This is a genomic window from Paenibacillus sp. J22R232 (assembly GCF_056269165.1).
This window is the reverse complement of the sequence record NZ_JBWDNK010000013.1, coordinates 1-57,671: the sequence shown is the minus strand read 5'-3', so window position 1 is coordinate 57,671 and position 57,671 is coordinate 1. Positions and strand designations below refer to the sequence as shown.

Annotated in this window: 50 protein-coding genes, 8 tRNA genes, 1 pseudogene and 2 riboswitches (1 of these 61 running past the window's edge); of the genes and pseudogenes, 14 read left to right on the top strand and 45 right to left on the bottom strand. The window is 49.1% G+C overall.

From position 1 onward, the window contains the following. The 8 genes from thiC to moaA all read right to left on the bottom strand — a co-directional run. A protein-coding gene (gene thiC, locus AC0YN3_RS26430; RefSeq protein ID WP_475777902.1) for a phosphomethylpyrimidine synthase ThiC crosses the window boundary here: on the bottom strand, nt 1-1,581 show its 5' portion. It extends 186 nt beyond the left edge of the window; only the first 1,581 of its 1,767 coding nucleotides appear in the window; its start codon is at nt 1,579-1,581; its stop codon lies off the left edge, out of view. A 433-nt stretch (nt 1,582-2,014) separates the two neighbouring features. After that, nucleotides 2,015-2,119: riboswitch (TPP riboswitch) on the bottom strand. Between the two features lie 72 nt (nt 2,120-2,191). Beyond that, entirely contained in the window at nt 2,192-3,349 is a 1,158-nt protein-coding gene (locus AC0YN3_RS26425; RefSeq protein ID WP_475777901.1) for a glycosyltransferase family 4 protein, read from the bottom strand. Between the two features lie 83 nt (nt 3,350-3,432). Further along, nucleotides 3,433-4,464, bottom strand: a complete 1,032-nt coding sequence (ytvI, locus tag AC0YN3_RS26420) for a sporulation integral membrane protein YtvI (protein ID WP_475777900.1) — start codon at nt 4,462-4,464, stop codon at nt 3,433-3,435. 74 nt (nt 4,465-4,538) lie between these two features. Next, on the bottom strand, nt 4,539-5,678 hold the full coding sequence (gene yfkAB / locus AC0YN3_RS26415) for a radical SAM/CxCxxxxC motif protein YfkAB (protein WP_475777899.1): 1,140 nt from the start codon (nt 5,676-5,678) through the stop codon (nt 4,539-4,541). A 134-nt stretch (nt 5,679-5,812) separates the two neighbouring features. Then, complete coding sequence (locus AC0YN3_RS26410) at nt 5,813-6,931, bottom strand: HD-GYP domain-containing protein (protein ID WP_475777898.1); 1,119 nt, start codon at nt 6,929-6,931, stop codon at nt 5,813-5,815. Between the two features lie 148 nt (nt 6,932-7,079). Further along, a complete protein-coding gene (locus AC0YN3_RS26405) occupies nt 7,080-8,528 on the bottom strand; it encodes a bifunctional metallophosphatase/5'-nucleotidase (RefSeq protein WP_475777897.1) in 1,449 nt (482 codons plus the stop codon). A 41-nt stretch (nt 8,529-8,569) separates the two neighbouring features. Then, nucleotides 8,570-9,040 carry a hypothetical protein gene (locus tag AC0YN3_RS26400; protein ID WP_475777896.1) on the bottom strand — a complete coding sequence of 157 codons (471 nt, stop codon included), beginning with the start codon at nt 9,038-9,040 and terminating at the stop codon, nt 8,570-8,572. 9 nt (nt 9,041-9,049) lie between these two features. Continuing rightward, nucleotides 9,050-10,051: a GTP 3',8-cyclase MoaA gene (gene moaA, locus AC0YN3_RS26395; RefSeq protein WP_475777895.1), complete on the bottom strand. Its 1,002-nt coding sequence runs from the start codon at nt 10,049-10,051 to the stop codon at nt 9,050-9,052. Nucleotides 10,052-10,153: 102 nt separating this feature from the next. Here moaA and AC0YN3_RS26390 point away from each other — a divergent pair, with 102 nt between their 5' ends. The 4 genes from AC0YN3_RS26390 to AC0YN3_RS26375 all read left to right on the top strand — a co-directional run bounded on the left by AC0YN3_RS26390 (nt 10,154) and on the right by AC0YN3_RS26375 (nt 13,087). Continuing rightward, the gene (locus AC0YN3_RS26390) at nt 10,154-10,876 is read left to right on the top strand and encodes a molybdenum cofactor biosynthesis protein (RefSeq protein WP_475777894.1); all 723 of its coding nucleotides are present in this window, start codon (nt 10,154-10,156) and stop codon (nt 10,874-10,876) included. A gap of 223 nt (nt 10,877-11,099) precedes the next feature. Continuing rightward, nucleotides 11,100-12,155 (top strand): HD-GYP domain-containing protein, encoded by a 1,056-nt coding sequence (locus AC0YN3_RS26385; RefSeq protein ID WP_475777893.1) that lies wholly within the window; start codon nt 11,100-11,102, stop codon nt 12,153-12,155. A 287-nt stretch (nt 12,156-12,442) separates the two neighbouring features. Next, on the top strand, nt 12,443-12,682 hold the full coding sequence (locus tag AC0YN3_RS26380; protein ID WP_475777892.1) for a hypothetical protein: 240 nt from the start codon (nt 12,443-12,445) through the stop codon (nt 12,680-12,682). Nucleotides 12,683-12,784: 102 nt separating this feature from the next. After that, entirely contained in the window at nt 12,785-13,087 is a 303-nt protein-coding gene (locus AC0YN3_RS26375; RefSeq protein WP_475777891.1) for a hypothetical protein, read from the top strand. Nucleotides 13,088-13,301: 214 nt separating this feature from the next. Here AC0YN3_RS26375 and AC0YN3_RS26370 read toward each other — a convergent pair whose 3' ends face one another. Beyond that, complete coding sequence (locus AC0YN3_RS26370; protein WP_475777890.1) at nt 13,302-13,616, bottom strand: DMT family transporter; 315 nt, start codon at nt 13,614-13,616, stop codon at nt 13,302-13,304. Continuing rightward, nucleotides 13,613-13,954: a DMT family transporter gene (locus AC0YN3_RS26365; protein ID WP_475777889.1), complete on the bottom strand. Its 342-nt coding sequence runs from the start codon at nt 13,952-13,954 to the stop codon at nt 13,613-13,615. Before AC0YN3_RS26365 ends, AC0YN3_RS26370 begins: the two co-directional genes overlap by 4 nt. Nucleotides 13,955-14,044: 90 nt before the next feature. Beyond that, nucleotides 14,045-14,145, bottom strand: a riboswitch (guanidine-I (ykkC/yxkD leader). Between the two features lie 894 nt (nt 14,146-15,039). On the opposite strand from AC0YN3_RS26365, the gene AC0YN3_RS26360 reads away from it, so the two are divergent. Beyond that, nucleotides 15,040-15,186, top strand: a complete 147-nt coding sequence (locus AC0YN3_RS26360) for a hypothetical protein (protein WP_475777888.1) — start codon at nt 15,040-15,042, stop codon at nt 15,184-15,186. A 60-nt stretch (nt 15,187-15,246) separates the two neighbouring features. Further along, nucleotides 15,247-16,248 (top strand): TerD family protein, encoded by a 1,002-nt coding sequence (locus AC0YN3_RS26355; protein WP_475777977.1) that lies wholly within the window; start codon nt 15,247-15,249, stop codon nt 16,246-16,248. A gap of 319 nt (nt 16,249-16,567) precedes the next feature. Here AC0YN3_RS26355 and AC0YN3_RS26350 read toward each other — a convergent pair whose 3' ends face one another. After that, entirely contained in the window at nt 16,568-16,843 is a 276-nt protein-coding gene (locus AC0YN3_RS26350) for a hypothetical protein (RefSeq protein ID WP_475777887.1), read from the bottom strand. Nucleotides 16,844-17,004: 161 nt separating this feature from the next. Here AC0YN3_RS26350 and AC0YN3_RS26345 point away from each other — a divergent pair, with 161 nt between their 5' ends. Together AC0YN3_RS26345 and AC0YN3_RS26340 are read left to right on the top strand one after the other, a co-directional pair. Beyond that, nucleotides 17,005-17,160, top strand: a complete 156-nt coding sequence (locus AC0YN3_RS26345; protein ID WP_475777886.1) for a hypothetical protein — start codon at nt 17,005-17,007, stop codon at nt 17,158-17,160. 225 nt (nt 17,161-17,385) lie between these two features. After that, nucleotides 17,386-17,625, top strand: coding sequence for a translation initiation factor 2 (locus AC0YN3_RS26340; RefSeq protein ID WP_475777885.1), 240 nt, complete (start codon nt 17,386-17,388; stop codon nt 17,623-17,625). 236 nt (nt 17,626-17,861) lie between these two features. On the opposite strand, the pseudogene AC0YN3_RS26335 reads toward AC0YN3_RS26340, so the two are convergent. The 7 genes and pseudogenes from AC0YN3_RS26335 to AC0YN3_RS26305 form a co-directional block, all read right to left on the bottom strand. Then, nucleotides 17,862-18,642, bottom strand: a pseudogene (locus AC0YN3_RS26335) (IS256 family transposase). Between the two features lie 335 nt (nt 18,643-18,977). Further along, nucleotides 18,978-20,375 carry a Fe-S cluster assembly protein SufB gene (gene sufB / locus AC0YN3_RS26330; RefSeq protein ID WP_183569274.1) on the bottom strand — a complete coding sequence of 466 codons (1,398 nt, stop codon included), beginning with the start codon at nt 20,373-20,375 and terminating at the stop codon, nt 18,978-18,980. A 28-nt stretch (nt 20,376-20,403) separates the two neighbouring features. After that, entirely contained in the window at nt 20,404-20,835 is a 432-nt protein-coding gene (gene sufU, locus AC0YN3_RS26325) for a Fe-S cluster assembly sulfur transfer protein SufU (protein WP_183569276.1), read from the bottom strand. Next, nucleotides 20,822-22,048, bottom strand: coding sequence for a cysteine desulfurase (locus AC0YN3_RS26320; protein WP_475777884.1), 1,227 nt, complete (start codon nt 22,046-22,048; stop codon nt 20,822-20,824). Before AC0YN3_RS26320 ends, sufU begins: the two co-directional genes overlap by 14 nt. Continuing rightward, nucleotides 22,045-23,352: a Fe-S cluster assembly protein SufD gene (sufD, locus tag AC0YN3_RS26315; RefSeq protein ID WP_475777883.1), complete on the bottom strand. Its 1,308-nt coding sequence runs from the start codon at nt 23,350-23,352 to the stop codon at nt 22,045-22,047. Before sufD ends, AC0YN3_RS26320 begins: the two co-directional genes overlap by 4 nt. A 21-nt stretch (nt 23,353-23,373) precedes the next feature. Further along, complete coding sequence (sufC, locus tag AC0YN3_RS26310) at nt 23,374-24,153, bottom strand: Fe-S cluster assembly ATPase SufC (protein ID WP_475777882.1); 780 nt, start codon at nt 24,151-24,153, stop codon at nt 23,374-23,376. Between the two features lie 284 nt (nt 24,154-24,437). Next, nucleotides 24,438-25,022 (bottom strand): DUF1802 family protein, encoded by a 585-nt coding sequence (locus AC0YN3_RS26305; RefSeq protein ID WP_475777881.1) that lies wholly within the window; start codon nt 25,020-25,022, stop codon nt 24,438-24,440. A 144-nt stretch (nt 25,023-25,166) separates the two neighbouring features. Between AC0YN3_RS26305 and mtnK the strand changes: the two genes are divergently transcribed. Together mtnK and mtnA are read left to right on the top strand one after the other, a co-directional pair. After that, nucleotides 25,167-26,378 carry an S-methyl-5-thioribose kinase gene (mtnK, locus tag AC0YN3_RS26300; protein ID WP_475777880.1) on the top strand — a complete coding sequence of 404 codons (1,212 nt, stop codon included), beginning with the start codon at nt 25,167-25,169 and terminating at the stop codon, nt 26,376-26,378. A 24-nt stretch (nt 26,379-26,402) separates the two neighbouring features. Next, complete coding sequence (mtnA, locus tag AC0YN3_RS26295) at nt 26,403-27,458, top strand: S-methyl-5-thioribose-1-phosphate isomerase (RefSeq protein ID WP_475777879.1); 1,056 nt, start codon at nt 26,403-26,405, stop codon at nt 27,456-27,458. A 78-nt stretch (nt 27,459-27,536) separates the two neighbouring features. Here the strand turns inward: mtnA and AC0YN3_RS26290 are convergent, their stop codons facing one another. Beyond that, nucleotides 27,537-27,842: a YunC family protein gene (locus tag AC0YN3_RS26290; protein ID WP_475777878.1), complete on the bottom strand. Its 306-nt coding sequence runs from the start codon at nt 27,840-27,842 to the stop codon at nt 27,537-27,539. A 164-nt stretch (nt 27,843-28,006) separates the two neighbouring features. Between AC0YN3_RS26290 and AC0YN3_RS26285 the strand changes: the two genes are divergently transcribed. Next, nucleotides 28,007-28,549, top strand: coding sequence for a hypothetical protein (locus AC0YN3_RS26285; protein WP_475777877.1), 543 nt, complete (start codon nt 28,007-28,009; stop codon nt 28,547-28,549). Nucleotides 28,550-28,798: 249 nt separating this feature from the next. Here the strand turns inward: AC0YN3_RS26285 and AC0YN3_RS26280 are convergent, their stop codons facing one another. Continuing rightward, entirely contained in the window at nt 28,799-30,700 is a 1,902-nt protein-coding gene (locus AC0YN3_RS26280; protein WP_475777876.1) for a putative bifunctional diguanylate cyclase/phosphodiesterase, read from the bottom strand. 160 nt (nt 30,701-30,860) lie between these two features. Continuing rightward, nucleotides 30,861-31,244: a DUF423 domain-containing protein gene (locus tag AC0YN3_RS26275; RefSeq protein ID WP_475777875.1), complete on the bottom strand. Its 384-nt coding sequence runs from the start codon at nt 31,242-31,244 to the stop codon at nt 30,861-30,863. Between the two features lie 64 nt (nt 31,245-31,308). Between AC0YN3_RS26275 and AC0YN3_RS26270 the strand changes: the two genes are divergently transcribed. Continuing rightward, entirely contained in the window at nt 31,309-31,809 is a 501-nt protein-coding gene (locus AC0YN3_RS26270) for a hypothetical protein (protein ID WP_475777874.1), read from the top strand. Between the two features lie 67 nt (nt 31,810-31,876). On the opposite strand, the gene AC0YN3_RS26265 is transcribed toward AC0YN3_RS26270, so the two are convergent. Beyond that, nucleotides 31,877-34,969: an AAA family ATPase gene (locus AC0YN3_RS26265; RefSeq protein WP_475777873.1), complete on the bottom strand. Its 3,093-nt coding sequence runs from the start codon at nt 34,967-34,969 to the stop codon at nt 31,877-31,879. Next, nucleotides 34,966-36,141, bottom strand: a complete 1,176-nt coding sequence (locus AC0YN3_RS26260; protein WP_475777872.1) for an exonuclease SbcCD subunit D — start codon at nt 36,139-36,141, stop codon at nt 34,966-34,968. The genes AC0YN3_RS26265 and AC0YN3_RS26260 overlap by 4 nt, the downstream gene beginning before the upstream one ends. Before the next feature lie 222 nt (nt 36,142-36,363). On the opposite strand from AC0YN3_RS26260, the gene AC0YN3_RS26255 reads away from it, so the two are divergent. Beyond that, nucleotides 36,364-37,608, top strand: coding sequence for an MFS transporter (locus AC0YN3_RS26255; RefSeq protein ID WP_475777871.1), 1,245 nt, complete (start codon nt 36,364-36,366; stop codon nt 37,606-37,608). 72 nt (nt 37,609-37,680) lie between these two features. On the opposite strand, the gene AC0YN3_RS26250 is transcribed toward AC0YN3_RS26255, so the two are convergent. From AC0YN3_RS26250 to AC0YN3_RS26225, 6 genes are read right to left on the bottom strand one after another with little or no spacing between them, the layout of a single operon-like run. Next, the gene (locus tag AC0YN3_RS26250) at nt 37,681-37,893 is read right to left on the bottom strand and encodes a hypothetical protein (RefSeq protein WP_475777870.1); all 213 of its coding nucleotides are present in this window, start codon (nt 37,891-37,893) and stop codon (nt 37,681-37,683) included. 37 nt (nt 37,894-37,930) lie between these two features. Further along, nucleotides 37,931-39,358 carry a dihydropyrimidinase gene (hydA, locus tag AC0YN3_RS26245; RefSeq protein WP_475777869.1) on the bottom strand — a complete coding sequence of 476 codons (1,428 nt, stop codon included), beginning with the start codon at nt 39,356-39,358 and terminating at the stop codon, nt 37,931-37,933. Beyond that, on the bottom strand, nt 39,359-40,663 hold the full coding sequence (gene preA, locus AC0YN3_RS26240; RefSeq protein WP_475777868.1) for an NAD-dependent dihydropyrimidine dehydrogenase subunit PreA: 1,305 nt from the start codon (nt 40,661-40,663) through the stop codon (nt 39,359-39,361). It lies immediately after the preceding gene. Next, nucleotides 40,656-42,029: an NAD(P)-dependent oxidoreductase gene (locus AC0YN3_RS26235; protein WP_475777867.1), complete on the bottom strand. Its 1,374-nt coding sequence runs from the start codon at nt 42,027-42,029 to the stop codon at nt 40,656-40,658. The genes preA and AC0YN3_RS26235 overlap by 8 nt, the downstream gene beginning before the upstream one ends. Before the next feature lie 59 nt (nt 42,030-42,088). After that, nucleotides 42,089-43,339 carry a M20 family metallo-hydrolase gene (locus tag AC0YN3_RS26230; protein ID WP_475777866.1) on the bottom strand — a complete coding sequence of 417 codons (1,251 nt, stop codon included), beginning with the start codon at nt 43,337-43,339 and terminating at the stop codon, nt 42,089-42,091. Further along, nucleotides 43,311-44,708, bottom strand: a complete 1,398-nt coding sequence (locus tag AC0YN3_RS26225; protein ID WP_475777865.1) for an aminotransferase — start codon at nt 44,706-44,708, stop codon at nt 43,311-43,313. Before AC0YN3_RS26225 ends, AC0YN3_RS26230 begins: the two co-directional genes overlap by 29 nt. A 498-nt stretch (nt 44,709-45,206) precedes the next feature. Here AC0YN3_RS26225 and yhbH point away from each other — a divergent pair, with 498 nt between their 5' ends. Further along, nucleotides 45,207-46,361, top strand: a complete 1,155-nt coding sequence (gene yhbH / locus AC0YN3_RS26220) for a sporulation protein YhbH (RefSeq protein ID WP_475777864.1) — start codon at nt 45,207-45,209, stop codon at nt 46,359-46,361. Between the two features lie 106 nt (nt 46,362-46,467). Here yhbH and AC0YN3_RS26215 read toward each other — a convergent pair whose 3' ends face one another. From AC0YN3_RS26215 to AC0YN3_RS26140, 16 genes are all read right to left on the bottom strand, one after another. Then, complete coding sequence (locus AC0YN3_RS26215; protein WP_475777863.1) at nt 46,468-47,691, bottom strand: MFS transporter; 1,224 nt, start codon at nt 47,689-47,691, stop codon at nt 46,468-46,470. Between the two features lie 151 nt (nt 47,692-47,842). Beyond that, nucleotides 47,843-48,580 (bottom strand): SGNH/GDSL hydrolase family protein, encoded by a 738-nt coding sequence (locus AC0YN3_RS26210; RefSeq protein ID WP_475777862.1) that lies wholly within the window; start codon nt 48,578-48,580, stop codon nt 47,843-47,845. A 122-nt stretch (nt 48,581-48,702) separates the two neighbouring features. After that, nucleotides 48,703-49,590: a carbohydrate ABC transporter permease gene (locus AC0YN3_RS26205; protein ID WP_475777861.1), complete on the bottom strand. Its 888-nt coding sequence runs from the start codon at nt 49,588-49,590 to the stop codon at nt 48,703-48,705. Nucleotides 49,591-49,601: 11 nt separating this feature from the next. Then, nucleotides 49,602-50,501 carry a carbohydrate ABC transporter permease gene (locus AC0YN3_RS26200; protein ID WP_475777976.1) on the bottom strand — a complete coding sequence of 300 codons (900 nt, stop codon included), beginning with the start codon at nt 50,499-50,501 and terminating at the stop codon, nt 49,602-49,604. 87 nt (nt 50,502-50,588) lie between these two features. Then, on the bottom strand, nt 50,589-51,980 hold the full coding sequence (locus AC0YN3_RS26195; protein WP_475777860.1) for an ABC transporter substrate-binding protein: 1,392 nt from the start codon (nt 51,978-51,980) through the stop codon (nt 50,589-50,591). Between the two features lie 117 nt (nt 51,981-52,097). Further along, the gene (locus tag AC0YN3_RS26190; protein WP_475777859.1) at nt 52,098-53,726 is read right to left on the bottom strand and encodes a response regulator transcription factor; all 1,629 of its coding nucleotides are present in this window, start codon (nt 53,724-53,726) and stop codon (nt 52,098-52,100) included. Further along, a complete protein-coding gene (locus tag AC0YN3_RS26185) occupies nt 53,710-55,512 on the bottom strand; it encodes a sensor histidine kinase (RefSeq protein WP_475777858.1) in 1,803 nt (600 codons plus the stop codon). The genes AC0YN3_RS26190 and AC0YN3_RS26185 overlap by 17 nt, the downstream gene beginning before the upstream one ends. A 241-nt stretch (nt 55,513-55,753) precedes the next feature. Further along, nucleotides 55,754-56,512 (bottom strand): delta-lactam-biosynthetic de-N-acetylase, encoded by a 759-nt coding sequence (gene pdaA, locus AC0YN3_RS26180; RefSeq protein WP_475777975.1) that lies wholly within the window; start codon nt 56,510-56,512, stop codon nt 55,754-55,756. Between the two features lie 186 nt (nt 56,513-56,698). Further along, nucleotides 56,699-56,775, bottom strand: a tRNA-Pro gene (locus AC0YN3_RS26175). A gap of 8 nt (nt 56,776-56,783) precedes the next feature. Continuing rightward, nucleotides 56,784-56,859, bottom strand: a tRNA-Thr gene (locus AC0YN3_RS26170). A gap of 75 nt (nt 56,860-56,934) precedes the next feature. After that, nucleotides 56,935-57,010 (bottom strand) — tRNA-Thr (locus AC0YN3_RS26165). Between the two features lie 31 nt (nt 57,011-57,041). Next, nucleotides 57,042-57,118: transfer RNA gene (locus AC0YN3_RS26160), tRNA-Met, on the bottom strand. Between the two features lie 15 nt (nt 57,119-57,133). Continuing rightward, nucleotides 57,134-57,208: transfer RNA gene (locus AC0YN3_RS26155), tRNA-Glu, on the bottom strand. A gap of 16 nt (nt 57,209-57,224) precedes the next feature. Continuing rightward, nucleotides 57,225-57,312 (bottom strand) — tRNA-Ser (locus AC0YN3_RS26150). A gap of 5 nt (nt 57,313-57,317) precedes the next feature. Then, nucleotides 57,318-57,393 (bottom strand) — tRNA-Asn (locus AC0YN3_RS26145). A 5-nt stretch (nt 57,394-57,398) separates the two neighbouring features. Beyond that, a tRNA-Ile gene (locus AC0YN3_RS26140) sits at nt 57,399-57,475 on the bottom strand. Between the last annotated feature and the right edge of the window lie 196 nt (nt 57,476-57,671).

Below are 57,671 nucleotides of genomic sequence, written 5' to 3'. Positions count from 1 at the left end.
TGCCGGCAGCGTCTCGTCATGGTATGCCATTGCGCGCTCCGGATCCAGCGATAGATGAAACTGGTCGCGCCAACGGAATTCGAATCGCGCTTTGGACAATGCATCGTCGCGCAGCTTTGCTCGCGGATGTCCTTTCGCAAGGTCAGCAGCATGCGCCGCGATTTTATACGTAATGACGCCTTCTTTCACATCATCCTTGTTAGGCAATCCCAAATGCTCTTTCGGCGTTACGTAGCAAAGCATAGCGGTACCGAACCAGCCAATCATTGCTGCCCCGATCGCCGATGTAATATGATCGTAGCCTGGAGCAATGTCCGTGGTTAGCGGGCCTAGCGTATAGAAGGGAGCTTCGCTGCACACCTCGAGCTGACGATCCATATTTTCTTTGATCAAATGCATGGGCACATGGCCGGGTCCTTCTACCATGACCTGCACGTCATGCTTCCAGGCAATGCGGGTGAGCTCGCCCAACGTGTCCAGCTCAGCGAACTGGGCTGCATCATTGGCATCGGCAATCGAGCCTGGGCGCAGCCCGTCTCCTAGCGAGAAGGACACGTCATATGCTCTCATAATCACGCAAATCTCTTCAAAATGCGTATACAGGAAATTTTCCTTATGGTGAGCAAGGCACCAAGCAGCCATAATCGATCCGCCTCTGGACACGATTCCCGTCATTCGTTTAGCTGTTAGCGGAATGTAACGAAGCAGTACGCCCGCATGGATCGTGAAATAATCAACACCCTGCTCCGCTTGCTCAATCAGCGTGTCTCGGAATACTTCCCAGCTCAGCGCCTCGGCTTTCCCATTCACTTTCTCCAATGCTTGATAGATCGGCACTGTGCCCACGGGCACCGGTGAGTTCCGGATGATCCACTCCCTTGTGGTATGAATATTTTGGCCTGTGGACAAGTCCATGACCGTATCCGCGCCCCACCGCGTTGCCCATGTCATTTTCTCCACTTCCTCCTCGATAGAAGAGGCTACGGCCGAATTCCCGATATTGGCATTGATCTTTACGTGAAAATGCCGGCCGATAATCATCGGCTCACTCTCCGGATGATTAATGTTGGAAGGGATAATCGCTCTCCCTGCTGCTACTTCACTGCGAATCACCTCTGGATCCATTCCTTCGCGAATAGCGATATATTCCATTTCAGAAGTGACGATGCCTTTGCGTGCGTAATGAAGCTGCGTGACGTTATGCCCGGCTTTTGCCCGCAGAGGTCTTCCCGACAGCCCGGGAAACTTTTCTGCCCCGCGCTCCATCACGCGCTTCTCCGACATGAACCCGTTGTCCTCCGGCTTTATGCACCTGCCTTCATACGGCTCCACGTCGCCGCGCAAGCATATCCATTCGTTGCGCAGTGCCGGCAGCCCCCGCCTCACGTCAGCGTCGTAGCTTTCGTCCGTATAAGGGCCGCTTGCATCATAGACCCTAACCGGTCCATTCGGCAGCTCCTTACCGTTTCTTGCCGCGCTGGACGAGAGCGCGATTTCCCTCATCGGAACGCGAATACCTGCCTTTGATCCCGTAACATACACTTTGCGGCTGCCTGGCAGCGGTCCCATTTCAATTGCCATGAATAAATAACCTCCCAAGTGAAATCAATTCAGGTTCCCCTGGTGGCATATACGAGCATATAAGAAAGCTTAAAAATACCGCCGCTGCAAATCGGTGCACATGCATCCTACGCTGAAGCGATTCATGTTCGCCTGCCTGGCTTTCTCCTATTCGGAGCTGCTGCAGGCATACAAGCACAAAAAAACCGCCCCAGCAAAGGAGCGGTCGAAGTGTGTCGTCAAACGTGTGCGGTCCCTCCGAAATTTCTAGGAGCAGACACCTCTCTACTTGGCTGAGCAAGGTGAAACGGCTATCGCCGTGCTTTGGCGGCGCGGCGCGTTTCGATTCGAGAAATATAGAGAACGTATAGCCTAAGGATATACGTTCCTATATTTCAAAAACAAGCCGATAAATCGACCCCTTGCCAAGCAGAGCTTTCACGCGCTGTTTCATAAACGCACAATTCCACTTTCCTACGCTGGCATAACCCAGATCAGGTTCAAAGGGACCAAAGCAATTCGCTTTATCTCAGCCATGACGGCGCCCCTAGTGGATTTCCTTGTTTGACTATAACGTTTCGGCAAGAACGGTGTCAACCCTCTATTTTCCAAAAAGCTTTGAATGTGGAAGCTATAGACCGCTTTCCTTAAGCAGCTTTACCCATCGATCCGCCGTATGGCGCCATGTAAAGGTCTGCTCCACGCGTTCCCTGCTGCGTCTGCCCATTTTCTGCCGCAGCTGCTTGTCGCGCAGCAGCTCATGGAGCCGTTCTCTCAGTTCACGCTCGACATGATGCGGATTAACAAGATAACCGGTATCCCCGTTACGGATAATTTCTTTCATGCCGCCAGCGCGGGTCGCAACAACGGGAACGCCGCAGGACATCGCCTCCACGTTGACTAAGCCGAATGCCTCCCTTGCTCCCGAGGGAACGACAACTACGTCTGCTGACAGCATCCAACCGGCAACCTCGGTGTAAGGAACGTAAGGCACGAACTTGACGTGGCCGGCGCTTCTGCGGCCCAGCTGTTCAAGCTTCCGTGCATAAGCCGTTTTGCGATGGGAGCCGTAGAAAGGGCTTCCGACAATAACGACAACCAGCTCCGGATGGCTTTTGGCGAGCTGAGGTACGATATTCAGCAAGTGATGAACGCCTTTAAGCGGAATGAGCCGGCCCATAAAGAGCACGACCTTTTTGCCGCTTAACCCCCGCTTCTCCCGTAAGCTCTCGCGTCTTGCCGCGCCTTCCGCAGAATATTGGGACTGGAAGCGGTTCGTCTCAACGCCCGGATATATCACGCGAAGCTTTGAAGCTACCTCGGGGGCTTTGGATACGACTACCCGGCGGAGAAATTCACTATTGACGATAATCTTATCTGCAGCCTGCAAGCACTTATGAAGCATTGCGGAGGAGATATAGGGAGAGGAGATGAAGGTAGAGGAATGCAAATAAAGCCAGACGCGCTTGCCTGGATTCATCTGCTTCATTTGGAGTACGAATTGTGGGCGGTTCTCGACATCGATGACATGCGGCGAGAATTTTTTGACGGCTCGGCCTACCTCACGGATATACCGCTGCTTGTTGCCGGCTGCAAAACGTTCGCAAACGACGCCGTTGAAGTGGCCTTTTCGCGGCAATCGCTTGCTTAGTCTTCCAAAGATACGCGGTTCCGCATAGGGCTTGAGCAGCGGAGCGAATTTCTCTACCACCCGCTCGACAGAGCTGCTTCCTGAAGATGGAATCGGGAAGGAGCCCGGGGTGACAATTGCCACTTTAATGGGTGCCATTTAATCGTATGCCTCCTGCTGATCTGCTATTTTGCAGTATCATACGCATCGATATAAGGCTTTGACACGGCCTGTCGCCAAGGCTAAAGCTTGAATTTCATTTGGAATAATCCAGCTTTCCGCGCTGCCATATAAATAATAACGACAAGCGGTCCGATGAATACGCCAATGACGCCGACTAGCTTAAATCCGACATACAAGCTGACAAGCGCCGACAACGATCCAATCCCCACGGAATCTCCAAGTATCTTTGGCTCGACGATGCGGCGAAACACCGTAATGACCAAAAACAATATGATCAGCCCTACGCCTACATAAAGGTTGCCTGTCAGAATTAAATAGCTTCCCCACGGAACGAGCACCGAGCCCGTGCCAAGTATCGGCATAATATCCACGATGATGATTAGCAGCGCGATAGCTAGCGGATATTTGACATTAAGAACGAGCAAGCCGATTAACGAAATGATGTATGTAAGAGCACTCAATATAAATTGCGAGCGCAAAAAACCAAATATCGATTTCTTGAGGTTATTCAGCAAAGCGTCGACCTTCTGCTGCGATTTCTCTTCGAACAAAGACAATATCGTCGTCTTCATCGTTGGCAGGCTGAAGCTCATCATGTAGACCGCAACCAAGAAGACGATAAAGAAGATAAACATCCCCGGGATGCTTGATGCGAAAGCAATGACTGTGTTCGATAAGGTTCCGACCATCTTCGTCAACGTGCTTGTTAGGCCCATCAGCCAGTTTTCTAGCGTTTCGATCGCATCCGGCGGGAAGTTCTGGTACAACGATTGGGCTTGATTCATCAAATCATCAACCATGCCGTTGGCATCCTCGAAATAATTGGGCACCTTTTTGAAAAAAGCGATTAGCTCTGCAACGACCTTGACACCAAGCAGCGCGATGAGACCGATGAGAATAATCGTAAATAAGCTGCTAGAAATCGTTGCCGCCAGTAACCGGTTCATTCGAAACCTTTTCATAAAGAGCTGGTTAAGCGGCTCTAGAAATATGGCAACGATAAGCGCGAGCAGGAACGGAGCGCCCACCGTAAAAAACAAATACAGCAGCAGCAATCCTAATCCAATAAATACAATCGTCTTGATTGACAACAGCTTCTCCTCCTTTCTTTATTTCTATATGCCGCAAATTCCGTAGTTAATCCTACCCTTTATGACTGCCGTTATTAATCGGTAATTGCGGTTCGCTCATGGAAATCAACATCTTTATAGTACATATCTTTCACAAGCAAATTCGGTCCGCAGCAAGCTGCGGCAGGGCAATGGCAGTTCACGCTCTGCGCCAAGGAGTGGTCCAGCCACTTATCGAATAAATCCTCAAGCCTCGCGTTGTTGATGTTTCCGAATGCCGGCACATCGGAGAAGTCGGTTACGAAAACGTCGCCTGTAAACAAATTGACATTTAAGCGATTGCGCCCGTCGGGGTCGTTGCGAACGGTGACATTCGGCTCATTCGCCAATCGCCGCAGCAGCTCACGCTCGGATGAATGGTCGCTGCATTGATAGAAAGGCAAGGTTCCGAACAGCATCCAGACCGATTTATCCCTCGTCTTCAACAGCTGGTCGATTGCCCCTAGCATCTGCTGGCGCGAGAGTACAGGCAAATCCTTAGCGAAGGAGCTTGGATACATCGGATGTACCTCATGCCTTTGGCAGCCCATTTCGACGATAAGCCTATGAATCTCGTCCATTTTGTCAAAGGTTCTATAGTTAATCATTGACTCCGCGGAAACGAGCACGCCCGTATCGCTAAGACGGCGCGTATTGTCAATCATCCGCTCGTACAGCTTCGTCGCTGTTTCAAGCGAAACCTGATGCCCAGCCTTGGCGAAGCCAATTTGGTGGAAATCCGCAGCGGACGTGTAGTTAAACGAAATATGCATGACATCCAAATATGGGGCAAGCTGCTCATATCGGCTGTATGGGAGCGTTACATTGGAATTGATCTGGGAGCGGACGCCTCTGCTGCGTGCATACTGAAGCAAGGGTACCATATACTCGCGGACCGTTCGATCGGAGAAGGAAGGCTCCCCGCCTGTAATGCTGATCGTTTCCAGATGCTCTACCTCATCCAGACGCTCAAGCATTTGTTTCAACGGAAGCTTAGCCGGCTCTGATAATACGAGCGTATCGCCGACTGCGCAATGCTCGCATCTCATATTGCAAAGATTGGAAACCGTCATTTCGACGCTGGTCAATCGATGTCTTCCATATTGCTGCAGCGAACGGATGGGATCCCAAGGATCATTCGTTGGCGATAGGATAGATAACGGCTTGCGTGTTTGTTGCACATCAATCATGGTCATTTTCTTCAACACCTGACTTATTATCTGGAATGAAACATTCTTTAGTTATTGTAATGCCAGCCCGTATAGGAAGCAAATAAAACGGTAAAAAAGAAGCAAAAAGGAGCCGTCTCGGCTCCTAAGCTCCAAACCTTTTAAATACCCGCAGCTTGCTGCACTTCATTGGAGTCGTCATTGACGCTAACGATCATCATCGTCAGCTGTTTGGACAGGTCGACCTCATAAGGCAATTTCAGCTCTTCGCCTGCTTCATTATAAAGGATGCGGATAATCGGGCGATGCGGATAGGAATGGTTCAGATCAGCAACGATCCCTGTTTCCCCCGTTTGCAGCTTAACCGTGATCCCGATTGGATATATGGCAACCTTATCCCGGAACAGCTGAAGCATCCGCTGCTCGTACAATGTTCCCGTGCCCGCATACAATCTTTCGATCGCATGATGGGGAAGCATTGGAGCGCTGTAGATCCGATTGGTCGTCATAGCGTCGTAGGAGTCTACTAAGCCGATCCACTTCGCATAGTCATGGATCTCGTTGCCTTTGATGCCGCGCGGATAACCGCTCCCGTCGATACGCTCATGATGCTGAAATGCACAGTGGGCAACAAGCAGCGGCAAGTTAGGCTCATCCTTCAACAGCTCGTAACCGATTCTCGCGTGCTGCTTGATCGCATCAAATTCCTCTCTCGAGAGCGAGCCCGGCTTCTTCAGCACGTCAATGGAAATTTGTGTTTTTCCGATGTCATGCAGCAAAGCTCCCATCCCTAGCGTCGTCAGCTCATCTCGCGAATAACCGTTAGCCATGCCGAGTAGCGTCGTATATACGCATACGTTCAATGAATGCTGAAACAAATAATGGTCGACAGAGCTCATGTCCATCAGCATAATCATCGCATCCTTGTGGCTGGACAAATCATCGATAATCAAATTCATCATCTGCTTGAACGGCTGCGCGATATAGGGATACGTGACACCTTTCTTGCGTTTCGGACGATCCATCATCTCGCGGAAATTGGTTCGAATCTCTTTGAGCGCGATTTGCATCGTTTCCTCGCTGATCAAGGACGGAGAAACGATATCCTCCGTCTTGGGATCCGCTATATAAACATATTGTATTCCACACTGCTCTAAGCGGGAAATGAGTCTTTCGGTCAGCTCTATGTTTTCACCGAGAAGGACTAGACCTTCCTGAGAAAATATTTTTTTGGCCAGCTTCATTCCCGGCCTGCATCTCGTAATTGGCAACAAACGCATTTTCTCGATCCTTCCCCATAAAAAGATATGCTAACTATTACATCGGAAAAAGCCGTTCGTAATGTTAATGTACGGGAAAATCGAGAAAATCGCAACCATTTTATTCTATATTTTCGACATCAATTGTCGATAATACTTATAATTTCGACTATAACGATCTATTTCCCCACCGCGGACGACGACTTTCGATAATTGCCGATGGATCTTGAAGCTGTGCTGCGATAACATCCCTAATAAATTCAGGTAAAAAGTACTGCAGCTGCACGGCGTTAGCAAGCGACTCATACCCCGCTTTGAAGCTGAACATATCAATCGTTCCCAGCTTATACAGCCGCTCATCCTCGAGCGGCTCGCCGTTGACGGTTACGTCGGTGAGCCTGCTCATTGGCGGCTGCTCGGAATCATAAGCAACCGATAAGCCGTCCACTGCGAGTGTGCCGAGCACTTCTCCTCGGAAGCCGTAGCCTTTAATCGGCTTATGGATGAATTCCGGCAGCAGCGCCTGCTCCAGCGCTATCCGTATTTCCGTGCCGGCAATCGTCATCAGGCACGGATTGATTGGCGATGGACAGAGGGCGTGCAGCTCGCCTGCTGTCACGTCCCCCTGCGCGAGGCCGCCAAGCAGCTGCCCCGTGTTGACCATGCCGATTTCGGCATCGGTCCAGCGGCGCAGGCCAGCGGCCAGCAGGTTGCCGAGCGGCGATTCTCGCTCGGCCCTGGCGGGCAGCGGCGAATCCAGCCGGGCAATGACCCGGCTCAGTCGCTGCTGTCCCGCCTTCAGATAGCTGCCGATAATCGCGGCAGCTTCCGGATGCTCCGCCAAGGCGGCCGTAGGCACGACTGCTGCGCGGAATACGGGCCGCATGGAAATCGGATCGATTCCGATTTCCACGCGGCCGAGATACTCTCCGAATTTCCCGGCTGCGCATATCGTCGTTTCGTTAATAACGAGCGGCTCTTCCAATAAATGATGCGTATGCGCCCCTAATATAAGATCGATGCCATCGAGCTTCTCCGCTAGCAGCTTATCTGCATTTATGCCTAAATGCGACATGACTACAAGCACATCAACATGCTCTCTCAGCTTACTAACTTGCTCCTGAACGGCTTTGAATGGATCCGTTACTTGCCAGCCGAGCAAAGAGTAAAACTCCGTAAAGGCCGCAGTCGCGCCTATTAATCCGATACGCAGCCCATCTTTCTGAACGATAGTGCTCGGGAGCAGCCATTCCGGCAGCTCGCCGGTTTGCGAGTCCAGCATATTGGCGCATACAATGGAGAACCTCGCCCGATCCCGATAAGCATCGCTGATTATTTGAGACGAGTAAGTAAGTCCCTCGTTATTGCCAAGCGTGATGACCTCGTAGCCTGCATGATTCAATAATTCTACGTTTACGGCCCCGTCGCTGCCTTCCGTCTCCACTCGCATCCGATCCATATGATCGCCGCAGTCAACGGCCAGTACATGGTCGCTGCCGTAAGATCGGCGCTCCTCAGCGATAAACGTTGCGATTCGGGCGGCATGCTCTAAGCGGCTATGAATATCATTACTGTGCAGAAGCACCACTCTTGTATGAAAGCTGTCCGTCAAATTCATGCACGCCTCCTTATCCATTCATGCCAGCGCAGCAAGCCACTCTATTTGTTTTTACGCAATTCGTTCACGGAAAATGTATTCTTGAAGCCATACGCTGCTTTTTCATTTGCCGTATCCGCGTTATGCTTCACCATGATCAGCTTAACAATGCTTTTGACGTTCAGGCATTTGCTGCTTCCGTTAGGCACATATAGCCGAATCGGTCCTGTTTCGCTGAGCCTTTGACCTTCGCGTGCGTAAAGCACGGCCGCATCGCCTAGCTCCTCCCAGGGGATTAACGCCTCGAACGTATCCGCAGCTTCCACAATGAGATGCGTCGGTGCTGGGATGGATGCTTCTCCGCTTGCTTGTTCTACCCACTTCGCATACCAAAGCTGCCAGTCGAAGGCCTCGCCTTCGGTCTCTGGTACTCTATCCGCAAGGTTGAAGCTGCTTCCAGCCAAGCTTGCCATATCCTCAGGGCTTGCCTTGAAGGAGCCGAGCATGAAATGCTCAATTCGAATCTCTTGCATAAATAATGGTCATCCTCCTATTTGGGACATTCGGCGCTCGGTAGGTACATGGGTTTGCGCGCCGTCTGCCAGCTTTGCAGCCATTTCATGATTCTCTGGCTTAATATCCATTGCCCGCATCAGCAAGCGCTTCATTTCATCGGGGTTGCCGAAAGCATCCTTTATATTCAGCTCATCCACCCAATATAAGCAAGGTTTAATCGACCCGTCCGCCGTTAGTCGCAGGCGGTTGCAATTGCTGCAGAAATGGTCGCTTATCGGATGAATAAGTCCGAAGGAGCCGCGGGCTCCCTCCATCTGCCAATCGTCGGAAGGACCGTTTCCGTGTACGCTAGTTCTGCGGCTAATGGCATAACCTTCTTTCTCCGCCACCTCAAGAACGCGGGAAAGCGGCAAATAATGCTTTTTCCAGTTCTCGTCCGCGTGGCCGATCGGCATATATTCAATAAATCTCACATGCATCGGCTGCTCATAGGCCAGCTTCAAGAAATCAGCTATTTCGTCCTCGTTGACTTCCTTAAGCAATACGCAATTGAGCTTGATCGGATCGAAGCCAACGGCCGCGGCCGCTTCTATGCCTTCCATGACGCGTTTTAATTCGCCCCTGCGCGCAATAAAACGGAATCTTGAGGAATCCAGCGTATCCAAGCTGATATTCACTCGGTTTAAGCCTGCGGCGCGCAATGCTTCGGCTTGCTTGGCAAGAAATATGCCGTTGGTCGTTAATGCTATATCTTGAATCCCGTGAATTGCGGATAATCGGCTAATCAGTCCGTCTAGGCCCGGTCGAATCAACGGTTCTCCGCCCGTGATACGCAGCTTCGTAATGCCAAGCGCCGCGCCTGCCTCGACTACCTCTACAATTTGGTCATAGGACATTAAATTTTCGGATTCCGTAAATTCCATTCCTTCTTCTGGCATGCAATATAAGCATCGCAAATTACAACGATCGGTTACTGAAATTCGCAAATAATCGTGCACCCGTCCAAAACGATCCACCAATGCCGGCATGAATCTCACTCCCTTTCTGTCTATGTATTAGCATAACATTTTTTTTTGAATTATGATATTCTATAAACAGCTTTGAGCCTAGATGATGAGAGGTTATATATCATGACATTTGACTGGACTATTAAACTATTTGCCGGCCTTCCAGAACGGCTGGGAACTGCTTCTATACGCTTACAAACCGAGGTTGAAGAAATGAACGCGCTCGATTTGAAAACAGCGATCATTGCCCTGTACCCTGAACATAAGGCCATCATCCAGACAGCCTTTATTGCCCGTAATCATGCATATGCAGCCGATACAACGAAGCTGCACTATTCCGACGAGCTTGCTCTGCTTCCTCCGGTTTCCGGCGGCGAGGGAGGCGCGGTGGAGAAAGAGCGCTACGTAATAACCTCTGATCCCATTAGCTCGGATGATGTGCTTGCCAAAGTTATCGTTCCGGAGCATGGAGCAGCCATGGCATTTGTAGGAACGACCCGTGAATGGACGCATGGACAACGTACGGTTAGGCTGGAATACGAGGCTTATGTCCCTATGGCTGTTGCGACGATGAGTCAGATAGGCGATGAGATTGCCCAGCGCTGGCCTGGTACTTTGTGCGCCATCAGTCATCGCATCGGTGTCGTCGGACTCGCGGAGACGAGTGTCATCATTGCCGTATCCTCGCCGCATCGCGACAGCTGCTACGAGGCTAGCCGTTATGCCATCGAGCGCCTCAAACAAATCGTACCTATATGGAAGAAAGAAATTTGGGAGGATGGCTCGGAGTGGAAGGGGCATCAGCTTGGGCCATGGAATCCGACCGACCAGCTTTCCGCTAACTAAATGATTATTAAGGTAGACTTTTCCTTTTACATTTGAAATTAAGCCCTATAAAGCTATGACCTTGCATTCTCGTAAGATGCGGATAATTGACGAATGCAAGGTCAGTTTATGCTGAAATTATAGGTATTTAGTCGCTATTATAATATCCTCATATTGCCAATATGATCATTCATTGCTACTATTGTAGGTATATATCGCTACTACATGCAATTGAGGTGTCTTGATGAGGGTTCATGTTACAGACTTAATAGATGGAGACCGCTTAACCAATGATACATTCAACGATTATGGTCTTCACGTACTCTCCAAAGGAACGGTACTTAACAACCAAGAAATATCAAGACTATTTCAACATCGAATTGATTATGTCGATATCGATTTGAGGGCTAGCGAAACTTCTGAAGGCCGGACGCTTGAATCAACAATAAACCCCAAATGGCTCCCAACCGTGCAGCCGCTGTACGAAAACGCTGTCAAAAATTTCGAGGGGCTGTTCACGAAAGCCTCTGCCTCCGGAAAAATCGATGATGCCGAGGTTTCGTCCATGTTCGGACCGCTTCTAAATAACCTGCAGCTTGAACGCGACGTTGTATCCATGCTGCTTTTGCTTAATACGAAAGACGATTATACCTACCAGCATTCTGTTCAGGTCGGCATGCTCTCCTATTACTTGGCTACATGGGTAGGCTATACGAATGAAGAAGCAGTTCAGGTTGGCAAAGCAGGCTTTCTTCATGATATCGGGAAATGCCGCATCGATGAACAAGTCCTGAACAAACCGGGTCGTCTGACAGAAGAAGAATACGAAGAAGTTAAAAAACATACTTTATACGGCCATGATATTATATTGCAATCATTCGATGAGCCCTTTGTCGCATACGGAGCGCTTCAGCACCACGAGCGCAATGATGGTACAGGCTATCCACATGGATTATCCGGCGATGAGATCCATCCCGTTTCCAAAATCATTGCTGTTGTCGATATCTATAGCGCAATGATCTCCCAGCGCGTATATCAGCAGAAAAGAGATTTGCTTTATGTATTAAGAGAGCTTTACCGTTTAAGCTTTAAGGAGCTTGACCCTTCCACTACGCATACTTTTATCCGCCATATGATGCCTAACTTCATCGGGAAACGCGTAGAGCTTGTGAGCGGCGAGAGTGGCATTATTGTCATGACGCACCCTACGGAGTTTTTTCGCCCGCTTATACAAGTTGGCGAGGATTTTATCGATATGGCCGTTGATCGCGAATATGAAATTCAGCATGTATATTTGTAAACCGTCCAATAAAAATTCAACTTCGAATTGCAGCTCGAGGTTGAATTTTTTTATTGTGTTTGGTGGTATGTAATCGTTAGCAACCGTATTCGTATTAACCTTTCAGAGCTCGCCTCTTCTTTTTGGAGGTGGGCTCTTTACTTTGTCTGTCCTTTACATCCGATTCGAAATCGAATAACCCCGCATTGTTTCTCAAGCCCCAAGAGAATTTGGGCATGCCATTAAAGCACGCAAATCTATCAATCTCATACAATAGCTATTAATTCTAGCAAAGGAGTTGATAGGATATGTCAAAGAACAGCAGCAACGGCAACAGAAGCAGTGGAAATCGTTCAGGAGGTGGAAATGTTCAAAGCGTTCTTTCACAGATCGGCGTTGGAACGCCTAATATTCGCATTCGAACTGTAGGATCGGAGCATACTGGCGTCTATTTGGGAATAACGGATGGTTCTGCCGTTATTAATGAGAATGGTGTCCCGCGTTATATCAAGCTGTCTAAAATTACGGCAGTCGAAGTTGGCGTTTAATGCGAAAGCGGGTGCTCATTCGTTTAAACACCTGGTTGTACAAGCTCATCAGTCAATCCACGAACAGCAATGCGCATAATAGGAATAGAGGAGATGGTTCAATTGCCTAAAAACAATAGCGGCGGCAACAAAAGCGGCGGAAGTCGTTCTGGCGGTAATAGAAGCAATGGAGCTCGTTCTGGGGGCAACCAAAGCGGAGGAAATCGCTCAGGCGGGATGATGTCCACGCAAAGCATTCTTGCAAAAATCGGCGTAGGAACTCCCAATATTCGTATTCATACAGAAGATGCTACCTTTACAGGTGTCTATTTAGGAATTAACAACGGGTCTGCCATTATCAATGAAGGAGGAATACCTCGGTATATTAAACTCTCTGCCATTACAGCCGTTGACGTAGGCGTATAAGCAACAAGCCTGATTCCCTTTCATCCCCCGTCTTGCGGGTCACAGTTCACCGCAAGCTCGGGGATGTTTTTTTGGACCCCATCATTTCGATTTGTCACTCCGGTATCCTACTATTCTAAAAGAGCTCATACTTGATATGGCTGAATGTAGCTTTCTATTTTTATTTTGACAATAGACTCTTTTTTGCTTCATCAGATAAATGAACTATTGGTTTTTAACTAATTAGTTTCAATCCCACAGCAGAGCCAAGCACTAATCCGATACACAAAACTCGCATAATACTACGTGGTTCTTTATAGAAGATCATACCAAGGATAGCTCCGCCAGATGCGCCGATTCCCGCCCATACAGCGTAAGCCGTTCCCATCGGGAGTGTTTTCATTGCCAATGATAAAAACACAAAACTAAAGCCAAATCCGGCAATCAAAAGAACTAGTGATCTCCAATCGCGCGAATGGTTAAATTTATTAATGAGTAATACTCCGATCATTTCAAAAACGCCTGCTACTATCAAATATGTCCAATTCATACCCCACTCACTTCCTCTTTGTTCTTCTTGCTTAGCATTTTCAGTCCAACCACTCCAATAAGCAACAGACCGATTAAAACTACTTTCGAAACTCTTATCTCAGCATCAAACAACGCGATTTCAGCTACCACTGTCCCCGCTGTCCCTAAACCGACAAACACTGCATATACCGTTCCGACCGCTATCGATCGAGCTGCCTTAATCATCAAATAAAAGCTAATGTATATAGCAATTACCGTACCAGCCCATTCCAAAAAACGATCTGCATGTTTTAAACCAATAACCCAACCAACCTCGAACATAGCAGCAATAATTACTGATATCCATGTTTTGTTCATGTCATGCTCCTCCTTATGCTTTTTTTGTTATTTTGGCCATAATGACCTAAAAAAAATAAAAGCCTAGGAAATAAACTGCGTTCGCAGTTTATCTCCCAGGCTTTTATCCCTCCGTGTCATAGCCAAAAGGCTATGCATTTCCTCTCGGACCAGACCAGCATTACAGCTGCGGAACCCTAGAAAATGTTTTGTATTCTGTTATTAGTTAAATAAATGCTATCATGTCATGTTATGTTTGTCAATTTAAAAGTTTATCCATTATGCTTCCCATTAGCATTGCTGTATAGAGTTAATTACCATCTTATGCACCATGTTAAGTACTCTGAAATTACAATTGGCTGAGTTTCTAGCATACGATACCTTCCCCATGTGCTTTCGTATTCAAACAAAAAACGCCCAGATCATGCTATAATCTCAAAAAGGGGTGATATCGTTGGGTTTCTTAATCGTTGTCATAATTTTTTTGGTGCTATTTGGTTTTTTCAAAAAAAAGAACAAGTAATTGAATATTCATTTTGTTACCTTTTGCGGATAATTACATAATCACGTGAATCTAAATCTACACGTTCTGGATCTTCAAGGTATTCACCGTTATTCTTCTTTACTTACGAACTTTGTCGCATCATCTTCAATAGCTAGTTTCATTGCCAAACCTTCATATCATGTATGCTAACAATTAATTTCTTGCAACCATGGTATATTCATCTTGTGATGATGAGGATTACAACTCGCGTCTTCTTTTCTCGAGTCTCTCCCCTACACGAAAGAGGGTTTTATTCGCATTTTTAGGCGGAGTTAACAAATATAGTGAAGAAGAACTGGATCTTGCAAGAGCTGCAGCGAAAGAAGCTCTTATAGTTTAAAGAAAAGCGCAGATATAAAGAGTTAAAGTCTTAGTTAATAAGCAACTCCCTCAACCGATGGGGAACCTTTAAGGTGAACGGACATGAATTTTATCGCTATTGACTTTGAGACTGCAAACTCATCAAGATCAAGTGCCTGTTCCGTGGGTATTGTTGAGGTAGAGAACGCTACTTCCCTATCTTCAAAACAAAAAAATTGTAGCGCATAATGCACCGATTGATATGAGCGTATTGCGTTACTGTATGGATGAATATTCACTTCAATATCCTACATTCAATTATTTCTGCACTTATTTGATCAGCAAAAGGCAAATTCCCGATATGCCTTCTTACAAACTTAATCTTATAGCCGAACACTTTGGTATATAGTTAAAGCACCACGATGCACAAAGTGATGCTCGGGCAGCAGCTCTCGTGTTATTGAAGTTTATGGAACAGGGACGATATACAGACATCATCCACATGATAAAAGCACAAGGATATGAAATAGGAGAAATATATCCAGGCGGATACTCTCCATTTTCAGCACCGGCAAGCAAAGTTCACCGATCATCTGTTATAGAGATACCTGAGAGCCCGATTACACCTTTAGCGGAAAAGAAAACGATTAAAAATACTGGTTTAAAGCTTACTAGCGGACAGAAAACAGATATAACAAAGAATCTGGATACAACAAAGTTAATAGTTGAAGTCAATTGGGACTTACTTAATCCGGAAATAGAAATTGACACCTCTGCTTTCATGCTCTATGAGGATGGGATATGCCAACGTGATGACGACTGCATTTTTTATGGAAATCCTGATACTCGAGATGGATCAATCTCATATTCAAAGATCAATTCCAATAAATCGCAATTCAAAATTGCCTATGATAAACTACCTATTCAGATTCAAAAAATCTCCTTCACTCTGACCATCTATGAAGGAGAAGAACAAGAACATTATTTTAGTCAAGTTGCTGAAATTACAATTCGTATGATTGACCCTTTGACTGGAAATGAGCTTATGAAATTCAGCTTTGGAGAAAATTTCACCAATGAAACGGCTATCATCATCGCAGAAATGTATGTGTACAAAGGCGAGTGGAAGTTTAATCCGATTGGAAAAGGCTTTTTCGGTGGTCTGAGAGCCCTATACGGAGAATTCGGTATTGAAGTAAGTGACGAAACAAACGAAGCTGCAGCATCTAGTGAATCGATTCCACCTAAAGCAGTTTATGACTACGACGAGGCTTTTTATATTGGTCATAACGTAGAACGGATCCGCCGAAGTCTAAGTTTCACTCAGAAACAATTAGCGTTGCAGATCGGATACAAAAGCGCGAATGCAGTATCAAGGCTAGAACGTGGCGAGGTCGAGCGTTTAACTCATGATCAGTTAATTAAGTTTGCTGAAGCCTTGAAATGCAATATTAGACAATTATTAACCTAATAATTTATAGCCTTTACGAGGCTATATTTTTTTACCCTATGACAAGAACGTGCGTTCCTAAGGGAGAGGAATTCTTACCTAAAATCAAATTGAAGATTTAAATCAACTAAATAATTAGGTCGCTGAAAGGAGCACGGGATACAATGCTAAACGTTAAAGTTAATCAGGGCACCGTTCGGGAGAATCATTCGCTCCTGCGACATGATGACATTCAACAAGCTGCCAACACTTACCGGCCACCAATCAAGCATACGATGCATTCCAGCGCCTCCAAACCCTTTAGTCTAGTACAGTAATAATGAACGCTCCCTTCGCCATTCTAAACGCGGTAGCGGAACTCATCATCAAGTGGTCCCCATAACACTATCTGTCCGTTTCTATATTCGTTGCAATACCCTTCGTTAAATGCAAGTGCAAGAACGCACAACGTTTCATCGTCCCCGTATTTTTCTAAAGTGTCAGAAGATGCTCCAACCACGTTCAATTCCGTGCGAATTTCCGAGTTGTTTGCGACAAGAATAAAAGCATCTTCTCCACCCTGACATTCGATTTCCTCAAGGCTATTAAGCACATTCAAAACCGCTTGTTTATTCATTTCAAATATCTCCATGTATTTGTGTATTCATCTACATCCCTTGCTAATATCCCTTAATGACAATTGGAATTGGTCATTTACCTCCTCGGTAAATACCCAATCACATAATAACACCACTACATAACTTAAAGAGTACTCAAAACGTAGGAGGTGCATGATTGATGTCCGGATTTGTTGGTGGTGCTAATCACAGCATTGGTTTTATTCTTGTACTATTTATTTTGTTAGTAATTATAGCGTGTAGTTGTGGTATTGGCAGTTTCGGCGGTGGCTGCGGTAATGTCGGCGGTCTCGGAGGCTACGGTAAAGGCTACTAATAAACGTTACAAACCATGTCCCAGTGAATCAGGTACAGTTCATCAATTACTTGGATAAAATAAGTTTGGGATAACTCGGCACCCGTTAACCACCCCTTCAGTTATTGGAGGGGTATTTCCTTTTAACTAAGTCACTCCATATTCAGTCAAATACATTACATAACCACCCTCACCGACTTAGGTAAACACACATATATTGAAACATATGATTCGGGAGGTACATCCATGGAGAATAATAAGGACATACGAGAAATTGAAATTGCCAGGTTGGCATTTATCGGTGCATCAATTGCCACAATAGGTGACGGAATTGCAGCATTAGCAGCCGGACTTGAATTAGAATCTTTAGAAAAGAATTACCAAATTCAAAGCAATAGCCGTCATGTTCCTGGTATAGAATCAAATATCACTCAACTTGATTATTATATAAATGAGCTAATACACTTTAGAAATATTGTTAGATAATTAGTTTGGGATGTATTTGTTTACATTGGATTTTCATTGATCTATCACCCATAAGAACTTAATTAATCCATACATTCAAACCTGTCATCAATTCTCCCCGTCACTAATATATGATTTAGCTATAATTTTGTTGGCTTCTCACCCCACTGATAATTCTCAGATACAATATCAATCTGTGGTTTTCCTGATCGGCTTTGCGTTCTTGGCGGCTTCTTAACGGAGTTCCCATGGCTCATCTAAACCATCAGCTTTGTAACGTTTAAGAATATCCTTAGCGTAAGGCAGGTTTCTCTTGAATGATGCACTTCTGTAATTTCAGTCAACGGATAGCAGGCGGTAATGGCTTGCGAGAAGCCGGTCAGATTGTTTACGCATGTGATGAGGATGTCTTGTACACCGCGGTTTTTCAGATCATTGAGCACACTGAACCAGAACTTCGCCGACTCGTTCTCACTGATCCACATACCCTGCACATTCTTGTTTCCGTCCAAATCAATGCCAATGACCATGTACGCTGCTTTGTTCACAATGGCACCATCTTGCTTCACTTTAAAGTGAATGGCATCGAGAAAGACAACCGCATACACGCCTTGCAGCGGACGGTTCTGCCATTCTTTAATATGTGGTACCATTTTGTTGGTCACGTTAGAAATGAGCGTTGGCGAGACGGTGATGCTATAGGTTTGCCAAATGATTCTGAATATCTCGCGTACATACACCCTTGGCGTAAAGCGCTACAATTTGGTCTTCAATGCCTCTTACGTTGGATTGATGTTTCTCTTGATAACGAGCGGTTCGAACTCGTCTTGACGGTCCGCGTGGAACAGCGATTTCCTGCTCAACGTACTCGCTCATCGCCGTCTTACGACTTTTCCCATTTCGACTATTCGTCGTCGCTTTGGTTTTCACATCTATCTTCTCGTAGCCCAGATGCGTATCCATCTCAGCCTCCAGCATCTCTTGGATCGTCTCAGCAATGAGGTCCTTCAAGGCGCTTTGAGCATCCTGAGCTGTCATCAGTTTATTCTCTTTAATAAACGCTCGCAGTTGCTCTTTCGTCCACGGTCCCATATGTTCTCCCCACCTTAGTCACAGCTATGCTTCATATCTCATCAACAAAGGTGTCGACATTTGCCTTGTTAAAAAGCTCCTGCGATATGATGATATTCAGCAAGCTGCCAACACTTATGGCCACCAATACACGGAATGAAATCACTAGTGATGTGCGAATTTTAAAAAAAACGGTATCATAATGGTATCACGGTGCTTTCAAATGGTTTACAACTGAATAAAAAAAAGCCCCGCATACCGTGATATTAATCACAGCAGGCAAGGCCTTCCTCATGATATGGTTACCCGATAGAACCTTCCATCTCAAACTTGATCAAACGGTTCATTTCTACCGCATATTCCATCGGCAGCTCTTTCGTGAACGGTTCGATAAAGCCCATTACGATCATTTGCGTTGCTTCAGCTTCGCTTAGACCACGGCTCATCAAGTAGAACAACTGATCCTCAGAAACCTTCGACACAGTAGCTTCATGCTCAAGCGTAATGTTGTCGTTCATAATTTCATTATAAGGAATCGTATCGGATGTCGACTCGTTATCAAGAATGAGCGTATCGCATTTGATGTTCGCCTTCGCGCCATCGGAGTTGCGACCGAAGGAAGCAAGACCGCGGTAAGTTACTTTTCCGCCGTGTTTGCTGATCGACTTCGAGATAATCGTGGAGCTTGTATCCGGCGCAAGGTGAGTCATTTTGGCGCCCGCATCTTGATGCTGGCCTTTGCCGGCAACTGCGATAGACAATACCATGCCTTTCGCACCGCGACCGCGTAGAACGACTGCTGGGTACTTCATCGTAAGCTTCGAGCCGATGTTGCCGTCTACCCACTCCATCGTAGCATTCTCGTCAGCTACCGCACGTTTCGTAACGAGATTGTAGATGTTTGGAGCCCAGTTTTGAATCGTCGTATAGCGCACTCGTGCGTTTTTCTTAACCAAAATCTCAACAACCGCGCTATGAAGCGAGTTGGTGCTGTATACAGGTGCCGTACAGCCCTCAACGTAGTGAACGGAGCTATCTTCGTCCGCGATAATAAGCGTACGCTCGAACTGGCCCATATTCTCCGAGTTAATACGGAAGTAAGCTTGCAAAGGAACTTCGCATTTCACGCCTTTTGGCACGTAGATGAAGCTTCCGCCTGACCATACCGCACTATTAAGCGCTGCGAATTTATTATCGTTCGGAGGAATGATCGTTCCGAAATATTCTTTCATCAGCTCAGGGTACTCGCGAAGCGCCGTATCCGTATCCGTGAAGATAACGCCTTGCTTCTCAAGATCCTCTTGCATGCTGTGGTATACGACTTCGGACTCGTATTGAGCCGAGACGCCTGCTAGAAACTTCTGCTCAGCTTCAGGAATTCCCAATTTGTCGAAGGTTTCTTTAATTTCGGAAGGAACCTCTTCCCAAGTCTTGCCTTGCTTATCCGATGCACGAACATAATACTGAATGTCGTCGAAATCGAGTTCATCCATGTTGCCGCCCCATTTAGGCATCGGCATTTTGAAGAACTGCTCCAATGATTTCAGACGGAATTCCAGCATCCATGCAGGCTCGCCTTTAATATCCGAAATCGTGCGAACGATTTCTTCCGTTAACCCTTTGCCTGATTCGAATACGGCTTTGTGCTCGTCACGGAAACCATACTTATAATCTTCCATTTCCGGCATTGATTTAGCCATGGTCATTCACGCTCCTCTTCAATCTTGTTTAATGTGATTCTTGCTGCTGCTCGATGCCCTTGCGCAAAGCATTCCACGCGAGCGTCGCGCATTTGATCCGTGCTGGGAATTTGTTTACACCCGAAAGTGCATCCAGTTCCTCATATTCATCAAATTCAACCGGTTCGCCCTTCATTAGCGCCGAGAACTTCTCAGCCATTTCAAGCGCCTCGTCGAATGTTTTTCCTTTAACCGCTTCTGTCATCATGGAAGCAGAGCTCATGCTGATCGAACAGCCTTCGCCGCTGAATTTCGCGTTCGTTACTTTACCTTCAACGACCTGGAGCTGAAGCGAAATCCGATCGCCGCAAGTTGGGTTGTTCAGGTTTATCGTTACGGACTCTTCATCCAGCGTTCCACGGTTACGAGGGTTCTTGTAATGATCCATTATAACTCTACGATATAAATCATCCAATTGCATGACCGAAGAACTCCTTTGTTTGTAGTAAGGCATCGGCTAAGCGGTCAATTTCATCTTCTGTATTATATAAATAAAAGCTTGCTCGGGCCGTTGCCGATACGTTCAGCCATCTCATGAGCGGCTGGCAGCAATGATGCCCCGCGCGAATCGCAATTCCTTTGGAATCAAGCACCGTCGCAACGTCATGCGGATGCACATCCTCTAAATTGAAGGTTACGAGACCAACGCGGTTTTCCTTTGGACCATATAAAGTGACGCCATCGAGTGATGATAACTTTTCGAATGCATAAGAAGCCAGACGTCTCTCATGTTGATCAATTTCTTCAAGGCCAATTTCCTGCAAAAAGTCGATTGCTGCCCCAAGTCCGACAGCGCCTGCAATAATCGGCGTGCCGCCTTCAAAGCGGTAAGGGATCTCTTTCCAAGTGGACTCGTATAGATCAACGAAATCAATCATCTCGCCGCCGTATTCGATCGGTTCCATTTTGTTAAGCAGCGCCTTCTTGCCATATAATGCACCGATGCCCGTAGGACCACACATTTTATGACCGGAAAAAGCATAGAAATCCACGTCCAAATCTTGGAGATCGATTTTCATATGCGGCGTGCTTTGCGCCCCGTCTACCACCATGATAGCGCCGTTGCGATGTGCGATTTGCGTGATTTCCTTGATTGGATTAATCAACCCGAGTACGTTGGAAACGTAAGTAACGGACACCACTTTAGTCTGCGGCGTGATCGTTTTCTCGATATCCTCCAATGAGAGGGTACCATCAGGCTGCATGGGAATATATTTCAAGGTTGCTCCCGTCGCCTTCGCAGCTTGCTGCCAAGGGATAAGGTTGCTGTGATGCTCCATCTGCGTTATTACGATCTCATCGCCTTCGCCGCACATGGCGCGGGCATAGCTGGAAGCGACCAAATTCAGGGCAGTCGTTGTCCCCCGCGTAAAAATGATTTGCTCGGGCGCACCTGCGTTTAGAAACTTGGCGACCTTCTCGCGCGCTCCCTCATAGGCATCAGTCGCCCTGGAACCAAGCGTATGCACACCGCGATGAACGTTCGCGTTATCCAGCTCATAGTACCGATTAACCGCATCAATGACGGAGCGCGGCTTCTGCGAAGATGCCGCGCTGTCCAGATAAACGAGCGGATGCCCGTTTATTTCTTGATGCAATATCGGGAATTGCTCCCGAATCGCATTTATATTCATCCCTCAAGCTTCCTTTCGAGCAAACGCTGAAGTTGACCGCGAACCGCCTCGACTGGAATTTCCGATACGACCGGTGCCAAAAAGCCGTAAATAATTAAACGTTCAGCGTCTTGCTTAGATATACCGCGCGACATCAGGTAATAGACCTGCTCGGGGTTAACTTGCCCTACGCTTGCCGCATGTCCGGCAGTTACGTCATCTTCATCTATAAGCAAAATCGGGTTGGCGTCGCCGCGGGCTTTCGGGCTGAGCATGAGTACCTTCTCAGTCTGAACGCCGTTCGCTTTCGTCGCGCCTTTCTCGATCTTTGTAATTCCGTTAATGATCGCCGAAGCTGAATCTTTCATAACCGCGCGGGTAACCATGTTGCTGTCCGAGCTCTTGCCGAAGTGAACGGCTTGTGTCGTCAAGCTGTTTTGCTGCGCGTTCTTGCCGACGCTAATTACTTTTGCATCCGAAGTTGATCCGGTTCCCTTTAGGATGGATTTGGTGTCGGACAACGTGTTGCCGTCATTCAAATCACCGATAATCCATTCCATTTGCCCATCATTTTCAATGACCGAGCGTCTGATCGACAGATCCACACCGGTCTCGCCCATATGATGGATCGAGCTGAAACGAACATGAGCGCCTGGCTTCACGAACACTTCAACGATGGATGGGTGTACGAAAGGAGCGCTGCCAGCGCCTGGCTCAGACACTACGCAGTCTACGTAAGTAACCCGGCTGTTGCTGTCTGCAACGATTAGAATATGCGGAGCGAACGTCGCCTCTGCAGAATCGTTGTAGAAAATAGCCTGCAACGGAAGCTCAACCTCTACGTTTTTAGGAACGTAAACGAATACGCCGCCATTCCACAATGCGGAATGAAGAGCTGTCAGCTTATCTTCATTTTTCGCTACTGCTTGGAACAAATATTTCTGAACGAGCTCGCCATGCTCCTTGCACGCCGTCTCTAAATCTGTGAAAATGATGCCTTTGCTGGCATATTCGCTTGAAAACTCTTTCCAGACGATGCCGGAGTTGCGTTGCACAAGCAAGTTTTCAGTGCCTTCTGTAATCAATTCGCGAACGACCTCTGGAAGCTCGCTTGTTGCGCTAACCGCTGTCGGCTGCTCGTAGCTGCCTACTGCCGTCAAATTCCAACGTTCAATCCGAACCTTCTCCGGCTTAGGCCAGCCTAATGTTCCGGCAAGCTCAGCCGATTCTCCGCGCAGCTCGACAAGCCAGTTCGGCTCGCCTTTGCTGCGTGCCAGTGCTTCAGCAGCTTGGCGGGTTGTCGGAGTAGTTAATTGTGTACTCATCCGTTATGCCTCCTTCTCCGCTTAAGCCTGGCCGACCGTTTCGTCTACGATGCCAAGTTCTTCTTTAACCCAATCATAACCTTCGTTTTCCAAACGCTCCGCAAGCTCAGGGCCGCCTGATTTGACGATGCGTCCTTGCATCATCACGTGCACGTAATCAGGGGTAATATAGTTAAGCAAACGCTGATAGTGAGTAATAATCAAGAAACCGCGATCTTCCGAGCGCATTGCGTTAACGCCTTGCGATACAATGCGAAGCGCATCGATATCAAGACCGGAATCGATCTCGTCAAGCACGACGATTTTAGGATCAAGCAGCATCATTTGAAGAATTTCATTCCGTTTTTTCTCGCCGCCGGAGAAGCCTTCATTCAGGTAACGGTGAGCGAACTCAGGGTTCATTTCAAGTTCCTTCATCTTGCTTTCCATTTTGCGGATAAACTTAATGAGTGAAATTTCGTTGCCTTCGCCAAGACGTGCGTTCAATGCGCTGCGAAGGAAGTCGGAATTCGTTACGCCAGGAATTTCGCTTGGATATTGCATTGCGAGGAACAAGCCTGCAAGCGCACGCTCGTCAACGCCCATTTCTAGAATGTCTTCACCGTCAAGCACGGCAGTGCCTTCTGTTACTTCATATTTAGGATGTCCCATCAAAGCGGATGCCAGCGTAGATTTACCGGTACCGTTAGGGCCCATGATCGCGTGAATTTCTCCACCTTTAATTTCAAGGTTGATTCCTTTTAAAATCTCTTTTCCGTCGATAGCCGCTTTCAGGCCCTCGATGACAAAATGCGTTGCCATAATATGCTGATCCCTCCAAGGTTGGTTTAATTCGCTCAGTCACATCTAAATAGAATAGACTTTCTATTATAGAGTGATTCTCAATGATTCTCAATAATCATTTTAATATAGTTTTTGTTATAAATCAATGCGAGTTGTCTTGCAGTAGCTGATTTTGTCTATTTGCATCACTGAAAATTCAATGAAATACAGCTCTTCAATGGGTTTATTTCGGGCAGAAAAAATATATGCCGCCCGTCTGTAATTCTCAATTAGAAATGCACGCCTCCTATCATGCCCATGCTTTATAGGCTCAGTGCCTGTTTAACCTTGTCCACTTCAGCCTGAAACTTTTCATCATTTAGTACGGGGATGTGCGCCTGCTGTTTTATTTCCTCTTCCAGTCTTACCCAAGATTTGCATCCATTATAAGCGGGAAGGTTAGCTATTTCTGCTGGAATCTCCAAACGGTATACGCGAAGGACCAGTACGTGCAGCGGCTTTGTTTTTTTCCATCGCAGCCGTTCTTCCGCAAATTCGTCTGTCCATATATGCAGATCCCGCAAACGGTCCAGCGTCTGCTGATCGGTTACCTCGATATCCATAACGACGGTAGCATATGCATCAAGCTGTACGGTCTCGCTGTCCAGTGACCAGCCTTCCAGCGTATCATCCAGCTCGTCCTTATAGGCGTCTTTAAGCAGATGCTTTTTCTGGTGCTCGTATGCGGGCATTAAATAGAAGTTCGGGCTCAAAAGCTGAAAATCGCGCGTCTCCTCTATAATTCCGCCTTTGCGCATGACGATGATCTGCGTCCCTTCAATAAGCGCTTTTACGCTGACGGCCCATTCCTTTAAAGCGATGTTTTGAAGCTCATTTGGCGTCTCCATTGTGCATCCCCTATCCATCTAGTCTATAATTGAACATATTATATCAAACGAAAGTATTCCAAGGCGAAATAATATACATTATACTATGTTGAGATGAATACTGGGCATTGCTGCCCGACAACTATAATTCGGAGGTGGACAGCCATGTCTGCATATCATCCATTAACGGAGCAAGAAGCAATAGAAATAGCATCATCCCTCGACGGGTTCTTCCCGGGCGGAGCAAATCTATCCAGCCGTGAAATCGGCGACGGAAATTTAAATCTCGTCTTTCACATAACGGACTCCGTCAGCGGCAAGAGCCTGATTATGAAACAAGCGCTGCCTTATGCTAAAGTAGTAGGCGAGTCTTGGCCGCTTACGCTGGATCGCGCGCGCATCGAAAGCGAGAAGCTTTCATTAGAAGGAGAGCTCGCTCCCGGCCTCGTACCAGTCGTTTATAAGTATGATCCTGAGCTTTATTTGACCATTATGGAGGATCTTAGCGATCATGTTATTATGCGTCAAGGGCTAATCGGAGGCACGCGCTATCCGAAATTCGCGGATGACATCTCTACCTTCATTGCCCGCACCTTATTTTTCACTTCCGATTTAGGCATGAATCAGCAGAAGAAGAAGCTTCAGGTAAAAGCGTTTATTAATCCGGAGCTTTGCAAAATAACCGAAGACCTGATTTTTGATGATCCGTACACGGATTCTCCGAACAACAGCTTCGACCCAGCCATTCGCGATGCTGCCGAAGCTTTGTGGCAGAATGAGCAGCTCCATCTTGAAGTTGCGATTCTTCGCGATAAGTTTCTAACGAACGCGCAAGCGCTGCTTCACGGAGATCTGCACACCGGCAGCGTATTCGTTACGCCTGAGTCCACCAAGGTAATCGACCCGGAATTCGCATACTACGGTCCAATTGGTTTCGATATCGGCGCGGTAATCGCGAATTTGCTTCTTAACTTCGCAGGCCAAGAGCATTGGATCGCTGATGCAGGCCAACGAGCGGAATTCCGCCAATATTTAACCGATACGGTACGAGATGTATGGAACCTGTTTGACCGCAAATTCCGCGCGTTGTGGAATGAGCATGGGCTGGACAGATTGGCTTCTTCCGCTCCCGGTTATCAGGATTATTACATGCAGCGCGTGCTGCAGGATACGATCGGCTTTGCCGGTTGTAAAATCGTGCGCAGAATAGTCGGACTATCACATGTCGTAGACATCGACCGTATTCCGGATGCGGCTTCCAAGGAGAAGGCCCAGCGCTTGGCGCTTGCAATCGGAACGTCGCTAATCCTAAGCAACCGCAGAGCGCAATCCATTGAAGAAGTTATCGATATCGCATTATCGCAGGCAAATAACTGAAATAGACAGAGAGGATTTGACATCATGACAATAAACTATGCTGGCTTGCAATCCGTGATTTGGAGAGAAGATAGGCTTGATTTGCTCGATCAACGGCTTTTACCCGAGGAAATTGTATATTTGCCGTTGTTAACGGCAGAGGATGTATGGGAAGCAATTCGCCATCTTAAAGTACGGGGTGCGCCTGCCATCGGCATTTCAGCTGCCTACGGAGTCGTGCTTGGCAGTCGTAATGAGCAGTCCTTAGACACATGGCAGGCGGAAGTAATCAAGCAAGCCGAATATTTGGCAACGTCGAGACCGACCGCAGTAAACTTGTTCTGGGCGCTTGACCGCATGAAGGCTGCCGCTGCCGGCTTCGCAGCAAAGGGCATCTCGCTCGAAGAATGCAAAGCCGCTTTGTTATCCGAGGCCTTTGCGATCCAAAGCGAGGATGAGGAAACGAATAGGATGATTGGCGAGCATGCGTTGTCTTTATTCAAAGATGACATGGGCGTGCTTACACATTGCAATGCCGGAGGCTTGGCGACAGCCAAATACGGCACTGCGCTCGCACCGTTCTACTTAGCGCTGGAACGCGGCATTACCTTGCGCGTATATGCCGACGAGACCCGTCCAGTCCTACAGGGTGCTAGGTTGACAGCCTTTGAACTACAGCAAGCAGGCGTAGATGTAACGCTCATTTGCGATAATATGGCAGGCATGATCATGGCTAAAGGTTGGGTCGATGCGGTTATCGTAGGAACGGACCGGGTAGCGGCAAACGGTGACGTGGCTAACAAAATCGGTACCTACAGCGTTGCTGTACTGGCGAAGGCGCATGGCATCCCTTTCTATGTAGCAAGCCCGCTGTCAACAATCGATTTGAACACGCCGACCGGCGCGGGAATTCCGATTGAAGAACGCAGCGCGGAGGAGATTACTGAAGGCTTCGGCAAGCGTACCGCGCCGCAGGGCATTAAAGTATATAATCCGGCATTTGATGTTACGCCTAATGAATATGTAACTGCAATCATTACGGAGAAAGGCATCGTTGAGGCACCGTACGATGTCAACCTGCGCAAACTATTCGAATCCTAATTTATTGCTGATAAAGACAGCCCTAATCCTTCGCTTAGCGACATCCAAGCCGAAGGATTAGGGCTGTTAACTGTCGATTTACAGCATTAACTGAAGCGCTTCGTAGCCTTTCATGCCTGCTACGATTCCGATTGACTCTGCCGTGGTTGTAACCGACTCCAACGGGGCAGCCATTAGCTCTTCAAGCGTTCGAACGCCAACGGCGCGCCCGGCCAAAATTTCCCGGTCCTTGAGACGCTCGTTAAGCAGCGATACGTCCAGCGCGCCGCACATAATATATCCTTTATCCGTCATAATCGCGAGCAGCGTTGTTTTGGGCAGCTTCACTTCAACGCCAAGAACGGTTTCTCCATTCTCAAGTGTGAAAGGAACCATCCGCATCATATAGGATCCACCCCCTTCAAACCGCATAGTAAGAGGCAATGCACTGCAACCTCATTATATGCAAGAAATATTTTGGCAGTGTTGGTTAAATGCACATTAATGGCATTACATGAAACCTCTTTTTAGTGGTATATTAGTACTACATCAAACAGTCCGGAGGTCCTATGGAAAAACAAAGCTCATCCCAACGCCAATCTTCCTTTGTTTTCAACATCGAGGTACTTGTAGAAGGGAAAAACAACGCAGAAGCTTTGGAACAGCTGCTTCAATCACTCAACCGTTCAGGATTCATTGATTACCGCGTCTTGTCCGGCATTCAGCTGGGAGAGCAGATCGATAAGCGGAAAAAGAACGCTGCGGAGATCCTTGACATCCCAATTCTGCCGAAACCCATTGAAAACGTTATCATTTCTAAGCAGCAGCCTGCAGCAGCCGCAAGCAAAGATGAAAAAAAGCCCGCAAAACAAACGGACAAGCCCCAGACTGAATCGTTAGACGAGTTAAGCTACTATGATAAAATTAAATCGATCATGAAAAACAACACGTTAATAAGGCTCATTGTCAACAAAGGGCTTGGCATCAAGTTAAATATTCCTTGCAGGGTTATCAATTTGGATGAATCCGAAAATATCATAACCGTGTACCACGTTGACGAAAAGCAGGTTTATACGTTCCGAATGAATGAAATTGAAGACTTTTTTTACTGATGAATAAGTAGAAACGCCTAAAGGCGTCCTTTCAACAGACGCAGTCGTTTCGGCGAAACGTATAGAGAAAGGACAAGCAAATCCATATATTTCCCTATACGTCAAGAACAAACGGATGCCATCCTCAGCAAGAGGAAGGCATCCGTTTCTCGTAGAAATAGAACAATACTTTATCGCGTGAAACACATAAGACTTATATTTCGAAAAAAAGGTGATCCAAGAGGCAGCTAGCCTTTGAATCACCTTCTTTTATACATAGCCGGGGGTAAGCATCTGTTCGATATTATCGCTTGAAACGGGTGGACTCCAGAAGAAGCCCTGCATCTCATCACATTTGTGCTTGCGCAAAAATTCCATTTGCCCTTCTGTTTCTACTCCTTCGGCGATAACTTGAATATTAAGGTTATGCGCCATTGCGATGATCGCAGCGACGATCTCGGCATCGTTCGGATCCTGCTGGATATCACGTACAAAAGAGCGATCGATCTTCAATCGGTCAATTGGAAAGTTTTTCAAATAATGAAAGGAGCTATACCCCGTACCGAAATCATCTACGCTAATATTGACGCCTAATTCCGTTAAATCCAATAAGCATCTTGATACATGGCTGACATCCATCGTCATGGATTCGGTGATTTCAAGGTCAAGATACTTGGGATCTAGGCCTGTTCTAGTGAGTACATCGGATACCTTGCTTGCTAGATCGTTCTGCACGAATTGTCTGATCGATAAGTTCACGGATACAGGTATGAATGGAAGTCCGGCTTCCTGCCACGCTTTGTTTTGCCGGCACGCTTCCTCAAGCACCCAGTCGCCGATTTGAACAATCATTCCGCTTTCTTCGGCTAACGGAATAAAGCTTCCTGGCGGGATCATGCCTCTCTGCGGATGATTCCAACGGACGAGCGCCTCAACGCCAACCATCGTTCCCGATCCAAGATCATATTGCGGCTGATACTGAAGAACGAACTCACTGCGCTGTATCGCACGGTACATTTCATGCTGCAGCGTAAGCCGCTCAAGCGAAGAATTGCTCCAGCTGTCCGAATAGAGCAAGCAATCGTTTTTGCCGCTTTCCTTTACTTTGACGAGCGCCATATCCGCCTTCTTAATCAATGAATAGCTGTCATCGTTCTCGTCTTGGTTCGTGACAAGGCCTATGCTTGCCGTAATGTGTAAGGGAAACCCGCTCAGCTCATATGGCTCTTCAATGGCTTTGAGCAGCTGTCTGGACAACTCCAGCAAATGCTTCTCCGATTGCACGTTGCAGTACAATAAGGCAAATTCATCGCCTTCCATCCGAGCCGCGAAATCATTGTCAGAAAAGTCGCGATTAAGCCTCTCGGCAACCTGCATAAGCAGAATATCGCCGAACTCCCGTCCGAAGGAGGCATTGACCAGCTTAAACCGATCCAAGTCCAAATAACAAATGCCAACTACCCGATCTTCTTCCTTGGCTCTCGCCAGCGTTTCCGTAAGCTTCATCTGGAATAAGGTTCGATTCGGCAATCCTGTCATATCATCGTAATAGGCCATATAACGGATTCGTTCCACATTCCGCTTGCGGTCGCTTAAATCTTGGCTGATGATCACCGTGCCAACTACTTCGTCCTCTTGCATCATCGGTGAGCAAACGACCTGCAGCTCGAGCGGGAAGCCTGAACCGTGTGTAATGTTGATGTTAATTTGTTTCGTTTCGCCTTGAAGGGCACTCTCGAACGTTTCGTTCAACAAAGGCCGGCTGCCGGGATCGACGATACGGTCGATAGGCTCGCCTAGCAGCTCCGAGCGATGATAGCCGAGCGTGCGGCTTGAAGCTTCGTTCATTTCCATGAACTTGCCCTTTTTATCAAGCACCGCTAGCGGTACTGCATCTGATCTTAGCAATGTTTCCACGATGGCCGTATGGTAGTTTTGGAAGCTTAACGATTCGCTTCGTTTTATATAGACGATTATCGCTGTAACGAATAACGATGCCGCAATAGCTGCAGCCGTCCATTTGTACATATCGTTAGAGATAAGCAGCAAAGAAACAGCAACCCATACTAATGCCAGCGCTGTAAGCAAGCAACTAATAATAAATGACCCATTTAACGATTGCCTCAGTTGCTGTCGTTTTGTTTGATTAGGAAAACCATCCATCCGTTTCATTACGCACAAACGTCCTTCCTCTATTTCGAGTCAAGTGAGTGTTCGCTTTATTATAAACGATGTATGCCTTCTGGTATAGAAATATTTACTAAAGCGAATTATTATGCACTTTCTATCCCGTGTATTGTATCTTCATTCCTTTTAATGTCATTATATTTGCTTATTCTTTTGTTGTTTTTTTCATAGCGGCAATAATGACGCATGTCCACCCTGCGAGGATCGCTACTCCGCCTAGCGGGGTAACCATCCCAAGCTTGCTAAAGCTCGTAAGAGCAAGGATATAAAGACTGCCGCTAAAAATAAGCATCCCTGTAAAAATAAGCCTGCCGCCGCTTAGCACCAGCTTTCCTGCACCTATTTGCTTCGCGAACAAAGCGATCAGCATAAGTCCCAATGCGTTATACATATGGTACCGGACGCCTGTTTCGAAGATTTCCAAATAATGATCCGTTATTTTATCTTCAAGCCCATGTGCTCCGAAGGCTCCTAAAGCGATAGCTATTGCGGCATTCAACGCGCCAATTGCAAAATATTTTGGAAACATGTAGTTTTCAATCCTTTCAAATTTGTGTATAATTTTACCGTAATTAGTAAAGGAGACGATATAAATGGATAATGAGCCTACTAACTTCCCTAATCAAAATTCGCCTACCGAGCCTTTTGGATCCAAACCGATTTTCTCCAACGAGCCGGCTGCAGACTTCGGTCCCAAGAAGCAATCCGGTCTCGGCATTGCAGCTTTCATCATTGGGTTAGTTGCCATTGTATTGCTAATCATCGCTTTTGTAACAGGCAGCAGCTTCACGGATCAGCTTGCGGGCTCAGACATTCTCATCACGGATCCCGAGGATCCGGCGGCCGTTCAGGCAGCGCTTGATTCGCTTGGAGAAACCGTGTTCGCTTCGATGGTCATCGCTGTTCTATGCATATTCGGAGCCGGCTTCATCGCTTTCGTAGGCTTGATTCTAGCGATCATCGCAGCATGCTCCAGTAAACGCCGCAAAATATTCGGAGTCATTGGCATTGTCCTTAACGTTGCAGTCATCGTCGGCGGTATCAGCTTATTCATAGCGGGCATCGGTTCGCTTGCTGCCAATATCGTTCAATAGGTAGCCTTTCAATAAAGTCTGCTTCAGCCGCCTAAGCGCGCTTGAAGCAGACTTTTTTGTTTGCTCATTACTTGACCAGCATCCTCGTTCTGCTGAAGCCCTCTTTGGTCTTTATGACTTCGAGGCAGGCTGGAAACGCATCCTTCAGCTCCTGCACATGCGAGATAACGCCAATCATTCTGCCAGCCTTCTGCAAATCCACAAGCGTGGCGATCGCCTTTTGCAGCGACTCCTCATCTAGCGATCCGAAGCCCTCGTCTATAAACATCATCTCGATCGTCACGCCGCCCATATGGGATTGTATGACGTCGGTCATGCCAAGCGCGAGGCAAAGCGAAGCATTGAATTTCTCTCCGCCCGATAACGACTTCACGTCGCGGTTCTGTCCTGTATAGGCATCATATACGTCCAGGCCTAGCCCGCTTTGCTTGCCTCGCGTTTCAAGCCGGTCGCTTCTCTGCAAGGAGAATTGGCCGTTCGACAAATCATGAAGCCTCGCGTTTGCAGCATGAAGGATTTGTTCCAGGTACTCGATAAGAATATAGCGCTCAAACGATATTTTCAGAGCATTATCTCCTTTAAGCATATGGAATACGTCCATCATTTCCTCCAGCGTTCCTTCCAGCGCCTTCACCTGCCCGCTCGCTCTGCTTATTGATGCTGCCAGCCGCTGCGTGGTCTCGGCCGTTCGCGAGGCGCCTTGCGAGGCTGCCTGCAACGCCTCCAGCTCGCGTTTAAGAGCCGAGAGAGACTCCTCTAACTGCAATAATGGCATGCGCGGTTTGCCGGCAAGCTCGCTTTGCAGCTCTATAAGCTGCTGCATAACGGACCCGTGCAACGTTTGATATGCAGAAATTTCTTTCTTCAGCTGTTCTCTTGATGCTTCCGGCAATACCGCTTCACTATATTGCTCAATCGCAAGGAAGCCCGCTTTCTCCAATTCATGCCGCAATCTCTGCTCGGCATGCTCCTTGCTGAGCGCCGCTTCCCGCAGCTGCTCCGCCGCTTGATCGGCATATGCTTTATGCTCTGCGAGCTTTGCTGTCCGGGCTTGAAGCTGCTCCTGTGCGGCAGCCCAAGCTTTATGCATGCGGTCTGACAAGCTCTGCTGCTCATTGAGCTTCTTGCTTAGCTGCTCAGACGAGCGCAGCGTATCCGGCACCCGCAGCAGCTCCCGCTCCATGGCAGACTGCTGCGAGGTTTTCTCGATCGCGAGCTGCTGCCGTTCCTGCTGAAGCTGATCCTTCGCAGCCATCTGTTTCTCCAGATGCTGCTCCTGACGTTCGTATTCCTGCTTCAGCTCCGGCAGTTGCTTTGCTTTGGCTAGCAGCTTATCCAATTCATCCTTAAGCGAACGCCACTGCTTCGCAAGCTCTGCCCGCTGCTCTTCCATCCGTTCGGCCTGCAAGCCGAATTCCGCAAGCTCTCTCGCCTCTTCTTCCCTTGTCGCGCGCGCTGCCGCGGCTTGCGCACGCGCCTCAAGCCATTCGCGCTCCACGGCGGCTAACTGCGTCTTCACTTCCTGAAGCCTCAGCCTGCTAGGCACTTCGGTTCCCGAACTCGCTTTAATAGGATGCTCCTCGCTTCCGCATACGGGGCATGGCTTCCCATCATGCAGATGAGCAGCCAGCAATGCTGCCTGTCCTTCGATCCAAGCGGATTCGAGAAGGTCATGCTCCTCCTTCGCTTTGGAGAAGCTTAACGCGAATTGCTTCTCAAGCTGTGCGATGCGCGCCATTTCCTTCTCCACCTCGACGAGACGCTTGAGCTGTTTCCCTTGCTGCTCCACCAGGCGAAGCTTGTCCTGCATATCGCCGAGCCCCGCTGTTTCAAGCTCGGTGGCCTTAATCAGCGCATTCGCAGACTGACGCGTCTCGCGGAGCTGAATGAGCTCCGCTTCTGCTTGCTGCAGCCTGATGGCGCACGACCTTTCCGCTTGTATCAGCTTGTCGATGGCTTGCTGCTGGCCTGCCAGCTTCTGAACGACCGGCACAAGCTCTTGCAATCGGTTAAGCTCGCGTTCAGCCTCACGGCGTTCGGCAGCCCGCTGCTCCTCTGCGGCATACATTTCAACAGCCTGAAGCTGCCCGCGTTCGGCAGCCTCAAATTCGGCGGTTCGGATGGAAAGCTGATTTTGTTTGGCAGAAGCATCCGTGTTTGCCCGCTCCGCCTGCTCCTTGTAGGGCGTAAGATTAGCCGCTTTTTCCGCAAGCGCGAGCTGCCTTTCTTTTGCCTCGTAAATGGGTTTTTGTACGTTTAATTGCTCCAGCTGGCTCTTCTTGCGGTCATGCTCTTCATGCTTGCTGTTAACTGCCGCGGCTAAGCGCAGCTTCAATTCCTCTGATTCGAGCCGTACCGCAAGCGCAGCCTTCTGCGACTCTGCTTCGCCTGCAAGGTTGGCATAAAACGTTATTTCCAGCTCCAGCGCCTCAAGCACCTGAGCCGCGCTGAATATCTCCTGCCTCAGCGTGCTATACAGCTGTCCTTCCGCTCGTTCAGGAAGCGATTCCTGCACTTGCTTCAGATAAACCTGTTCAGTCGCCTTCGCTTCCTTCAGCTGATCCTGGAGTGCGCGGTGCTTCTGCTGGAACCGACTCTCCAGTCGTTCATAAAGCTCCGTTCGAAATATTCGGCGCAATATTTCTTCCTTATTATCCGTATCCGAAGTCAGCAGCTTGCGGAATTCGCCTTGCGGGAGCATGACGATCTGGCTGAACTGGTCCTTCGTCAAGCCGATGATTTGCTCCAGCCGCAAGTTGACATCGGAAATAATGAAGCGATCGACTGCCGGCACAGCCGCACCGCTCGTCGTTTCGTAGAGCTCCGCTTTGCCGCCGGTCTCGCTTTTATTGCTGCCCTTGCGATGCGGCATTTGCCGGATGACCATATAGCTTCTGCGTCCTAGCGCGAATTCAAACTGAACGGAAGTATGTACGTCCTCAGGGGCAAAATGGCTGCGGAGCATCCGTGCATCCGCCCGGTCCTCTCCGCTTGCCGTTCCATAGATCGCAAAACATATCGCATCGAATATAGACGTCTTGCCCGCACCCGTATTGCCTGAAATAACAAATAAACGCCGGTGCTCCAGCTCGCTGAAATCAATCGTCTCCGTATCTCGATAAGATCCAAACGCGGTCATCGACAGCTTGATCGGTCTCATAAGGCGCCTCCCTCCTCACGCAGAAGCTCGGCATAGGTTTCCGCGAATAGCTTTCTCTTGGCCTCGGCAAGTGGCTGGCCTTTGACCTCCTGATAGAAGGCTGAGAACAGCTCAATCGGATCCGCCTCCCGCCTTCTTGAAGCGCCTCCCGAATCCGAGCCCTCAGCAGCGATAGCATCGCTTCCCGAAAAAGACGAACGACGCTCAACATGCAGCGCATTCGGATATACCGCACGGACCTTCTCCATCGGGAACAGTACGGGATTGTCATTGAGAAGCGTGACGAATACATAATCCTCATTCACCGCATGTTTCTCGATCTCTTCGATGGAGGCAGCGATGCGGCGCATATTGCGCAGCGGCTGCAGCTCGCGCTTCTCAATCTTCGCTCCGCCCGATGCGTCTAAGTCGATGACTAAATATCCTTTTACGTGATTCTCTTCCGAGATTGAATATTTGAGCGGCGAGCCCGCATACCTTATCGTATCGTTCTTCACGAAATGGGACTGGTGCAAATGGCCGAGCGCCGTATAATGAAACCGCTCGAAATATGCAGCGCTCACATGCTCGGCCCCGCCTACCGACAATGGACGCTCTGAATCGCTCGTATTCTGCTCGGGTTCTCCTGCTGCCGTTACGAAGGCATGGCCAACGAGCACATGCCTCGCGTTCTGCTGCATGCCTGCCGCGAGTCTGGCTGTTATCGCGCGCATGGCATCATCATGCGTTTTGACCGATTCATCATTCAGCACGTAGCGTACCTGAGCGGGATCGGCAAACGGAACGAGGTGAAAATGCACCTCTCCGTATTCATCGCGAAGCACAATCGGCTCCATGCTGCCGCGCAGCTGGCCGGCCAAATACAATCCGTGCTTCTCCATCATTTTGGTACCGAAATTGATGCGGTCAGGACTGTCATGGTTGCCCGAAATCGCCAGCACCGTCGTCTCTAGATCAATGACAATGCGACTAAGCAGCTCGTCCAGCAGCTCAACGGCGTCCGTTGGCGGAACCGCCCTGTCATATAGATCGCCGGCAATAATAACAGCATCCGGGCGCTCCAGCTCGATCGCTTGGAGCAGCTGCTCCAGCACGTACCGCTGATCCTCCGTCATGTATACACCTTGCACGAGCTTGCCCAAATGCCAGTCCGCGGTATGAAATATTTTCATTCGTTGCAAACACCCTTTCCTCGCACAGTGAACTCCAATCGATTCACGCTAACTCCCTAGCCTTTATATTACCATTCGTATATATGCATCGCATAGTGCGGTACACCTTACCGAACAAAGGCAGCTTATAGCTTGCGCATCCCGCCAATACGCGATAAAGTTAACCATGCTTCAATTTTCCATTCCGTTTTCATGACTATCGCTAACTGGAGGTTCACAACATTGTCACGCTTGTCAGCTGGTTTATCCAAAAACTACATATTATTGCTAATCGTCGTGTTCGGCGGGTTTCTCATTTTTGGTTTTTCCGAAAATATTAAAGGCCCTGCATTGCCTAGAATGCAAAGCGATTTGAAACTCGACGAGCTTCAAATCGGCGTTTTGCTAGCCTTCAATTCACTAGGGTACTTGCTCGCTTGCACGTTCACCGGCTGGCTGTCCAACCGCGCCGGGATGAAGCTTACGCTCTCGCTGGCATTCGGCTCCATGGTTATTTCCGGCGTTTGTATTTATTTCGCAGCCAATTATACCGCTCTCTCCTCTGCTTATTTTCTTATGTACGTAGGGAACGGAATGCTGGAGATTGGCCTCGCCATACTTGCAGCAAAAATTTTCATCAAAAATACGGGAACGATGATGAATTTAGCCCATTTCTTCTATGGGCTCAGCTCAACCTTCGCACCGATAATCGCGTCTTCGCTAATGGGCGTTGAAGTATTCGGCTCCGAGCTCGGCTGGCGGGGCATGTATATGCTCATGCTCGCCCTCTCCATCCTTCCGATGCTGCCTGGACTATTCGCGCGCTATAAGAACGAGGAGGAACCTGCGGCAGAGCGCGTTTCCTTGAAAGAGTTCGCTCGGGACAAAGTCGCTTGGCTAATCGTCGCCGTATTGTCATTTGGCGTCGTATCCGAGCTTGCCGTCGGCGGCTGGCTGGTCAACTTTCTCGAGAAAGCATATGGCTGGAGCAACGATTCCTCATCCAAAATGCTGTCCGCCTTTTTCTTCTGCTTCATGCTTGCGCGGCTCGTGCTCGGTCCCATAACGGACAAAATCGGATATACGATGTCCCTTATCATCCTGTCAGCCTTCTCGGGCATTTGCTCGGTTGCCGCCATCATTGCAGGCGAGTCTGGCGCCTTCCTCTTCGCTTTGGCCGGGGTGGGCATCGCCCCCATTTACCCTACGGTTATGGCTTTGCTGGCGAAACGCTATCCGAGAAACGCCGACATGGCGATCACATTCACCGTAACCCTGATGGGAATTGCGAGCGTTATCGGGAATCTAGCCATCGGCGGCATAATCGAATGGACCAAGCAGCTGTTTGCAGGCAGCGGCAGCTCGCAGGAAAGTCTCGTTGCAGGCTTGCAGGCCGGGTATTTATTTATTGGCGCTTGCGCGTTGCTTTGCTCGGTTACCTCTCTCATCCTATATCGCATGCTGAGGCGTGCGCAGCAGATACTGTAAGAAACACAAACAAGCCCTGAGCTCCTGCTTATGCAGCGCAACTCGGGGCTTGTTTTTCCTCATAACTAATCATTAAGTAGGGCGTGCTTGCTTCAACAGCATATTGGCGAAATATTTCCGGGCATCCGCCGTTTCGACCAGCATCGTCGCTTGATCTCCCCCGGGATGCTTAAGCTCCAGCCAATCGCCGCTGAGCCCCTCCCGGACTCCTGCAATCACATACTGCTGCTTCAGATAAGCATCAATCTTCTTCTTTTCTTCGGCATACTGCTCATAAGCTGACATTCGGCAGCCTCCTCGCTTGCTAGTGGCATACTTCTACCTACGTTGCTGGCGCATCAACCACTGTGGAAAATGCCTCGCTCCCTGTTTGAAAAGGAGCTCGCTTCAAATATCGGCCTGCAGCAAGCGAGCCGACGAATTGCCGGTCGCGGATAACGAACTCCCCACGCGACATGACGCTTACAGGCAGGCCAGTGACCGCCATCCCCTCGAACGGATTGTAATCCACGTTCATATGCTGCTTCTCGGCAGACAGCGTTCGCTGCGCCAACGGATCAAAGATGACGATATCCGCATCGCTGCCAACAGCAATCGTTCCTTTCTGCGGGAAGAGACCGAACAGCTTGGCGCTTCGCGTGGATACGATATCTACGAATTGGTTCAGCGTGATTCGCCCTTTATGGACGCCTTCCGAGTAAAAGAGCGAGAAGCGATCCTCGATCGTCGGTCCGCCGTTCGGAATTTTGCTGAAGTCACCGAGCCCCAGATCCTTCTGTCCCTCGAAATTAAAGGAGCAATGGTCGGAGCCGAGCGTTTGCAATTGGCCGCTGCTCAGCGCATGCCACAGCACCTCCCGGTGGAACGGCTCGCGGAGCGGCGGTGACCATACATACTTTGCTCCTTCGAAATCCGGCTTCTCCAGACTGGACTTGTCGAGCACCAAATATTGCGGGCATGTCTCGCCCCATATGTCCACGCCCTGCAATCGGGCTTCCGCAATTTGCCGCACCGCCTCCGCACAGGTCACATGGACGACGTACAATCTCGCGCCGGCGAGCGCAGCAAGCCTGGCAGCGCGTCCCGTCGCTTCCCCCTCTAGTATTGATGGTCTAGTAAGCGCATGATAGATCGGCTCCGTCTGTCCCGCTTCCAAAGCCTTTTGGATCAAGAACTCAATGACATCGCCGTTCTCGGCATGTACCATTACCATTGCGCCAAGCTCTTTTGCAGCCAGCATAGTCCTGAACAACGTACCGTCATCGGCTTGGAATACGTGTTTGTATGCCATAAACACCTTTAAGGAGGTAATGCCCTCCTCTGCCACGATCGATGGAAGCTCGGCAAGCACCTCGTCGTTGATCTCCCCGATCATAAGATGAAAGCCGTAGTCGATCACCGCTTTTCCGCCCGCCTTTTTATGCCACTCGGCAATCGATTCGCGCAATGGCTTTCCTTTTGCCGTCAGGCAGAAATCGATGATGGTCGTCGTTCCCCCGAAAGCAGCAGCCGTTGTACCCGTCGCAAAATCGTCTGCCGTGACCGTTCCGCCAAATGGCATTTCCAGGTGGGTATGCGGATCGATGCCCCCGGGGAATACGTATTTCCCTTCCGCATCAATAATTTCCGACGCAGTCTCCTCAAGCCCGAAGCCGATTTGCGCGATCACGCCATCCTCGATCAGCACATCCGCTTTGTACGTATCGGCTGCCGTAACGATGATCCCATTCTTAATGAGCCGCTTTGCCACCTATACCGCCTCCTTCTTGTCGGGATTATCCGAATCGTCGCCTTTTCCCAGAGCCGCAATTGCCGCTTGCCGCTGGTTCCAGCTAAGCGGCATCTCCGCAGAAGGTACCTCTACCATCGTAATCGCCCCTTCTACCGGGCAGACAATCGAGCAAAGGTTGCAGCCAACGCAATCCTCCTCGCGAACCTTGAGATACGCTAATCCATTCTCGTCCGAATGCCGCTCGATGCATTGGTGAGACGTATCCTCGCAAGCGATATGGCATTTATTGCACACGATACACGTTTCTTGTTCGATACGCGCTACTACCGCATAGTTCAGATCCAAGTCTCCCCAATTCGAGTACCGCTCAACCGACTTGCCGATCAGCTCGTTGACCGATAGAAGCCCCTTGCCGTCCAAATAATTGTTCAAGCCATCGATCATATCCTCTACGATGCTGAAGCCGTGATGCATGGCTGCCGTGCATACCTGCAAGCCTGTCGAGCCCATGAGTAGAAATTCAACCGCGTCCTTCCAGCTGGAAATGCCCCCTATGCCTGAAATCGGAACGCCGACTAACGGATTGCGTGCGCATTCCGCCACCATATTCAATGCAATCGGCTTTACGGCCGGACCGCAGTAGCCGCCGTGCGCCCCTTTCCCGCCAACATGCGGAATCGTATTCCATGTCTCAATATCAACGCCAGCAAGCGAATTTATCGTATTAATAAGCGAGATCGCATCTGCTCCGCCTCGAACGGCAGCCTTAGCCGTTGCCGTAATATCGGTGATGTTGGGTGTAAGTTTAACGATTACGGGCGTCCTCGCTACCTCCTTGACCCACATCGTCTGCATTTCGACCAAATCGGGCTGCTGGCCAGAGGCGGCGCCCATCCCGCGTTCAGCCATCCCGTGCGGACAACCGAAATTCAGCTCCAAGCCGTCCACGCCAATGTCTTCGACGCGTTTAACGATCTCATGCCATTTCTCCCGCTTCGGCTCAACCATGAGCGATACGACGACCGCATGGTTCGGAAACCTTCTTTTCGTTTCGTCAATTTCCTTTAGGTTAATCTCCAGCGGACGATCCGAAATAAGCTCGATATTGTTGAAGCCCGCAACGCGCTGCCCGTTGAAATGAACCGCTGCGAATCGGGACGATGTATTGATAATTGGGTCGCCGAGCGTCTTCCAGACGGCTCCGCCCCAGCCAGCCTCGAATGCGCGCTGAACCTGATAACCTGTGTTCGTTGGCGGTGCCGAGGCGAGCCAGAACGGATTCGGTGACGCAATGCCAGCCAAGTTGATGCGCAAATCAGCCATGCCGTTCCCTCCTCGCACCAAGCGTTTTGTAAATGGCGTATGCAGCCTTCTTCCCTTGCTGTGCTGCCGATACAACCATCGCCTCGCCTTGCCCCTCGCCAAAAACCACGTCGCCCGCAGCATACACGCGGGGATTGGAGGTTTGGCATGTTGCGGTGTCTACCGTTACGATTCCGCGTTTATGCGCAAGGCCGAGCTGCTCGATAAGCGGCATATGCCGCATCTGCCCAATCGCCTTAATAACCGCATCGACTTCCAGCATGAACGTAGACCCTTCGATCGGAACCGGCCTCCTTCTTCCGCCTGCTTCCGCCGCTTCCAAGCTCATCCTCTGGCATTCGATAGCCGTTACGTTGCCAGCCTCATCCCCGACGATCCGAAGCGGGGAGCTTAGCCATGCAAACTCTACGCCATCCTGCTTGGCGAACTCGAATTCAAAATCGTAAGCCGTCATCTCATCTCTGCTTCGGCGATAGACCATCTTTACGAGGGAAGCACCTAACCGCACGGAGCAAGTAGCTGCATCAACCGCCGTATTGCCTGCTCCAATTACAGCAACCCTCTTTCCGATCAGATCCTCCCGAAGCTCTGCTTTGGTCGATTCAATGAAATCGATCGCGTCGTATACGCCGGATAGCTGCTCGCCTTCAATGCCTAGACTCGGCACCTTAGACATGCCAATGGCAAGCACGATCGCATCATGTTCCGCTAGCAAATCCTCCACGCTTACGTCGATGCCGACTTGGGTGCTCGTCCGAATATCAACCCCGAGCTTTCTCACCTGCTCAATTTCCCAAAACGAGATGCGCTGCGGCAGTCTAAAAGATACGATGCCGTACGTATCAAGGCCCCCGGCCTGCTCCTTCGCTTCGAATATCGTAACGGCGAAGCCGAACCGCGCAAGCTCCCGCGCCGCTGAAAGCCCGGCCGGGCCTCCGCCGATGACGGCAATCGACTTCCCGTTGCTAGCTCCCGCGCTAAACAAGAGCGAGTCATTATGGATCGCCCAATCCGTCGCATATCGCTGCAGATCGCCAATCATAATCGGCTTCGACGAATGATTCAGTACGCAAGCCCCTTCGCACAGCTCCTCCGTCGGGCATACCCGGGCACAGGTGGCACCAACCGGATTCGCGTCCATGATTGCGCGGGCCGATCCTTTCATGTTGCCGGAAGCGATTTTTTTGATAAAGGAAGGAATGTTGATTCCCGTCGGGCATGCTTTAATACATGGGGCATCATAACAATATAGACAGCGGTTGGATTCTTCCGTCGCTTCCTTTGGCTTCATGCCTGCCTTCACCTCGGCGAAATTGCGCCTAAGCGAGTCAACAGGTATATACGCCGCGTTGACCGTCACGCTCATGCCGTATCCTCCTTATAAGCTCGCGATCTGATATTTTTGGCAGCAGAATCATGAACACGCTATTCCGTTAACCGAAGCGCCGTTCGGTAGAGCAGCTCTACTCCGAGCGCTATATCCTTCTCAGATGAGTATTCCTTCGGGTTGTGGCTGATGCCGTCCTTGCACCTGACGAATATCATCCCGTAATCGCAAACATAAGACATGACCAACGCATCATGAAAAGGACCGCTCATGAGCTCTGGGGGCGCAAGTCCCATCAAAGCCGCTTGCTCACGCAGCAACGTCCTCAGCCGTGGCGCGCAATACCTGGGATCGCTTCTTGTATCCTCCCTAATTGAATACGTCAAGCCATGCTCCGCGCAGGTCGACTCCATGAGTGCAATCAGCCGATTCTCCAAGCTGTTTCTGCGCGTTACGTCAATATCCCGGAAGTCAACGGTAAAGTTCACCTTCTCGGGAATGATGTTGCGCGAATCAGGAAATACAGACAGCGAGCCGACTGTTCCGACCGTCGGCGCTTCAGGATCCGAAGAAGCTAGCTCGTTCAGCCCCACTATAATTTTGGCGCAGCCGACCAGCGCATCCTGACGCATCGGCATCGGAACGGAGCCTGCATGCCCAGCGAAGCCAGTCATTTCGACCGTCCACCAGACGGGACCCGATATGCCGCTTACGATGCCAACCGCCTCGCCAAGCGCTTCGAGAATGGGGCCTTGCTCGATATGCAGCTCCAGGAAGGTGCCAATCCTGCCTGCTTCGAAGACATGCCCAGCGAACGCTGCAGGATCGCATCCGAAGCCCAGCAGCGCTTCCCTGCGCGTAACCCCATTTTTATCCGATCGCTCAAGCTCGCCTTGCTCCAGCCTTCCCGTCATCCCTCTAACACCGAACAAGCCTTTGTTGAAGCGGCAGCCTTCCTCGTCGCAGAAGGCAACCACCTCGATATTGGTGGAAGGCTTGATGCCTGCTTCGGCCATCGTCTGAACCACTTCGATCGCGCCAAGAACGCCGATTACGCCATCGTACCTGCCGCCATACGGCTGCGAATCGATATGCGAACCCAACATAAGCACGGGAGCTTCCTTATCTGCGCCTTCCAGCACGCCGATCAAATTGCCAAAGGGATCGATATGCGTTTCCATGCCCGCTTCGGCCATCCAAGCTTGAACCAGCCTTACGCCTTCACGGTCTTCAGGGGAAAGGGCGAGCCTGCAGACGCCGGTATCTCCGATCCTCCCAATTTGCCCCAGCGCATGAATGCGCTCGTGCAGCCTCTTTTCGTTAATGCCCATGCTTTTCAGGTCGCTCATCCCCCTCGCTCTGCCCAAAAGCCTGAAGCAGCGTATCGGCAATAAAAACGATCTCTTCATCGGTTGTCGATAATGGAGGGCTGAGCGTCAATATATTCATAAAACCCGGGACGGTATCGCCGTTTTTGCCAAGAAGCAGCCCTCTCTGCTTGCAGCCAGCAAGAATTGCGGTCACCCTAGCTGCGGAGGCCGGCTCCTTCGATTGTTTATCCTCCACCATCTCAATTCCGATGGCCGAACCGAATATCCGAATTTCGCCGACATGCGCATGTGATTTAAGCGGCTTGATTCGGTTTAGAAGCTCTTTCCCTATGAAAGCAGAGCGGCTAACCAAGTTTTCCCGCTCAAGTATTTCAAGATTTTTAAGCGCTACCGCGCAGGACACCGGGTTTCCGCCAAACGTATTGACGTGGCGAAAGTGGCTGTCGGGTCCGCTTTCTTTGAAGCTCTCGTACATTTCCGCCGACACGGCGGTTGCCGAAAGCGGGGAGTAGGCGCTAGTCAGCCCCTTCGCCATCGTCACAATATCGGGGCGAACGCCGAAGTTGAGATGCCCGAACTTTTGTCCGGAACGCCCAAAGCCGCATATGACCTCATCTACGATGAGCAGTACGTCATGCTTGTCGCAAATGCGTCGCAGCTTCGCCAAGTAATCATCGGGCGGGACAATCATCCCCCCGCCTGTAATGACCGGCTCCACGATAATCCCCGCTACGGAATCCGGGCCTTCCCATACAATCGCATCCTCATACGCCTGCGCGCATTGCGTCTCGCAAGCCCCCTTTTTCTGCCCGAACGGGCATCGGTAGCAATAAGGCGGCGGCACATGCGTGAAGCCTGCTCCAAGCGGCTCATACTTGAGCTTTCGCTGCGCTTGCCCCGTTGCGCTTAGCGCTCCCATGGAGTTACCATGATAGGCTCTGTGCCGTGAAATAAATTTGTGCTTGGACGCTTTCCCCCTCTGGTGATGGTATTGGCGTCCGATCTTGAATGCAACTTCATTGGCGTCTGAGCCTGAGTTGGAGAAGAATATGCGGTATTCGCCCTCCAGCCACTCGTTCAGCTTGGCGGCTAGCTCTATCGCTGGAACATGCGATTGAATGAGCGTAGAGTAAGCAATCGTCTTCATCTGTTCGGCGGCGGCATCGGCGATTTCTGCACGCCCGTGACCGACGTTGACGCACCATAGCCCTGACATGCCGTCCAAATAGCGGTTTCCTTCCATATCCGTAATCCAACTGCCCTCTCCGGACACGATGATCATCGGATTCTCGTTGTGGGGAGAAATATGATGCCATAAATATTTGCGGTCCTTCTCCAGCAGCGCTTCCTTTGCTTCCGTATCCCCTGCCGCCTCATTCACGCCCATAGCCTGCATCTCCTTCTTCGCGTCAGCCGCTTCTATAGTAGGGCGGACCGCGGTAGTGCGCCTCCGCGATCCTTACAGACTAGCCTATGCGGCTGCTTCGCCGTATCTGCCAAAATTGTTTTGTCGATTGCTGCTGCGGCTTTGCTTTGCATGTTCATCGGGCGTAGAAAACGGTTCATCCAATCTTCCATCGGTTAGCACAAGAAAACGTTTAAGCGGATGTTAGGTTCAAGATACATTCATGAGCTTTTATGTAATATTATATAACGTATCATTTCGAATGCATGATACACATTGGCTGAAAATGGGCTTCTAAAATGGACATTATGTCAAATAGAGCTGTTCAAGCTGTCTGATAGATTGGTAGATATGGACTAATTTTCGTTCACATAACCTCTACACTCTTGAATATATTGAGTAACAGACAAGAAATAAGTAAAGGTCAGCATAAGGGTCTCGCATACCGAAGCTTTAACTTATTGGAATGAGGTGAGGGGAATGGAGTCAGAACCGCTGTTTGTTGTGTCACGTGAGGATTGGTCGCTCCACCGCAAAGGCTATGAGGATCAAGCGCGGCATCAGGAGAAGGTGCATGAAGCAATTAAGCAAAATCTTCCCGATCTCGTTTCCGATGAAAGCATCGTTTTGTCGGACGGAAGGCGTACAATCAAGGTTCCTATTAAAAGTCTCGACGAATCCCACTTTATATACAACTACAACAAAAAGCAGCATGTCGGACAAGGCGACGGCGATTCGCAGGTAGGCGACGTGTTAGGCGTAGACCCGCAAGCTGCCAAAGGACCAGGCAAAGGGCAGGATGCGGGCGATCAGCCAGGCGAAGACGTCGTAGATACCGAAATAAGCATTGATCAGCTCGAGGATATGCTGTTTGAGGAGCTGGAGCTGCCTAATCTCGAGCAGAAACAAAAGGATCAGCTTCAATCGACCGAAATCGTGTTTCACGACATTCGGAAGAAAGGCATTATGTCCAATATCGATAAGAAGCGCACGTTAATCGAAAACCTGCGCCGCAACGCCAATGCGGGAAAATCCGGCATAGGCGGTATTTCACCGGATGATTTGCGCTACAAAACATGGAATGAAATCGTAAAGCCGCAATCGAATGCAGTCATTCTTGCGCTGATGGATACCTCGGGAAGCATGGGTTCTTTTGAAAAATATTGCGCGCGCAGCTTCTTCTTCTGGATGACACGTTTCCTCCGACGCAAATATGAGCATGTAGAGATTGTATTTATCGCCCATCATACGGAAGCCAAGGAGGTTACGGAGGAGGAGTTTTTCAACCGCGGTGAAAGCGGTGGGACGATCTGCTCCTCTGCTTACCAGAAGGCGCTTGACGTCATAGACAGCCGTTATCCCACCGCGAATTGGAACATCTATCCCTTCCATTTCTCGGACGGAGACAATCTAACCTCTGACAACGAGCGGTGCGTGAAGCTCATCGGGCAGCTTATGGAGCGCAGCAACATGTTTGGCTATGGCGAGGTTAATCAATACAATCGCAGCAGTACGCTTATGTCGGCCTATAAGCATATCAGCCATAAAAAATTCATGTATTCGGTTATCAAGGAAAAAGGAGAGGTTTATAAGGCGCTTAAAACCTTCTTCTCTAAGCAAGTAACCGGGACCTAGATATCCGTTTCTCGTAGAGAAGAATACTTTATCGCGAGTAAACATAAAGTCTTATATTTAAAAAATCCCGTCTCGCTGCTTACGCGGCAAGGCGGGATTTTTTGGTTTACGCGTCCTCCCTGTCGGGATCCGTGCCTTTCGTTTCCTTTCCCATAATCAGGACGGCAAACGCTCCGATCAGAATGGTAATGAAGAAAATCATAAATATCGATGTTATTTCGAGCTTTTTGGCGACCAGCATGCCTACCAGATACGGACCGATAATACCGCCGACACGGCCAAAGGACGCCGCGAATCCGACACCCGTTCCGCGTACCGCAGTCGGATACAGCTCAGGCGTATAGGCATACATGGCGCCCCATGCGCCAAGATTAAAAAACGATAAGCAAATGCCTGCGGCAATCAAGCTTCCTTCGGTCTCGGCATTGCCAAACCATAACGCGCTTGCAGCCGTCAAAACAAGAAAGGAAACCAGCACGAACTTGCGCCCAAACTTCTCGATGAAATACGCAGCCGTAAAATATCCAGGCAGCTGTGCGATCGACATGATGAGCACGTATTGAAAGCTCTTGACCAGATCGAATCCTTTCAGCACCATGACGGAGGGCAGCCATAGAAACATGCCATAGTAAGAGAAAACGACCGTAAACCATAAAACCCATAAGGTTATCGTTGCCCGTCGATGCTTCATAGACCAGATCGAGGCCACCCGTTTCTTAATGGAAATTCTTTTGCCCTGCTGCGCTAAGTAGCTTGGCGAATCCTGAATCGCCCTCCGCAAGTAGAGTGCATAAAAAACAGGCAAGGCGCCAATCAAAAATGCCAGCCTCCAGCCGTAATGCGGAATCACAAAATATGAAATCAACGCAGCTGCGATCCAGCCGCCGGCCCAGAAGCTTTCGAGCAGCACCACGGCACGCCCCCTCTCTGCAGCCGGAACGGATTCCGATACGAGCGTCGAGGCAACGGGCAGCTCGCCGCCAAGCCCGAAGCCCGCAATGAACCTCAGCACGCAGAGCAGGGCATACCCTGCCGCCAAAGCTGATAATCCGCTTGCAACGGAGAAAATAATGAGCGTCCACATCAGAATGGCACGCCGTCCGTAACGATCTGCCATAAGGCCCGCAATCGCTGCCCCGGCAGCCATGCCGATCGAATTAATCGCCATCAATAGGCCGATCTGCTGCGCGCCAAGCTGCCACTCCACTGCAAGCGCCGTTACGATGAACGAGATCATGCCGACCTCCATCGCATCGAACAGCCAGCTAAAACCTGCGCTTATTAACAATTTCCGCTGCTTAGGCTCACGCAGCAACGCCATATTTCCCATAAAGTAAACTCCTTGTTTGTTTCTCCGATTTCGTTATTCATTATATATCACAATCATACGGTCTTGAATCTTACTTTCGGCTTTCCCTATAGTGTTGCCCGTAGTTGCCCGCTTTACATAAACGCAAAAAATAGAGCCGATCAAACGGGACTTAACTCCGCCTGAACCGCTCTGTTTCATTTCCGCATACTACTTCATACAGCTCATTCGCCATTCGTTCATGAAAGGCTCGGCTCGGATGATTGATTCCGTTCGCTAAATAATGGTGAATATCCTCGCCTTGCCCTTCAAGCTTTGCCCATAGCGAATAAAAATCTACGACAGGAACGCCATGCTCATCCGCAAGCTTTAGGAGCGCCATGCGATAGGCGTGGAGATGTCCTTCATCATGCAGCTGTAGGAAGCTGTCGATAACGGCTTGATCGCGCTCATGCACTCGTTTATTATCGCGTTTCATCATCATCCCCGGTATAAGAACGACCACATCGGCATTCGTCTTAGCACGCCCCGACCGAATAAAGAAGGACATCGTCTCTATGAATGCGCCTAGCCCGTTACGCCCCCCTCGTGCATCATTCAAACCGAAGCCAATTGTGAGCAGGTCTGGCTGATGCATGAGAACGTCTCTGCTCCAGCGCTGCAATGCCTGCACGGCCGTACCTCCCGCAGCTCCTGCATTGATTACGTTCAACACCGTTTTGGGATAGAGGGCTTCAACCGCTCTGCGGAAATACTGATGGTACACCTGCTCATATTCCATCGTATCGTACTCCATGAAGCCTTGTGTTACGCTGTCTCCGAACGCGACATAGGTTACGGGAGCAGCATGCGCATCAGTTGCTTTCTCGGCTAGTCTGCTTCTAAACCTTTCAAAGCTACGCTCACCCATCCATAGACTCCTTCACTTGTATATCTCCAACCATTTCCCATTTCACCACATGATGCTGAGCGGGGTGCCTGAATGCTGGCGCATCATCGGCATCTGTGCTAAAAACCTGGACCGTTATTTCCTTACCCTTTAAGTGATCCAGCCGTCATCTGCATAAACGATTTGTTCGCAATCATATAGACGATAAGCAAAGGCAAAATCGACAAGCAAGCCCCCGCAAGCATATAGTGCGTCTGTACCGCAGCCGATGCCCCATAGCGCAAATAGGACAGCCCTACGGTCAACGTTTGCAGCTCGGGCGTATTCATCGTGAACACGAGCGGCCGCAAATATTCGTTCCATGCTCCGCAGAATGTGAACAGTGCACCTACCCCAAGACCCGGTCGAAGCAGCGGCAAAATGATTTTCCAAAAGATGCCCGCATTGGAACAGCCATCAATTCGTGCAGCCTCATCCAGCTCTTTCGATATTCCCTTGAGAAAGCTGAGCAAAATAAAGAAAATATAGGCGTGGCCGCTAATCAGAATAAGAATAACACCCCATAAGGAGGTATGCAGATGCAGCTTGATCATCAGTTCGTATTGCGGGCGAATAACGACCGCTCCGATCGAAATAAACATAGTTGAGGCTTGAATAGCGACGAACAACGCTTTGCCGGGGAAATTCATCCGCTCGACTACGTAAGCCGCCATGGAAGCGACAATAAGCGTACCGATCGTCGTCACGCCGCTAAGCATCAGGCTGTTCCACGTAAAGCGTGAGAAGTTAGCCTGCACCCAAGCTTCCGCGAAATTCTCGAAATGCCAGACCGAAGGAAGGATCGCTCCCCCGGTCGTTAGCTCCGCATTGGACATAAACGATCCAAACAGGGTCACAACGATAGGGAAAATGATGAGCAGCGCCGTTGCCAGCAGAAAGATCCAGAGGAGCACGCGTCCGCCCCAGCCGTTTTCCCGAAACGGATTTCGTCTAATGGTTTGGTTCGTGTAAGGTATAGCTTCCGTCTTCATGGCGTCCTCCCTTATTGCATCTTATTTAAACGTTTTGATAGCATGTGGTACAGAAGCGTAATGATGCCCACGATAACGGCTGTCGTAAACCCTACCGCGCTGCCGTAACCGAACTGCTGGTCTACAACGGCACCCGAGGACGGCGTAGGGAAAAATAACTTATACACGTACAAGTACATAACCTCCGTTTTGCCGATTGGCCCGCCTTCAGTCAGCACCATAATCGTCTCGTAGCCCTTCAACGAGTTGATGATGGCAAGCATGATAACGATTTGCAGCACAGGACCAAGCATCGGTATCGTCAAATACCAGAATTGCTGTCTTTTGTTTGCTCCGTCAAGCGATGCGCTCTCATAGACGTCAATCGGAATATTTTGAAGACCTGCTAGGAATAACAGCATGTAATTCCCAACGGCGCCCCACACGGCAATCAAAATCGTCGTCATCATCGCGTGTTTTGGACCGAGCCAGTCGATTCTTTCGGAGATGATATTGAACTTCAGCAAATATTGATTCAATACGCCGTTATAGGAGTTGAAGATGATAAAAAACACGACGGCCATAACAGCCGAGCTAATAATCGTAGGCATGAAATAGATCGCTCTAAGCAAATTCCGTCCTTTCAGCTTCTGGTTTAAAATAACCGCGAGCGCCAAGCAAAGAGGAATCGTGATGATAAGCTTGCCGCCTGCGTACACGAACGTATTGACTACCGATTCCCAGTACTGCGTGTCTCTCAAGAGCCTTTGAAAATTGTAGAAGCCCGTAAATTTCGCTTCTCCGTAACCCTTGTAATCATAAAACATATAGCGGATGGCCCACCCAAGCGGATAAATGCCGAGAACCACCGTTAATATAAAGCTCGGAAAAAGGAACGCATAAGAAAACCCGATCTGACGCACTTTATTCATCATTTCCACTCCCGTACAGTCTGACTTTTGGAGATAGGAAAGGGCGGAGTCTGCACTCCACCCTCCTGATTAACCCATAGCGTGCAGTTACTTCGCGCCAAGCTTCATTGGATCGAAATCCGGCATAGGCTCTGCTTTAACCTCACCGCTTGCAATCGCTTTATCAAGCGCTGCATTGTATCTTGTGTTCAAGTCTTTGATGATCTCATCCAAATTACCTTCGCCGAGCATATATTTGAAGAATGCGTCATTGCTTTTGATGCCTTCAACGGTTACCGTCGGGTTCAGCGGCCAGGTTCCGTCATTTTCAGTAGGAAGGAAGCCCTCGATGCCGTTAATATCCGGTTTGCTTGCTGCTGCGGAAATGGAAGGAACCATCGAAATGCCAAAGCCTTTTTCATGGTACGTTTTCAGAATCTCATCCGCATACATGTACTCCATGAACTTCCACGCTGCCTCTTGGTTTTTCGAGGAGCTGTTGATCGCCAGCCATTGACCGCCTACGAAGGAGCTTGCGCCTTTAACGGTTCCATCAATGGATGGTACCGGTGCCGCAGCCCATTCGATCTTCGCCGGAAACTGGTTTTTGTAAACGCCAGGCTCCGACGAGAAGGAGATGTACATACCGATCTTGCCTTCAGCAAATTGAGCGCGAAGCGGATCGATATCGAGCGCTTCCATGCCAGGAAGCGTGCTGCCATCGTCATACATTTGTTTGTACGCTTGAATGATGTCTTTAAAGCCCGTGAAGTCGAAACGTGCCGTTTTGAAATCGTAGCCGAAACCGCCGATACCGCTCACTTCCGCAATGACGCGAGCCGAACGACCGAATGCGCTGTCAGGGCTCTTGAAGTTCAATGCGAAGCCATAGGCACCGTCCGCTTTGCCTACCTCCGTCATTTTCTTCGCTGCGTCAACCATTTCGGCTAAGCTTTTAGGGGGAGATGCAATGCCCGCTTTGGCGAACAATTCTTTGTTATAGACGAGCCGGAGTGTTGAACCGTAGTTCGGCAAGCTGTACACCTTGCCGCCAATTTGGTTAAAGTCCTGAATGAGCGGGAACTCCTGCTTCATTTGTTCGGTCATTAGGCCATCGATTGGAGCCAAGTAGCCTTTCGACACGTAAGCTTGGATCGTATTTTCTTTGACGCGTAGCAAATCCGGCGCTTGTCCGGAAGCAAAGGCGAGATCGATCGCTTGGTTGTAGTCGTCCGTTTTGACGACCATCTCCACCTCGATGTTGGAATCATTGGTGTCGTTGAAGCTTTGAATAACCTCTTTGATGTAGTCCATGTCATGGCGGTCGCCGGTCCAGTAAACGATCTTTGTTTTTTTCTCGTTGCTTGCCGGGGCTGCCGCTTCTGATTCTGCTGGCTTATTGGTCGCTTCGTTGCCCGCGTTGCCGCCTGAATTGCCGCATGCCGCTAGTGTGACTGCTAGAAATGCGCTGAGCACAACCGTTCCGATTTTTTTGTACATGTGTAATCCTCCCTTTGTAGGTGAAGCTTTATTGCTAGCTCCTTAACTATAAAAGACTCGCCTCGAATTGGTAATGAGGGTAGCTTGCGAATAGGGGCAGATATTTCGTGTTTATGCTCAATCGGATTTGACCGACCTGCCGAGCGAAATTTCCTTGAATTCGGTAGGCGTCAGGCCCGTTTGCTTTTTGAACACTTCGCTGAAATAACGCCGATGCTCATAGCCGAGCTCCTGTGCGATCTCCTGTACCTGATAGTCATCGATGAGCATTGACTTGGCCTTTTCAATCTTCGCTTGCGTAACGAATTGCTGGAAGGTTGTGCCGGATACCTTTTTGAATAAATTCGAATAATAGCCCCAGCTCAGATTCGCTTGCCGGGCACAATGCTCCAAAGTAAGATCCTGCTCCAAATTCGATTTGATGTATTCGATGGAACGGTATATGATTTTTTGCGATTCACTGGCATGCTCTTTATCCACTAGCCGGCAGCCAATATCGCATAGTTCCAACAGCCATTGGCGGTATTCGTGCAGAGAGGCGCGACTGCCTCCCCTGGCTTCCTTGACTTTCGCTTCGAATTCCGCCAAATGCTCGCGCGGCAGCTTCTCTAGCAATACGCGAAGCATTTTGAGAGAAAGCCCATGAAACAAATGCTCGACATCGCTAGGCGCAGGCAGCAAGGCTTGGTTCTGCATCTCATCGAATATAGCCGTCAGCCATGCCATCGTCTTCCCCCGGTTGCCGGAGCGGAAGCTGAATAGAAACTCATTTTCGCTATCCGCCGTATAAACCCAAGCTGCCGAGCCCGCTTGCGTATGCGTGCTGGAGAGGAAGGCCCCGTTGCCTCCGGTATAGAAATGATAGGACAACGCGCTGAGCGCCTGCTGGTAGCTCCTTGGCAGCTCGCGCACTTGGCCTGCCTCTTGCCCGATTCCGATCGATATCGTAAATTTCGTATGATTCGCGATATTTACGCAGCAAACGTCGGCAAGCTGAATCAGATGCTCCTGCGACAGCATATGAACGATGCAAACATAGCGGTTGAGCGCTTCCCGAAACACAATAGACGGCGCGAAGGCGGACATGGTTTCCTCCACGATATTTTGCAAAGAGAACCTGGCAAGCTCCAGCTCCTTCACCACTAACGAACCATACTTATCCATAAATTGATCGATCTGAATAACCATTACGGCAAATGGTGCCGGCAAGGGCGGCAGATCAAGGAAGCCCCACCACTGCGCGATGTCTGACTCATCCGTCTGATGGTGGACAAGCAAGGACATATACTCCTGGCGAAGCGCCGGCAAGCTCTCCTTCATCTTCTTCTCCAGCTCGACGACATGCAGCCTATCCAGCTTGTCCTGCTCCCATGCTTCTTTCGCCTTGACGACAACCTTAATGATATCCTCGATGGAAAACGGTTTTTTCACATAATCGAGCGCACCGTACTGAATCGCTTTCCGTGCATATTCGAAATCGGTATACGCGCTTAATATAATAATCTTGCTATGCGGCAGCATTTCTACGATACGGCGTGTCATCTCTAGCCCATCCATCTTGGGCATGCGAATATCCGTGAGAATAATATCCGGCTGCTTTCTCGCGATGACTTCGAGGCCTTCCTCGCCGTTCATTGCACTGCCTACGACCTCGATTCCGTATTGGCTCCATGGAATTTTGTTTTTGAACATGTCTACCACACTGCGAATATCGTCAACGATGCATAGTTTAACCAACTGCTTCATCTGATCCATTCCCTTCCGTTTGTCTCGGGATCCAAATCTCGATTACTGCCCCGCCTTCATTATTATTGCTAATTTCCATTCGCTGCAGCTCGCCATAATAAAGCTGCAAGCGATGGAAAACATTCCGAAGCGCATATCCTTCCTTTAGCGTCGTTGGATGAATGATATCCGCTTTGAGCCGTTCCGGCACGAGACCCTCGCCATTGTCCTCCACCTTCAAGTACAGCCACTGCTCCTCCGTACGTGCAACGATATGAATTTCTCCGCCCGACACGCGGTTTTGGAAGCCGTGCAAAATGCTATTTTCAACAAGCGGCTGGATCATAATCTTTGGTATCTCGCATTCCAGCAGCTCAGGCTGCACATCGATATGGCAAACGAACAGCTCCTCGTAGGATAATTGCTGGATCGCCAAATATTGCCGAACATGATCCAGCTCATCATTCAGCGAAATAAGATCCCGGCCGCCGCTTAGGCTAATCTGGAACATTTGCGACAGCGCCAATATCATTTCATTGACATCCCCATTCTCGCCAAGCACTGATTTGCAATAAATCGTATTTAACGTATTATAGAAAAAGTGCGGATCCATCTGAGCCGACAACGCCTTGATTTCTGCTTTTCGTTTCTCACTCTCCCTAATTTTCACATCCTCAATCAACTGCTGGATTTCATCAAGCATGCGGTTGAAGCGGAAACCGACCTGCGAAACCTCGTCCTTGTACTCACTCTCGAAACGTACGCTGAGGTCGTTTTCCTCTACTCGCTTCATTAATTTCTGCAGGCGGAATAATGGCCTAAGCAGCACATACGTCAGGTTGTTCGCAATAAACAAAGACAGCAGCAGGAAGCCTAAAATGACAAACGAAGTGCCTCTCTTGATGCCATTAAGCTTGGCAAGCAAATCAGCCCGTGATTGAACCCCGACAATCATCCAATCCTCCTTGGCTTCAAGCCGTGAATAGTTGACCAAATACTCCTTTCTGCTGTCGCTAAAGAAAAACGAGCTGCTCATGGCATCCGTCAGCCGATTTACAAAGCCAGCCTGTTTCGTAATAGGCGTGGCCTCTGTTTGCCTCGACATATTCACTTCATCCCCTGCGGAATCAACGAAATAGTATTGTTTATCTATGGTCGAGAGATTCTCCATAAACAAATCCAGCAGATCGTCTTCCTTCACGTTAATGACCACATAAACATCCGTTGCAACCTCTCCTAAATCATTAACTCCCTCAACAACGAGCGAGATCACGTTCTGCTTGTCCATAAAAAAATCATCCTCATGGCCTTTCGTCCAAAAGCCTCGTTTGATTTGCTTGAAATGATCATATAAGTCCGATTCATAAAATGATTCCTCTGTGTCCCGCACGTTCGAGGTATGGTAATAATCACCGATCGGCGAAGCGATCAGAATGCTGTCAATCATGGAATCGTTAAATTTCACCTGCGAAAAAACAGGCTGCAGCGCCGTCCACGTTTTGTAGTATCGGCTGCTGTCTTTATTCTGGGCATCGGTCATCACTTGCTTGAAGGGGTCGCTGAACATCAGCGCTCTTACCGCAATGCCAATGTTTTTGAGCCTTTCGTTCACGATTTGAGCGGATTGATTCACTGTCTCCTGGCTGGACTTCAGCGCGTTGCTTTGAATCTCCTTAGAGGCAATCAAATAAGCAATGCTACCGGTCGCTGTAATTCCGAACATGATGAGAATGACAAAAGCCAACCAAATGCGATGTTTAAGCGAAATCGTATAAAATAACCTTTGAGCTGCTGTTTTTGCCTTCATCTGCTTTATCATCCTCGTACACCTCTTTCGGGTCACCTTGCTTTAGACACACTCTTTTTCATTATAACGTCTGACGCAAAACGGATATATGCGGGAAATCACGGATTGAGGGCAGGTTTCTAATGGTGTTTCAGGCTTCTGCCCAACCTGCTTTTCACTTGATCATACGCCAAGCTTCAGCATGTGAATATATGTTTGCAGCAAAAAAGCCTTAACTCGCAAGGAGTTAAGGCTTTTGCCGCTAATTCATTGGGTTCTGCTCCGTTGACAGCTGGTCAAGGCTTTTGAATTCGTACCCTTGCCGCCTTGCCTCGTCCACGATTCGGCCAAGTGCCTCCGTATTATCCCTCGATACGGAGTGCAGTAATATGATTGCTCCGGGATGAAGCTGCTTCACTACTTCGCTGTACGCATATTGGGATCCCCTTTGCGCATTGACATCCCAGTCCTTATAGGCAACAGACCAGAATACATTCGTATACCCGAGCTGCTTGCTGGCAGCAAGCACATGTTCGCTAAAAATGCCTCTTGGCGGTCGAAGATATTTCATTTCCTTCTGCCCGGTGAGTATCTCGACTTGCGCCTTTACTTTCTCAAGCTCAGACTTGATGCTTTCCTGAGACAGCTGAGACATGTCTGGATGGCTCCAAGAATGGTTCCCCACAATATGCCCTTCCACCGCCATCCGTTTAATAAGCTCCGGCTGATCCTTTACGTAATGCCCGGTAACGAAAAAAGCGGCAGGCACTTGCTTCTCTTTAAGCACATCCAATATGCGCGGAGTAAATCCATTCTCGTAGCCATTGTCGAAGGTGAGATAAAGCTCCTTTTGATTCGTATTTCCAAGAAAGAGCGCCCCATGCTTCGTAACGATGCTTTTGAAGCCCTCCTCGTCTATCGAAGGCAATCGTCCCTCCACGCTTTTCTTAAAACCGAAATGATATACGCCAGGCTGTCCCCAAGTGGATATCGGGCTTATGCTTATCACGCACAAAAGCAGGGCACACCAAGTTATTACTCTAAGTCTCAAACTCAACAGCAGTGACCTCCTTCGTCTGTTGCACTATGGCGGGTAAATGGCATACTGCGCTTATATTTCCCCATATATGCACAAAAAAACCGCTATTCCGCAAGTCGAATGGACTTATTGGAATAGCGGTTTATATGTCGTTCATTGATTATAAAATGGTCGGGACGACACGATTTGAACATGCGACCCCCTGGTCCCAAACCAGGTGCTCTACCAAGCTGAGCTACGTCCCGAGAAAAGATGGTGCCGTCGAGAGGACTTGAACCCCCAACCTACTGATTACAAGTCAGTTGCTCTACCAGTTGAGCTACAACGGCACATCGATTATGTCCGCCTTTATGAGGCGGTTTGCGATACTGCTTTGTAATGCTAAGCAATATCTAGAGAAAAAGTGGTGCCGTCGAGAGGACTTGAACCCCCAACCTACTGATTACAAGTCAGTTGCTCTACCAGTTGAGCTACAACGGCATATCCATTATGTTCACCTTTGAAAGGTGATTGGTTGCGGGGGCAGGATTTGAACCTGCGGCCTTCGGGTTATGAGCCCGACGAGCTACCGGGCTGCTCCACCCCGCGTCGTTACAAAAATATTGGTGACCCGTAGGGGACTCGAACCCCTGTTACCTCCGTGAAAGGGAGGTGTCTTAACCACTTGACCAACGGGCCTTGAAAAAATAGAGAACGGAGAGAGAGGGATTCGAACCCTCGCACCACTTACGCAGTCTAACCCCTTAGCAGAGGGTCCCCTTGAGCCACTTGGGTATCTCTCCAAACTTGGCTCCCCGAACAGGACTCGAACCTGTGACAACTCGATTAACAGTCGAGTGCTCTACCAACTGAGCTATCAGGGAAAATATGGTGGGCCCTAGTGGACTCGAACCACCGACCTCACCCTTATCAGGGGTGCGCTCTAACCAGCTGAGCTAAGGGCCCTAAGCATAAACATGAATCTTATGTAAGATCTAACGTTTAAGCACGGACAGGCACATTGCGCCCTGAAAACTGAATACGAAAAATCAGGTTTGCTGAACCTTTACTGCTGCTGTCTACCGGATGTATGGGTCACGGTAAACGTGTTTAGGATAAGCCCTCGACCGATTAGTATTCGTCAGCTACACACATTGCTGTG

What these genes read in the sequence shown, in the direction of transcription:
- AC0YN3_RS26385 (WP_475777893.1), top strand. Translation starts at nt 11,100, where the DNA reads ATGAGGGTTCATGTTACAGACTTAATAGATGGAGACCGCTTAACCAAT.
- yfkAB (WP_475777899.1), bottom strand. Translation starts at nt 5,678, where the DNA reads ATGACCATGATTGATGTGCAACAAACACGCAAGCCGTTATCTATCCTA.
- AC0YN3_RS26340 (WP_475777885.1), top strand. Translation starts at nt 17,386, where the DNA reads ATGGAGAATAATAAGGACATACGAGAAATTGAAATTGCCAGGTTGGCA.
- AC0YN3_RS26360 (WP_475777888.1), top strand. Translation starts at nt 15,040, where the DNA reads ATGAGCGTATTGCGTTACTGTATGGATGAATATTCACTTCAATATCCT.
- AC0YN3_RS26365 (WP_475777889.1), bottom strand. Translation starts at nt 13,954, where the DNA reads ATGAACAAAACATGGATATCAGTAATTATTGCTGCTATGTTCGAGGTT.
- AC0YN3_RS26195 (WP_475777860.1), bottom strand. Translation starts at nt 51,980, where the DNA reads ATGTACAAAAAAATCGGAACGGTTGTGCTCAGCGCATTTCTAGCAGTC.
- AC0YN3_RS26390 (WP_475777894.1), top strand. Translation starts at nt 10,154, where the DNA reads ATGACATTTGACTGGACTATTAAACTATTTGCCGGCCTTCCAGAACGG.
- AC0YN3_RS26235 (WP_475777867.1), bottom strand. Translation starts at nt 42,029, where the DNA reads ATGAGCGTGACGGTCAACGCGGCGTATATACCTGTTGACTCGCTTAGG.
- AC0YN3_RS26190 (WP_475777859.1), bottom strand. Translation starts at nt 53,726, where the DNA reads ATGAAGCAGTTGGTTAAACTATGCATCGTTGACGATATTCGCAGTGTG.
- yhbH (WP_475777864.1), top strand. Translation starts at nt 45,207, where the DNA reads ATGGAGTCAGAACCGCTGTTTGTTGTGTCACGTGAGGATTGGTCGCTC.
- AC0YN3_RS26215 (WP_475777863.1), bottom strand. Translation starts at nt 47,691, where the DNA reads ATGGGAAATATGGCGTTGCTGCGTGAGCCTAAGCAGCGGAAATTGTTA.
- moaA (WP_475777895.1), bottom strand. Translation starts at nt 10,051, where the DNA reads ATGCCGGCATTGGTGGATCGTTTTGGACGGGTGCACGATTATTTGCGA.
- AC0YN3_RS26205 (WP_475777861.1), bottom strand. Translation starts at nt 49,590, where the DNA reads ATGAAGACGGAAGCTATACCTTACACGAACCAAACCATTAGACGAAAT.
- AC0YN3_RS26275 (WP_475777875.1), bottom strand. Translation starts at nt 31,244, where the DNA reads ATGTTTCCAAAATATTTTGCAATTGGCGCGTTGAATGCCGCAATAGCT.
- AC0YN3_RS26305 (WP_475777881.1), bottom strand. Translation starts at nt 25,022, where the DNA reads ATGGAGACGCCAAATGAGCTTCAAAACATCGCTTTAAAGGAATGGGCC.
- sufD (WP_475777883.1), bottom strand. Translation starts at nt 23,352, where the DNA reads ATGAGTACACAATTAACTACTCCGACAACCCGCCAAGCTGCTGAAGCA.
- AC0YN3_RS26260 (WP_475777872.1), bottom strand. Translation starts at nt 36,141, where the DNA reads ATGAAAATATTTCATACCGCGGACTGGCATTTGGGCAAGCTCGTGCAA.
- AC0YN3_RS26425 (WP_475777901.1), bottom strand. Translation starts at nt 3,349, where the DNA reads ATGGCACCCATTAAAGTGGCAATTGTCACCCCGGGCTCCTTCCCGATT.
- sufB (WP_183569274.1), bottom strand. Translation starts at nt 20,375, where the DNA reads ATGGCTAAATCAATGCCGGAAATGGAAGATTATAAGTATGGTTTCCGT.
- AC0YN3_RS26370 (WP_475777890.1), bottom strand. Translation starts at nt 13,616, where the DNA reads ATGAATTGGACATATTTGATAGTAGCAGGCGTTTTTGAAATGATCGGA.
- AC0YN3_RS26345 (WP_475777886.1), top strand. Translation starts at nt 17,005, where the DNA reads ATGTCCGGATTTGTTGGTGGTGCTAATCACAGCATTGGTTTTATTCTT.
- sufU (WP_183569276.1), bottom strand. Translation starts at nt 20,835, where the DNA reads ATGCAATTGGATGATTTATATCGTAGAGTTATAATGGATCATTACAAG.
- AC0YN3_RS26380 (WP_475777892.1), top strand. Translation starts at nt 12,443, where the DNA reads ATGTCAAAGAACAGCAGCAACGGCAACAGAAGCAGTGGAAATCGTTCA.
- AC0YN3_RS26405 (WP_475777897.1), bottom strand. Translation starts at nt 8,528, where the DNA reads ATGAATTTGACGGACAGCTTTCATACAAGAGTGGTGCTTCTGCACAGT.
- sufC (WP_475777882.1), bottom strand. Translation starts at nt 24,153, where the DNA reads ATGGCAACGCATTTTGTCATCGAGGGCCTGAAAGCGGCTATCGACGGA.
- AC0YN3_RS26400 (WP_475777896.1), bottom strand. Translation starts at nt 9,040, where the DNA reads ATGCAAGAGATTCGAATTGAGCATTTCATGCTCGGCTCCTTCAAGGCA.
- AC0YN3_RS26185 (WP_475777858.1), bottom strand. Translation starts at nt 55,512, where the DNA reads ATGAAGGCAAAAACAGCAGCTCAAAGGTTATTTTATACGATTTCGCTT.
- AC0YN3_RS26250 (WP_475777870.1), bottom strand. Translation starts at nt 37,893, where the DNA reads ATGTCAGCTTATGAGCAGTATGCCGAAGAAAAGAAGAAGATTGATGCT.
- AC0YN3_RS26350 (WP_475777887.1), bottom strand. Translation starts at nt 16,843, where the DNA reads ATGAATAAACAAGCGGTTTTGAATGTGCTTAATAGCCTTGAGGAAATC.
- AC0YN3_RS26270 (WP_475777874.1), top strand. Translation starts at nt 31,309, where the DNA reads ATGGATAATGAGCCTACTAACTTCCCTAATCAAAATTCGCCTACCGAG.
- AC0YN3_RS26280 (WP_475777876.1), bottom strand. Translation starts at nt 30,700, where the DNA reads ATGAAACGGATGGATGGTTTTCCTAATCAAACAAAACGACAGCAACTG.
- AC0YN3_RS26320 (WP_475777884.1), bottom strand. Translation starts at nt 22,048, where the DNA reads ATGAATATAAATGCGATTCGGGAGCAATTCCCGATATTGCATCAAGAA.
- AC0YN3_RS26230 (WP_475777866.1), bottom strand. Translation starts at nt 43,339, where the DNA reads ATGAGCGACCTGAAAAGCATGGGCATTAACGAAAAGAGGCTGCACGAG.
- AC0YN3_RS26265 (WP_475777873.1), bottom strand. Translation starts at nt 34,969, where the DNA reads ATGAGACCGATCAAGCTGTCGATGACCGCGTTTGGATCTTATCGAGAT.
- preA (WP_475777868.1), bottom strand. Translation starts at nt 40,663, where the DNA reads ATGGCTGATTTGCGCATCAACTTGGCTGGCATTGCGTCACCGAATCCG.
- AC0YN3_RS26410 (WP_475777898.1), bottom strand. Translation starts at nt 6,931, where the DNA reads ATGCGTTTGTTGCCAATTACGAGATGCAGGCCGGGAATGAAGCTGGCC.
- AC0YN3_RS26200 (WP_475777976.1), bottom strand. Translation starts at nt 50,501, where the DNA reads ATGAATAAAGTGCGTCAGATCGGGTTTTCTTATGCGTTCCTTTTTCCG.
- mtnK (WP_475777880.1), top strand. Translation starts at nt 25,167, where the DNA reads ATGTCTGCATATCATCCATTAACGGAGCAAGAAGCAATAGAAATAGCA.
- AC0YN3_RS26290 (WP_475777878.1), bottom strand. Translation starts at nt 27,842, where the DNA reads ATGATGCGGATGGTTCCTTTCACACTTGAGAATGGAGAAACCGTTCTT.
- AC0YN3_RS26285 (WP_475777877.1), top strand. Translation starts at nt 28,007, where the DNA reads ATGGAAAAACAAAGCTCATCCCAACGCCAATCTTCCTTTGTTTTCAAC.
- AC0YN3_RS26355 (WP_475777977.1), top strand. Translation starts at nt 15,247, where the DNA reads ATGGAACAGGGACGATATACAGACATCATCCACATGATAAAAGCACAA.
- AC0YN3_RS26225 (WP_475777865.1), bottom strand. Translation starts at nt 44,708, where the DNA reads ATGGGCGTGAATGAGGCGGCAGGGGATACGGAAGCAAAGGAAGCGCTG.
- mtnA (WP_475777879.1), top strand. Translation starts at nt 26,403, where the DNA reads ATGACAATAAACTATGCTGGCTTGCAATCCGTGATTTGGAGAGAAGAT.
- AC0YN3_RS26210 (WP_475777862.1), bottom strand. Translation starts at nt 48,580, where the DNA reads ATGGGTGAGCGTAGCTTTGAAAGGTTTAGAAGCAGACTAGCCGAGAAA.